Here is a 57671-nt window from a genome sequence, read left to right as displayed (position 1 = left end):
TGACGAACCTGCTGCGCGAATGGGTGCCGGATCCGACGACTGCCTCAACAACGGACTTCCATGCAGGGATGAATCTGTTCGACGGTACGACGCTGGCGACCGCGTGGACGAAGGCCGACGGGACCTCGACAAACGACACGCTGCCGACGCTCGACGAGCTCCGGGCCCATGTCGAAGCGACCGGGCGAGATGCCCTGACCTGGGAAGATGTGTCCAATCTACGTAATCGCGACGCAAGCGGACATGTGATTGCGGGCACGAGCGGCTCGGCTCTGCTGCTCGACATGAACCCCCGCTTCGACGCTGGCCATTTGCACGGCTTCTACGACACCAATGGTGATGGCGTCCAAGGCGTCGGCGAGGCTAGCTACGGCAACTCCGCGCAGTCGGCCAAGGTCGATGCCGCGATCGCGACGATCAATGCCAACGTCAAAAGCACGTTTGGTGCCAATTCATCCTTTGCCATCGATCCCGCGACACACAAGCTCACGCTCTACATGGAAAATCTGCCGTTGGGTTCCCCGCCGGGAACGCCCCATACGCTTTCGGGTGCCAATGCGCTGTATCCCTTCGTGAACTTTGCGGATTTCAGCATCACGGCGCCTGCAGGCGCGGTGCACGATGCTGTGGGTGAGATCCTGCTGGCGTCCGTTGGTGACCACTATGTCGCGGGCGACGGCCGCGTGAATGAGAATTTCGGTCTCACCTCGATCCATCACATCTTCCACGAGGAGCATAACTATCAGGTGCAGAACCTGATAGACGCATTGCATCGGCAAGATGTTGTCTCGGGCGATCCGACCCACGCCAGCCTGCATGATTTTCAGATCGACACGGGTCAAATGAATGCGGCTGGAGATTTCGTCTATGCCGACAACAGCATCGCCTGGGACCAGGATAAAGTTTTCAACGGGGCCAAACTGGTCGTCGAAATGGAATATCAGCACACGGCGGTCGACCAATATGCCCGCAACGTGACGCCCAATATCCAGGAATTTGTTGGATATTCGTCAAGTGTCAATTCCGCGGTCTCGCTGGAGTATTCTCAGGCAGCATTCCGCTTCGGTCACTCGACCCTGCGCGAGACGATCGACACCATCGATCCGACTCACGGACTGACCGGCAAGATCATGGGCTACGCGCTGAAGGAGGCGTTCCTCAGCCCGGAAAAATACGCGGACATCGGTCCAGCCGCCATCGCGCTCGGCATGACGCATCAGCAGATGAACGAGGTTGACGAATTCATCACCCCGGCCCTCAACCAGGGGCTGCTTGGGCAGCCGCTTGATCTCGCCGCCATCAACATTGCCCGTGGTCGCGATGTTGGCATCCCCACGTTGAATGATTTCCGCGAAGCCGTCGGGCTGGCTCGCTACGTCAGTTGGAACGATTTCGGACAGAACATGCAGCACCCGACTTCGCTGGCAAATTTCATTGCTGCTTATGCGTTCGACGGTGACCTCGCGAAGGCGCAGGCGATCCTGGGCATTGTTGACGGCACCGTAGCTGTCGGTACGCTGGGCTTCACCCTAGAGCAGGCATACGGCTTCCTGAACGGGGATGAAGCCGTCGGCGGCGCCGGTACTCTAGGCTTCAACCAGATCGACACCTGGCTTGGGGGGCTCGCCGAGATCCATCAGCCTGGCGGTCTGCTCGGCGAGACCTTCGACAAGGTGTTCGTCAACCAGATCGAATCGCTGATGGACGGAGACCGCTTCTATTATCTGTTCCGCCTGGCCGGTCAGCAGTTTGCCGAAGAAGTCGGCAATGGCCAGTTCAAGGATATCGTCGAGCGCAATACCGGGCTCGCGCACCTCAACGGCAACATCTTTGGATATGCCGATCAGTATGTCGATCTCGGCGCCAACAAGGAGGTCGTGGCAACGGGCGCCGAAGCTCTAACCACCGGCAATGAGCACAAATATGGAGACATTGCCGCAGTCGCTGACGGAACCATGGGCGTGTACTCCAATGGTGGCCGCGGGAATCTCAACGACGGCCATGTGGTGACCATCGGTGGCGTACAGTATGTCCAGGACACCCGGCTGGCGAACGGCACCCAATTCCAAGTGAATCCCATCAACGCCGCCTTCGAGGCTGACTCGCTTGCCACGGGTACGCCGGGCGTAATTCAGAACGTGCTCGGAAATTACACGGTAGCCAATCCGAGCAATTGGACGATCACCGGTGGCGTTGGCGGCCTGTTCGCACCGGTCAACTCTATCAGCAATCCCGCCGGCCATGGCGGCGGCAATGTTGTCTGGTTGCATAGCGGGGCAATCCTGTCCCAGGACACAGGCCAGATCCTGACAGCGGGTCAGACCTTCAGCCTTGGTCTCAATGTGGGCGACCGGACGGACCTGGCCTGGCCCGGCGGCGAAGTTCGCCTGATCGCGACAGACGGCGTGACCACTCACGTGCTGAATTCACTGGCCTTGCCGACACCGGCCAACGGTGCATGGTCGCATGTGACATTGGACACTGGCACGATTGACCCCGCCTATGCGGGTTTCCATCTGCGGATCGAGGTGCAGCAAAACTCGGCCGGCGGCAGCCAGCAGATTCTGGTCGATGACATCCAGTTGACCACCGGATCAGTGGTCTTCAACGATGGCGTCAACCTCGATGGCACGCCCAATTCGGGTGCGGAGTCGAACGAGATCATCGTCGGCACCATGGGCAACGACCTGATCTACGCACAAGGCGGCGATGACACAGTCTATGGCGATGGCGGCAACGACACCATGTACGGCGGCTACGGTATTGATCGGCTCTACGGTGGCGATGGCAGCGACCACATGTATGGCGGCGACAACCCCGACCTGATGGACGGCGGATCCGGCGACGACTTTCTCTACGGCGAGTCCAGCGGCTCCGACATCAACGGCAACGATCAGGTGATCGGTGGTTCGGGCAACGACTTCATCTCCGGCGGCATTGGCATCGACAAGCTGTCCGGCGGCACCGGTGACGATCGCATCTACGGTGATCAGGACACCGATCCGTTCACCCATGGCAGTGACGGCAACGACTATGTCGACGGCGGCAGTGGCGGCGATATTCTTTACGGCGACAATGGCGATGACGTTCTGGTTGGAGGTGGCGACCAGGATCAGATGTTCGGCGGCAATGGTGATGACATCATCCGTCCCGGTGACACCACCGGAGCCCTCACAATCGGCACCGACGAGGTGCTCGGCGGAGACGGCGTCGTCGACGAGGGTGACAAGCCGGGCACGCTGGGTTTCGACCTGATCGACTTCAGCGACAATGCTGTCCGCCCCGGTGGTGTGACATTCATCCTGGCTGACCAGCAGAACCCAGCCGTCAACGTCAACGGCATTCCAAAGCAGATCGCCGCGTTCCAGACTGAGGGCCTGATCGGCTCGGCCGGCGACGACACGCTGACCGGCGACTCGGCCGGTGACGCGGGCCTCGCCAATGCCGCCCTCGACAAGGGCGAGAACTGGCTCGTTGGTGGATCGGGCAACGACATCCTCACAGGCGCAGGCGGCAACGACCTCATCGTCGGCGGCTCGATCCGGCTCGATACGCTGATCGGTAAATACGTGGATGCCGCCGGCCATCTGTCGACCTATGACCATAACAACAACAACGGCGGTTCAACGGCGGCGCTGCAGCTTCAGGACGCTCAATACCAAGGTGCCTCGCATCGCGTTGCGTACACCGACACATTGTCCGGGGGCTTGCTCACAGGCGCAGGGTTCGAGAGGCACTTCACTGAATTGTTGCGCACAGAAATGTTCAAGGACACGGTGCTCGGCGATGGCGGCATCGATGGTCTCGGCGATACGGCGGTATTCACAGGCAATCTGTCTGATTATACACTTACAGCCGTGGACGCGCTCGGCGCAGTCGTCGTCAACCCTCACGCCAACTGGGCAAGCGTTGCGGCGATCAAGGTCGCCGACCACCGCGATCCGTTGGCTACGGATGCCAACGGTCAGCTCATTCCGACCGATGGCACCGATCTGGTGATCGGCGTGGAAAATTTCAAATTCGCGGACCAGACCATCAATCCAGCAACGTACTTCGACAAAGCGCCGACACTGGATTTGAATTACGTGCCAATCGCCCGCAACACGCTCGATGCGTTCGGTTCGAACAATAATGCCTACGGCCAGAACAACGGCAATGTGAACTGGAATGGCAGCTGGCAGGAATCGAACGATGGTAACAATCCCTCGTCGAACAGCGGCCAGATCACCAGGAGCACCAGCAATGGCGGAGTCCTGCAGTTCGGCAGCGGCGATGGTGCCGAGATCACACGTGGCGTTGGCCAGAGCGCGGCAACGGCGACAAGTATCGCTTTCGATCTCCAGGCCAAGAACGGCATAGGTGCCAACGAGACGCTGGCGTTGCAGTACAGTTCCGATGGGACGAATTTCGTCACGATCGCGACCTACGGCAGTGCAGACGCAACGGGCACGAAGACCATCAGTCTGGCCGGTCAGACCATGACTGCGGACTCCGAAATCCGCTTCGCGGTCACGAGCCTGAACAACGGCGACTACTTCCGGGTCGACAATGTTCGCGTCAATTTTGTTGGAGACTCGGCCCAGGGCAACAACAACACGGCTTCCTACACCGAGCGATCGGCCACGGGTGCGCCCCTCACCACCTTGCCTCACATCACCGATGCCGATGATACAAATCTCCAGTCGGCCAAGATCGTTCTCACGGACGCGATCGCGGGAGATCAGTTGAATATTGGTGCGGTCCCGGCAACGATCACCGCTGCGCTAAGTGCCGACAAGCACATGGTGACCCTGAATGGCGCCGCTTCGACCGCCGACTACGAACTGGCGCTGAAGGCGATCACCTATACCAATCCGACCAACCAAAACCCGACCGTCTACAATACTGACACGACGCGCCATATCGACGTTACGGTGAGCGACGGCCTCAAGGACAGCCCGGTCGCGACCACGACGGTGGCGATCACGGCCATCGCTGATCCGACTGTCGCCGGTAACGATACCATCATTACCAACGCTGGAACGACGACATTCGCCGTCCCGGACGCGGCACTGCTGGCCAACGATGTCGACTCCGATACGGTCCTGACGATCTCAGGCACGTCGAACAACAGCGGCGTTACGTCCTCTCACTCGAACGGCAGCCAGTCGGTCACTGTCAACGACGCAAATCCTTTAGGCGGCTCGTTCCACTACACCGTCAACGGACAGAGCCCGACCGTCACCGTCATCAACCAGAACGGCGGGAACATCGCCGGCACAAGCGCTTCCGAGATTATCGTCGATAGCGATGCCGCCCACACCATCACCGGCAACGGTGGCAACGACTTCGTCTTCGGCAACGGCGGTAACGACATCGTCGTCACCGGCAGCGGCAACGACAACATTTCCGGCGGCCAGGGTAACGACACCGTCGCTGCCGGTGCCGGCAACGACACCGTCGTCTGGAACGCCAATACCGGCAACAACAACACGCCGACTGACGGTCGCGATTTCGTCGATGGCGGAACAACCTCACTCGTCTCGGGTCGCGACACGGGCTCGGACTCCTTCGTCGTCAACGGACGCCCCGGGTCCACCGAAACTTTCGCGATCTATTCCAACGCCGACGACTGGGACAACAATGCAGCCAACGGCATCGTCAGCAGCGCTGCCCACGCCGGCTTCGCCGGCCTGAACGCCAACACGGAGATTGTGATCGCGCGCAATGGCACCATTATTGTTGAGCTCGACAACATCGAGGAAATCACCGTTAACGCGCTCAACACCACCGCGAACAACGGCAACAATCCCAATGCGCCCGATAGCGGGACGAGCGGAGGCGACACGATCCAGGTGGTTGGCAATTTCACCGCCACCAGCCTCAACTATTCGACCATCCACATCAACGGCGGCGATGGTGACGACACGGTCGACATCTCTGGCCTGACGTCCGACCATCGTATCGTCTTCCACGGCGCCGGCGGAACCAACCACGTCGTTGGCGACCTGCGTCCCCAGGACGTCGTCGACAATGCTGCGCCTGCCAACGGAAATGCGCCTGCCGGCGGGGGTGCGCCTGGTAACGGAGGCGACACCTCTCAAGGTGGCGATGACGAGGACGACGACGACAACGAGCACCAGAACCGTGCGCCGGTTCTAAACGGACCGATCGTGCTGCCCTCGCTAGGCGCAAACACGCCGATGCTGATCGCCGCGGCAATGCTTCTGGCTGGAGCCTCGGACGCCGACGGCGACTCGCTGACAGTGACCAACCTCACGGCGTCCTCGGGTTCTGTCACCGAGGGACCCGACGGCTGGACCTTCACACCCGCCACTGACGACACCAGCCAGGTGAGCTTCAGCTACGACATAAGCGATGGCCACGCTTCCGTTCACCAAACCGCTTCGCTGGACCTGACGGCAGCTGCCGCGGGAGAAAGTGACGGCGCGGATGCGCCGGTGTCGGGAGGCGACGCCCATCTCGGCACTGATGGTGCCGATGTCATGGTCGGTGGACCCGATGCGGACGTGCTGAGCGGTGGCCAGGGCGATGACGTCATTTTGGGCAACAGCGGCGCAGACACCCTGCTTGGCGGTGCCGGAGACGACCTGATCAAGGCTGGCGCAGGCGACGACGTCGTCTTCGGTGGCGCCGGCAACGACGATATTTTTGGTGGCGCTGGGCATGACATGATCTTCGGCGACGGCGGCAACGACCGGATATTTGCCGACGAGGGCAACGACGTCATCGAAGGCGGAGCTGGCAACGACACCGTCTATGCCGGCACTGGCGACGATCACATCATCGCCAACGTTGGCGACGGAGACGACGTCTACTGGGGCGAGGATGGGCAGGATACGCTCGACTACTCCGCCATCGGCGCCAGCTTGACGATCGATCTGGGTAATGGATTGCTGCATCACGGCAGTGTCTCGAGCGCGCAAAGCGGCCAGGATACGGTGTTCGGCTTTGAAAACGTGATCGCCGGTTCAGGCGATGACACGATCATGGCCAACGCCGCCGTCAATACCATGGATGGAGGGCTTGGCAGCGATACCTTCGTATTCGCGTCAGCAGCCGATGCCAACGGCGATACGATCGTTGGCTTGCAGCCGGGCGACAAGATTGATCTGTCAATGATCGATGCCGACACGAGTGCCGCGGGTCACCAGTCCTTCGTCCTATTTGCCGGAGCCGGGTTCACTTCGGCGGGCCAAGTCATGGTCAGCTATCAGACCGCGGCGGACGGCGAACACACGCTGGTTACGGGTGAGATCAACGGAGACGGTGCAGCCGACTTCAGCATCGACGTTGCCGGTCACCACGACCTGGATGGAACCTCGTTCAAGTTTGCCTGAACGTGAACGTGCCAGCCGCCGAGTAGAGGAACCCCTCGGCGGCCGCTGAAACCCGCAAACTTAGTTGGGATTGGCTTTCATGAGTACCCAAAAGAAACGCACCCGGTCCACGCCCGATGTCTCGCAATACATCGGCAATTATCGCGGCCTTGTGGTCTTTCTGCTTTGCCTTTCAGGCGTCATCAACCTGTTGGCGTTGACGGGCTCTTTCTACATGCTGCAGATCTACGACCGGGCTATCCCCAGCGGCAGCGTGCCTACGCTGGTAGCCTTCTCGGTGCTGGCCATTGGTCTCTACCTATTCCAAGGCCTGTTCGACGTAGTGCGGTCGCAGATTCTCGTCCGCTATGGCGCACGCCTCGACGCCAGACTTGCCCCGCTAGCCCATAAGGTGGTGATCGAAATGCCGCGCTACGGCTATTCCACATCAGAAGCGCTTGAGCGAGGCCGGGACGTGGACACCGTGCGAGGCTTCATATCCAGCCAGGCTCCGATCGCCTTGTTCGACCTGCCATGGATGCCCCTGTTCCTGGGCTTTGTCTATCTCCTCCACCCCATGCTTGGATTGCTGACAGTCGCGGGCGCAATAGTCCTCATCGCCTTGACCGTCGTTACCGAAGTGCTGACGAGAAATGCCGCCAAGGACACGCACCGCGCCGCCATTGTGCGTTCGAACATCGCCGACGCACATGCGCGCAATGCCGATATTCTGAAGGCAATGGGTTTCGGCTCCCGTGCCGTGTCGCGCTTTGAAGCCGCCAATGACAAGCATCTCCATCTGCAAACCAGGACCAGCGATGTGACGGGGTCCCTCAGCGGCCTGGCAAAGGTGCTGCGTATGATGCTGCAATCGGCGCTTTTGGGCCTTGGCGCATATCTGACCATGAAAGGAGAACTCTCAGCGGGTTCGATCATTGCGTGTTCGGTCGCTTCCGCGCGCGCGCTTGCTCCCATCGACATGGCCATCGGCAACTGGAAGGGTTTCGTCGCTGCGCGCCGAAGCTTTAGCCGCCTAAAGGAAACCCTTGCGGCCATGAATGACGAGTCCGACATCATCGACCTTCCAGCGCCGTGCCAAACGCTGAAAGTGGAAAAGGTAACTGTCGTTGCGCCCCATACCGGAGCGGTTCTTCTGAGCGACGTTTCTTTCGAACTCAAGGCTGGCGACGCTCTCGGACTGATCGGCCCGAGCGGCGGCGGCAAGACATCGCTGGCCAAGGGCATTGTCGGTGTCTGGCCGCTGCTGCGTGGCTCGATCAGGCTCGATGATGCCGACCTCGATCAATGGCACAGCGACAAACTTGGCGCCGCTATCGGATATCTGCCACAGGATGTATCGCTGCTGGAGGGGACGATCGCCGAGAACATCTCGCGCTTCGATCCGCAAGCCGATGCGCGCGGGATCGTTGCCGCTGCGCGAGCTGCGGGTGTCCATCAAATGATCGTCCGGCTCGGCCAGGGGTACCAGACCGAGCTTGGGTCGAACGGCACAGCCCTGTCGGCCGGCCAGCGCCAACGCATCGGCCTTGCGCGCGCTCTCTACGGAGACCCTTTCCTTGTCGTGCTTGACGAACCGAATTCCAACCTGGACTCCGAAGGGGAGACGGCATTGACGGAGGCGCTCAAAGGCGTTCGTCGCCGTGGCGGCATCGCCATTGTGATCGCCCATCGCCCGAGCGCTCTGGCAGCAGTCGATCTCGTCGGGCTGATACAAAACGGCAAGCTTGTAGCGATGGGGCCGAAGGACGAACTGATCCGTGAACCCGCGCGCGCGGCCCCAATCCCGGCCTCGGACGGCAAAGTGCGGGCCGCCCCGATGCCTGGCTCTGGCGGCAAGGTGCGCTCAGCGTCGGCCGTTGCGGCCGCGCAAAAGGATTGACGAGTGCAAAAATGGATGACCGGCTCGCACTTGGACTGCCCAACCACGAGGAGCTCGACGCTCCGAAGAACCGCTTTGCACTGCGAGAGTCGCGCTCGCGCGTCAATTCAATTTCCGCAGTTCCGTTTTTGATCGGCGCATTTGCGGGGCTTCTGAAAAAGATGTTCGAGACAGAACAGAAGGTTTCCGACAAGCACCCGGGCGAGCCCTCCGACCACAACAGTAAGGAAGACAAACACGCATCCGACATCAAAGATGACCCGGTCATGACGCAGATTCAGAAGATTGGCGAAGTCGCGGACTTTCTGCGAAGTCTCGCCGAACCTATAAGCGTCAATGTTCCCGACCTCAATTTCGATGTCTGGCAGCCACATCGGCCTTGGGGCGTGCAAGGACTGCACTCGGCCCATCGCAGTGGCGTCGGCAACAGCATCCATGGAGCTGGCGGTCGTGGTGGCGCGCCGCCACCTGTTGCCGGCAACGACAACGGCGGGCGATCGCTCCCTCCCGGCGGTTCGTTGCCAGGCCAGGGCGAGGGCGACAACAGCCACGGCGGGTCGGGCTCCGGCGGCCAGGGCGGCGGCAGTGGCGGACAGGGAAATCAGCCGGGCCAATCCGACCCAGGTCAAGGCTCGCCAGGGTCGACAAAAACAAACCGGCGGCCGGTCTTGACCGGTCCGGTTTTTCTTTCCGATGGCATGATGAACCTGTCGGTCATCATCACCATGGGGGAACTCCTGAACGGCGCCAGCGATCCAGACGGCGATAATTTGATCGTGCGCTCGCTGGAGGCGGATCATGGCGAACTTCAGCGTATCGGATTGGAACGCTGGCTCTATACGCCCGAACAAGACCAGACCGGACCCGTCACGTTTCACTATCAGATCAGCGACGGTGCCGATACCATCCAGCAGAGCGCTCATCTCGAAGTCACGGAACCTGCCGGTGAATCGATAGCCGGCACCGAAGGCGACGATATACTGATAGGAACACCCTACGGTGACCTGATCGACGCCCGGGGCGGCAATGATGTCGTCTACGGGCGCGAAAGCAACGATACGATTCACGGCGGCGATGGCGATGACCGGCTCATCGGCGGCGACGGCAACGACGTTATCTGGGGTGGCCGGGGACACGACATCCTGTTTGGCGGCCGTGGCGACGATACCCTGTTCGGCGGCGAGGGCAACGATACCCTGTATGGCGATGCCGGCAACGACCTGCTTCTTGGCGACGAAGGCAATGACCAGATCCATGGTGGCGATGGCAATGACGTGGCCGACGGCGGCTCTGGCAATGACACGCTCTATGGCGAAGACGGCAACGACACGCTGGACGCCGGAGACGGCAACGATGCCCTCGATGGTGGTGCCGGGACCGATCTGCTGATCGGGGGCAGCGGCGACGATGCCATGGCCGGTCGCGACGGCAATGACCATCTGCTGGGCGGCGACGGAGCCGACGATCTGCATGGCGATGCGGGCACGGATACGCTGGACGGCGGAGACGGTAACGATGCCCTCGATGGCGGTGCCGGGACCGATCAACTGATCGGAGGCAGCGGGGACGATGCAATGGCCGGTGGCGACGGCAATGACCAACTGCTGGCTGGCGACGGCGCCGACGAGCTGCATGGTGGTGCGGGCGCGGATACGCTGGACGGCGGCAACGGCAACGACATGCTGGATGGCGGTCAGGGTGATGACACGCTCCTCGGCGATGCCGGTGACGACACCATGAGCGGCGGCGGTGGCAATGATCATCTGAGCGATGGTCTAGGTCTCGACCACGTCGACGGCGGCTCAGACGATGACGTCATTCATCTCAACAACGACCTCCAGATCGATATCGTGGATGGCGGCGAGGGGCAGGACACGCTCGATCTTTCGGCCAATGCCGCTGACGCCATCGTGGACCTCCAGGATGGGCTCGTCTTCCTGGACGGCATCGAAGAGGCCCATGTCTTTGCAATTGAGAGCATCGTGGGCAGCCATGGGCGAAATACGCTGGTGGCGAACGACTCCGTCAATGTCATGGTTGGCGGCGGCGGCAACGACATTTTCGTGTTTCGCTCGCTCGAGTCTCTTGCCAACCATGGCGGGCCGTTCGACCTGATAATGGATTTCCAGACCGGAGACCGCATTGATCTGTCGCGCATATCCGATGACAACAATGACTTCGCCAGCCAGAAATTGTTCTTTGCCGGCGCAGCCTCGGCGGCACCGGCCGAACTTGGGGCGGTGACCTTCAACTATCAAATGCTCGACATCGATCACGAAGTCACGGTCGTCTCCGGGAATCTCGACAGCGACCCGGACGACGAGTTCTCTTTGGTCCTGGACGGCCATCACGAACTGACTGCACAGGACTTCATTCTCGAAGCAAAACACGACGCCGTATTGCCTAGTCCGGCATTGGCGACCGCGTAGACGACAGGGGTAAAACGTGGACAAGAATATCGAGAAGAAATCGCGCCGGCCACAATACGCGATCCACTCACGGGTGGTGGTTTCTGGCCTCCTTGCGTTGGGTTTGGTTCTTGGCTGTGGAGGCTGGGCGGCCAATGCAAAATTATCGGGTGCGATTGTTGCACAGGGCAAAGTCACCGCGAAAAAGCAGTTGAAGATGATTCAACATCGCGACGGTGGCATCATCGGCGCGATCGAAGTCGCTAATGGCGACGCGGTGAAAGTGGGTGACGTTCTGATCCGTCTCGACGAGACCCAGACCAGGGCGGAGTTGGGCGTGTTGAGCGGGCAGTTCCTGGAATTCCAGGGGCGCTCCGCCCGTTTGCGAGCCGAGCGCGACGACATGGACCAGATCACGTTCGATTTTGCAGCCGATGTCGATTCACACGCTATCGTGGATGGCGAAAAGCGGCTGTTTGCCAACAACCGGGCGTCGCGTATGGCCCAGAAGGCGCAACTGGCTTCGCAGATCGAACAGTTTGAGGAACAGATCAGAGGTCTGGAGGCCCAGAAGGCGTCAAGCAGGAGTGAGCGCACCCTCGTGGCCGAAGATATCGGCCGTCTGGCTCCCTTGTTGCGCAAGGGGCTTATCGAAGGCGACAAGACCCACACGCTGGAACGGGACCAGGTGAAGATCGACGGCCATATCGCCGAGGTCGAGTCCGACATAGCGCGGGCGAGGGGCCAGATCAGCGAGGTCAATCTGAAGATGATCGAGATCGACCAGCAGGTCAGGACCGATGCCCAGCGCGAATTGCGCGACGTCGAGGCGAAGGTTGCTGAGCTGGACGAGCGTATCGTCGCTGCAAAGGATCGTCTCACACGCATGGAATTGCGGGCGCCGATTTCGGGTACCGTCAACGACCTCAAGGTTCACACGGTTGGTGGGGTGATTGCGCCCGGTGAAACCGTCATGTCAATCGTGCCTCGCGGTGACGAGCTTGTCGTCGAGGCGAGGGTCGCACCTACTGATATCGACCAAGTATCGACAGGCCAGGATGTCAGGCTGCGCTTCTCGTCGTTCAACCAGCGCACCACACCAGAGATAGACGGGCGCGTGAACGTTATTGGAGCGGCTGCGAGTGTCGACGCGCAGACTGGTCAGGCCTACTATCTTTCAACAATCGCAATTGTTGATGACCGTGGCTTGGAAGGCAAGCAACTGGTGCCTGGCATGCCAGTCGAAGTCTTCTTGCACACGAAGGAAAGATCCGCGCTTTCCTACCTCGTCAAGCCATTCACCGATCAGATGAAACGAGCCATGAACGAAGATTGATCCAAACGCATCGAACCCGTTGCTATTGAGTTCGGAGCGACCGGCAATCAGGGTGAGTAGCCACACCCTGATAGCTGCCAACGCCTGTACCGCAGGCATCCCCCGCCCCAGGCGTTGGCAGCAACCTATTAGCTAGCTTTTACTGCCTCCGTTGATGCGGGGCTGGCAGAATCTAGGCCGACAGGCCGGCATCAATCTACTTCGTAAGCTCGAAGGCCAGCATTAGCGCACGCTGACGTTGGGTCTGCTAACAGCCTCGGCTGCTCATTCAGATGCTTTTCGCCACTTGATTTCATTGTCCAGAAGAAGCTTCGTTTCTTCAGTTTCTTTGCGGGCAGCTTCCAGCCTTTGGTACATGTTGTCGACTTTGCCGCGCTCACGGTAAAATGCCACCGCCAGCAATCCGAAGCCTAACACCGCCACCATTATCAGCCCGCCTTTCAACGGCTGCGTCGGGGCAAGGCCGTGCAATGCAATGACAATGGCGCTGAAGACGAGGCAAGAGATCATGATGGAGATGCTTCTGCCAAGCACCGCACACAGGATCGAAGCCAGCAGCAAAACCAGAACAATAGCCGGCGACGCTGCGACGCCAGCAATGATCGAGCCCAGCCACCATGATATCACAGGCGAAGCCACTTGGTAGAACCAGTCTTGTAAGGACCCAAGCGCCTCAGTCATGCTGTGCCTTTGCGCAATTGCCGAGCCGTGATTGGTAACCTGCAGTGCCCGGGTTGAAAAGGCTTGTGCCCTTCATTGCTTCGACCGCTCGTCGGCGATCAGGCTGGCACATGCAGCACTTGATATGCTGACGCCTGCCACACCTGTCCACCTAAGAACAATGGCGATTGCTGCAGTGTGAAGCAAGAATCCGCCGACAATGCTGGCCGCCGCCAATGAGATCGCAGCTCACAACCAACTTGGCGGGGACGCGGCGTCGGCGTTAGCCGCAGCCGCCTACGGCCTTGATGCGTCACGAAACGACATGGAGCTTTCATCGTGACACCCCGGTTCTATGACCTCCTCATCGGTGGCGTGATGCTCGCGCCCATCCTGTCCTATGGCGCGGTCAGTCTGATCGTCGCGCTCGTCCTGCACCCCATCCTGCGACGGATCGGATCCTCGACGTGGTTCTTGAGTCCGTCAATTGCGGAATTCAGCCTTTACATGGCGATTTTCAGCCTAATCACTTTGTTGGCCTAGGAGAAGACAATGACCACCCTGGCTCTTGGGACGACGGACACGCAAAACACCGCGGCCATCGGGAATCCGCTGCCAGGGCCCGAAGCCGTTGAACCTTCGAGCCGCTCTCGGCCATCCCTGGTCTTCAGGACGTTACGGCGCTTGGGGAAGTTGGTTGCCACGCTTGGGATTGCTATCGTCGCGATCGTGCTCTGCCTAATGACGTGGCAGTACTACGTTATGTCACCATGGACCCGCAATGACACAGTCCGTGTGCAGGTCGCCAATGTCGCGCCCCAGGTCGCGGGGCAAATTACGCAGATTCCTGTCGTCGACAACCAGTATGTCCACCAAGGTGACATCGTCTATGTCGTCGACCCGATCAACTATGAGGTTGCCGTCACACTGCTCAGGATCAAGCTGCCGCCGATCATCAGGTTAAACAAGCGCAGTCTGATCGTCGCCAGCACCTGAACAATGAAGCGACGACTCCTGAGGAGCAGCAGAGCTACGCCGGCATCGCCCTGAGGCGAAGGCCGCGTACGACTCCGCTGCACAGCAGCTTGCAATGGCGAAGATAAATTTAGCGCGAACCAAGGTGACAAGTCCGGTCAACGACTATGTCACCAACCTTGTCGCAGATATGCTTGGGTGATCGCGCCGAGGCGAAGCTGATGAGCTACGGCGAGCCTATCATAGGCAATGTCGATACCATTACGCGTGGATCGCCGTGTCGAACGCTGGGGCAGGTGTCCAAGGTCTACCGAATGTCGACCCAGTGTACACCTGGGACCAGCTTGCACAACGCATTCCTATCCGTGTAGCCATCGATAAAGTGCCCAACGGCATTCCCTTGATCTCCGGTATGACGGCGACCGTGACCCGTGACACCAACCGGAAATCAGACTGTGAGTTGGCTGGGCGCTTGGGGATCGCTTTACGCGCCTCCCAGAGTTCTTCCACCAACCGATGCCGCGACCGGATTGTGCCGGCACCGCGTTGCAGGACGTTCCGCTTTCTGAGACCTTACCCACAACGACTGAACCCGCAGCGCGCACGCCCGTGCAGATTGACCTTGGGCTGGTCCGTGGGATTGATCAGTCGCCGAGCATCAAATGGCCAAATCGGGAGACAGGGAGGGACATATGGGGAGCGTGATGCAGCATGGCCACGTCCACACCGATCGGAAACTCGGCGCGCTTGAGCACTTATTCTGGCTGATCGACAAGCACCGCCCGCTGCACTTCACCATGACCGGTCACGTTGTCGGCAAGACCGACGTGGCGGCATGGAGAACCGCTCTCGATGCCCTGCAACGCCGTAACGCCTTGATGTCTGCGGCGATCGAAGCTGCAGAAGAGGGTCCGTTTTTTCGGCAACGCAAGAATGCCAGGATCCCGTTGAGGATCGTTGAGGGCGATCCTGGCCGCAGCTGGCAGGCTGAGGTCGCCGCCGAACTCGGAGCCCCATTCTCCGAAAAGGATTCGCCTCTCATCAGAGCCGTCCTGATACATGCTGACGGCGCGGCGGCGATCACTCTCGCGGCCCACCATTCGATCGCAGACGGCTTTTCGCTGGCGTACGCAATACGAGATATCCTTTCCACGTTGGCGGGGAATCCTCCCCCAACCTTGCCACAGACCCCATCCGAGGACGAACTTTTCGATGCGGGTCCACCGGAGCCGATACCCACCCAGTATGCTCCAGCGGCTGACGCTCTTCCTCCCGTGCCCAAGGGCTATCATCTTCGGGATGGCTCCAATCCTTTCGTAAGCAGCCTTTCTCTACCGCAGCAACTGACCGCGCAGTTACGCGCCCGGGCCAGGGCCGAATCCACTACGGTCCATTGTGCTTTGGCGACTGCATTGACCTTCGCAGCACGCAAGTTGTCCACCGCCTGGAGCACCATCCCAATCCGGGTCTGGTCGCCGGTCAATATGCGGCCGGTCCTCAATGCCGGAGAACACTGCGGAAACTATCTCGGCTCAGCCTCAAGCAGCTTCGGATTGGAAACGGACGCGTTCTGGGACTTAGCCCGTCGCATGGGCGCTGAGATTGCCCCTGCCAAGACACGATCGGGTCTCCATGCGGCCTTGTCCGCTGTGCGGGATTTCATCAGCAGCGGGCCGGACGTGGCAGGGGCGGCAGGCTTCGCGTCCGTTGCGTTTGCCCATGAGGCCGTGCTGACCAATCTTGGAGTCCTTCCTTTCCCCATACAGTATGGCCCGCTGAGGCTGCAGCGTGTGTGGGGACCATGTATTCTGCCTGATTTCGAAGATATGCAGTCTGTAGGTGTGGCAACCATCGGCGGAGAAGCGTGCCTAACGCATTCAAGTTACAGTCCCATCCTGGGATTGCTTGAGGAGATGCACACTAAATTGCTCCTCGCGACCGCCTGATCGGGCTTCCGTAGCAAGGATTGGTAAGTCCAGATACGTACCTGTGTTCCAATCTGAAAGATAGGCAATCACCGATATCGAAAAAGAACATGGCTATAGGAAATACGAAATTGAAGAGGTGGTGTATCCTCTGAGTTACCAACAAATCGTTCGGAATCCTGCTTAATTCAGAATGAAAATACCCGCGAACGTTGAAGCAATATGTATTGGAGTGATACTTTTACTGTCGGCGATTCCTGGCCCGGTATGGGCTGGTGCACTGGATGAGCCGGACACAATGGAACCGTTTTTCACCGATTCCTCAATGACGACTCTGAAGCCTATGGAGTAATTCAAGGTGGTCTCCTTCGCCATCCCGGTCGAAAAACAGGAGGCGGTGAAGTCGTCCTGCAAACGGCAAGTCCAGCAGCCTCACACCGCATTCTGCGCCAATGTGAATACCTTGGGCGGTCAGAAATAGGCACATCCTGACTCGCACGGGTGGGAGAAACGAACCGCCCGTGCAGTACGTTTGACGGCGCCGTTCAATTCGAGCTGTGACTAGTGCCGGGCTTTCGCGAGAGCCCGCTTCTTGGGGTTGCGCCATTTCTTGATCTGGTTCGGCGACATGGCCAGCAGGTTCTGGCTTTCCAACTCCTCAAAAATTTCGACCAACTTGGCGAGCCGCATGGCCGGCCGAGCCTCACCGCCGAGCACGGCCGCAACCTCGGCCTCGTTGTCGACGGCGTTGCGATCGAGGAGCAGCTCGCAAATGGCGGAAAAGTGCGGTTCTGGCTCGGAAGAGTGGCGGAGGAAGTGGGATTCGAACCCACGGTGAGCTTGCACCCACGCCGGTTTTCAAGACCGGTGCCTTAAACCGCTCGGCCATTCCTCCAACTAATTGCAATCATCGCGCTTTTGTCTATTTGCAGTGAACTTGAAAAAGCCGCTTGCAACGCACTTTGCAACTATTTGCCTTTACGCTCGACGCTTATAGCGGCCTGAAGCGCAACGTCAACTTGCTCCGCTGCATCCGCCTGCATGCCGGGCATAACGTGGGAGTAGATGTCTAACGTTATCCCGATGTTCGAATGGCCCAGACGCTCGCTTGCAATCTTGGGGTGAACGCCGGCTGAAAGCATCTGTGTCGCGTGGGTGTGCCGAAGGTCGTGGAATCGGATGCGGGGCAGGGATGTCTTGCCGAGAACGCGCACCCACTCATGTGTGAGGGAAACCGTCTATGTCAACTGCGGGCATGCCATGTGCTGCAAGTCGACAAAGCTCGACATCCAGGCGCTGATTGACCGCCTCGGGCCGGGCCATGGTTCCATGCAACAAGAGCTGGTCGGGCTATTCGCTTGCTCGGATTGCAAGGCTTCGGGACGCGACCGCCGGCCAATGTTCTTCACATTCGTTCCTGACTACGAAGGCCAACAGCGGGCGCGCAATCGCGACTGGAAGCCAACGTTCGGTTGAGGGACTTAGGGACTTCAGTCTTAGTTGAGCTATTGCTAATATGCATTTAGCTTCGGCAATGCGGGGGAGATCCCAAAACACAGACCCGCAATGGCCGGTGCGGACCGCTTCACCCAAGCATCCCCTGCACCGGCCATTTTCCGACGGCAGCATCAGACTGCAGAGCGGAGGCTCGAATGGCAGGCGACAAGCGCAGGCAGCACGATATTCACGACCATCAGGTCGGGTATTTCGCCTCGAAGAACGGTTTGTCTCCGGACCTGACTTGGGAGTTGATCCTTAAACACGGCAACAGCCGCAAGGCAGTGATCGAAGCTGCGCAGGGTTTGAAGGGTACGGGCTGCAACTCTACGGAAACGCCTGCGGACAAGGCGGCTGCGGCCTTCGAGGCGTTCCTTGACGCACTCACGGGCCGGCACTGAAAATGCGCCAACTTGGGTTAGGTGACCCGCTGCCTTACCGTGGCGGGCTTTTTTTACTGGCACTATTCGCCGTCGTTGCGGACAAAATGTCGTTGACGTCACGTTAGCTAGGCGCAATCATTTCGGATTGTGCACGGTGAGGGCGATTCAATGAAACTCGTTGTCTTAGGCATAGCAATGGTATTGGCCGCCACCGGAGCAGCTGTTGCGAAAGAGAAGAAAAAGGTGGCCACCGCTCAGGCTGCAACCTCGTGTTCTGCAGCTCATATGAAGGCTGGCAGCAAGCCGGCCCCGAAACCGGGTTGTAAATCGACACGCACCTTTGTCGCGCGACCATCAAATGGGGGCGCAAACTTCCTGGATCATTATAATCCGCGCTTAGGGTATGACACCAGTCCGTGGTTTTCGAACTGGCTATAATTGATGGCGGCTTCGGCTTCCAGGCCTTTTTCGGCCAGACTAATGCCGACACCGAGCGGGAGCAGTCGGACACCTACCGAAGAAAAAGCTGCAAATTTGCAGAATTGGCCCGCCACCTCTCGGCAGCGGGCTTTTCCTTTTTGCAGGGGGTTACCGGTGAGAAACCATGATGACCATCTCGCCAGGATTTCCCCAGATTCGCCATCTCCGTCAACCGGCAGCCATGACCCGGAGCAGGCGAAGCCAGGCGCGCTCTGTGGCAGGTTCAGGAAATCACCGTCGCATGATGGAACGAAAAGCGGCGACTTTTCAGGGTGCTCGGCACGGTGAGGGCGTCACAATCTTGCCCGGTTAAGGCCACAATCGATTAATACCGTGATAAACAATTCCTGCGCACAAAGGATCGGGGTTCTAGACGTCGTTGGTATTTTGTCGGGTGAGTGTTTTTGGCTCCTCTGATGGTGAACGCGGCGTGTTGAGTTGAGACTGAAGGGGACATCAGGAAAATGCAGGCTGTGACGCACCCGCGTCTTCGTCGCGCTGCTACAGTCGCGTTGTTGGCCGCCTCGGCAGCCTTGCTGGCCGCCTGCGCGTCGCAGCCTGAGCCGAAAGCGATGGTCTACAAGAAGACCCGCTCCAAGGAATACTTCGCCGAATCCGAATATGGCGTGAAAGCAAGCCCGCGTGTGTTCTCCCAGAACGGGCGCATACAACGCGGCGGCGGAAGGGATCAGCTCGGCAAGCCCTACCAGGTCCGCGGCAAGTGGTATTACCCGAAGGAGGACAAGCGCTACGCCAAGGTCGGCCTGGCCTCCTGGTATGGTGACGCCTTCCACGGCCGGCTTACCGCCAACGGCGAAGTCTATGACATGACCCACCTGACGGCGGCGCACCCAACCATGCCGCTGCCAAGCTATGCCCGCGTCACCAATCTCAAAACCGGCAGTTCGGTCATCGTTCGCGTCAATGATCGCGGCCCGTATCACGAAGGCCGCATTATCGATGTGTCGGAGCGCGCCGCGCAAATGCTTGATTATGCCAACATTGGCACCGCTCAAGTGAAGGTCGAATATGTCGGCCGTGCACCGCTCGACGGCGATGACGACCAGTATCTGATGGCCTCCTACCACCCCGGCAACAGGGCGCCGGATCCGTCGGACGGACTGCCGACCGGCGTCATGGTCGCCATGAACGGGCCGTCGCCAAGCCTGCCTGCCGGCACTGCCGCCGTGCCGTTTCCGGGTCAGTTGACCGATTCCGGCGCCGTCCAGCCGGTCATGTCGGCGCAAACGCCGGCCTACGGCGATCTGGCGCTGCCCGATTTCGGCCCGATCGTGCCGGAACGCCCGGAAATCAGCCTGCCGCCGCAATCGCCGTTTGCCGTGGCCTCGCTGTCCTATGCGGACGAGCGGGTGGAACGCGCCTCCAATGCTTTCGCCGCGCTGGGTGGCGACGGCATGTCGCCGGCCGACGTGCTTCAATCGTGGAAGCGCCAGCCGCCGTCGGCCGGTCCGTCCACCGACTACGTCGCTGCCGGTTCGTTCGAGGATGCAGCGGAGGCCAAGCGCGTTGCCGCTCAACTCGCCGCGTACGGCAAGATCGAGATCCAGCGCTCGGAACTCGATGGCGATGATTGGTATTCGGTCAATCTTTATCCCGATGGCCACCGCAATCTGGATGATTTGTTGCAGGCGGCATGGTCGCATGGCGCGCCCGATGCGCTGGCTGTGCGCAACTGACCATAAGCCGGGTCGGATTTCCGCTGCGCGGTTGATCCGCCGCGCAAAAAGCCTGATACTTTTCGCGGGCTTGCCGGCCGTGCCGGCCAACGGGTCGAACATCATGCAATTGCGCTTGCTCCCGCCTCTCGCCGGGCTTCTGGTTTTTGGCCTGCTGCTGTTTTCCCAGGCTCCGGCCCGTGCGCAGCTGTTCGAGACCAAGGCCGCGCAGGTCTTCATGATCGACGCAGAGACCGGGACGGTTCTGTTTTCGAAGGATGCCGACAAGCCGATACAGCCGGCCTCGATGGCCAAGCTGATGACCATGGAAGTGGTTTTCAACGCCATCAAGTCCGGCCGCCTGAAGCTCGACGACACGTTCGTGGTCAGTGAAAACGCCTGGCGCAAGGGTGGCGCGCCTTCGGGAACATCGACGATGTTTGCCAAGCTCAAGTCCTCGATCCGGCTCGATGACCTGATCCAGGGTGTGACCGTGCAGGCGGCCAATGACGGCTGCATCGTCATCGCCGAAGGCATGTCCGGATCCGAAGACAATTTTGCCGCGCAGATGACCGAACGCGCCCGCCAGATCGGCCTCAAGACATCGACTTTCGTCAATTCCACCGGCCTGCCTGCGGATGGCCAGCAGACGACCGTGCGTGAACTGGCACTGCTCGCCGTGCACCTGTGGCGCGACTATCCGGACCTTTACCGCTACTATGGCCAGAAGGATTTTACCTGGAACAAGATCTCGCAGAGGAACCGCAATCCGCTGCTGGCGATGGACATCGGCGCCGATGGCCTGGCGGTCGGCGCGAGTGAGGTGTCGGGTTTCGGCATCGTCGGTTCGGTCAGCCACAACGGCACGCGGGTGATCGCGGCGATGAGCGGGCTGGCGAACGACAAGGAGCGCGCCGAGGAGGCGCGAAAGCTGCTCGACTGGGGCGTCCGCTCCTTCGAGAAGACCGAAATCTTCGCCAAGGACGAAGTGGTCGGCGAGGCCCAGGTTTTTGGCGGTGCGAAGTCCGGGGTGACGCTGAAGGCCAAGGGTCCGATCGACATCTTCCTGCCGATCACCAACCGCGACAAGCTGACGGCCAGGATTGTTTACAACGGCCCGGTCGCGGCACCGGTGGAGGAGGGGCAGCCGGTGGGCGCGCTGCGCGTCTGGATCGGCGACACGCTCAGTCAGGAGACGCCGCTTTTCGCCGCCGAATCGATCGGCGTCGGCACGCTGCCGCAGCGTGCGCTCGATGCCGTCAAGGAACTGGCGGTCGGCTGGCTGCGCTAATGCATGTCGCTCAAAAGTGGCCCCGGTTTTTGGGGGAACGACGTGCATAAAGGCAAAAAATCGACGACATGGACGTTTCGTCGAACGGGGACTATCTAGAGCGCGACAATCCCATTCAGGCAAGGACAAGAAGGCCTCTCGGTTGGCACGTGGATTTTTCATCACCTTCGAAGGCGGCGAAGGAGCAGGCAAGTCGACGCAGATCGAGCGGCTGGCCAGGAAGATGCGCGCCAAGAAATACGACGTCCTCCTCACCCGCGAACCGGGCGGCTCGCCGGGCGCCGAAGCGGTCAGGCACGTGCTGCTTTCGGGCGCCGCCGAACCGTTCGGGCCGAAGATGGAAGCGCTGCTTTTCGCCGCCGCGCGGTCCGACCATGTCGAACAGGTCATCCGGCCGGCGGTCGAGCGCGGCTCCATCGTGCTTTGTGACCGCTTCCTCGATTCCTCGCGCGTCTACCAGGGCGTCACCGGCGGGATCGATCCGGTGTTCATGGATACGCTGGAGCAGGTTGCCATCAACGGCATGATGCCGGACATGACGCTGATCTTCGACATTGATCCGGCGGAAGGCCTGAGGCGCGCAACGCTGCGGCGCGGTACCGAGGCAGTCGCCGACCGCTTCGAAAAGGAGACGCTGGCGATCCACCAGGCCCGGCGCGAGGCGTTCCTGGCGATCGCCGCGGCCGAGCCGGAACGCTGTATCGTGGTCGATGCGGCCGCCGATCCCGACGTGGTCGAGAATGTCGTTACCGCCGCCGTCTTTGCGGCGCTGGAAGCGAGAACGCCGGCTCGCGACAGGCAGGCGACACCGGCATGATTTTTGAGCGCATCGCACCCGAACAGCACGACACGCTGGACGGCGTGCCCGAGCCATCCGAAACGCCGCGTCTGGTCGGGCACAGCCAAGCCGCGACCATGCTCACCGCCGCCTACCGCGCGGGAAAGCTGCCGCATGCGCTGATCTTCTCCGGACCGGTCGGCATCGGCAAGGCGACGCTGGCCTTCCATCTTGCTCACCATCTCCTGAAGCATCCGGATTTCGCGCAGGCGCCGGAAAGCCTTGCCACTCCCGATCCGGCTTCGTCGCTGTTTCGCCAGATCGCCACCGGGGCGCATCCCGGCGTGCTGCATCTGACCCGGCCGCTGAACGACAAGACCAAGAGCTTCAAGACGGTCGTCACTGTCGATGAAATTCGCAAGGTCAACCGCTTCCTGTCGCTGACCTCGCATGATGGCAGCTACCGCGTCGTCATCGTCGACCCGGCCGACGACATGAACGCCAATGCCGCCAATGCCTTGCTGAAGAATCTTGAAGAGCCGCCGGCACGAACCTTGTTCATCCTGATCGTCCATGCACCGGGCAGTCTGCTGCCGACGATCCGGTCGCGCTGCCAGGTGGTGCGATTGACGCCGCTCGACGCCGAAGAGCTGATGGCGGTGCTGGAAACGGCGGGACCGCCGCCGCCGGACGACCCAGCGGCGCGCGCGGCACTGGCCGAGCGGGCAGGAGGCAGCGCCCGCAACGCGATCCTGTTGACGCAGTATGGCGGGCTGGAGATCGCCTCGACGCTCGACGCCCTGGTGGCGGGAAGAAAGAGCGATGTCGGCGGCGCGTTTCGTCTTGCCGAAGCCGTGGCCGGCCGCGACCAGGCGATCCAGTTCGATATCTTCAACCGCCGGGCACTGGACCTGTTGTCGGACGCGGCAAGCCAGGCAGCGCTGGCGGGCGATCTCGCTCGGGCCAAAACGCTGTCGGACACTTGGCATGAGGCACTGGACGCTATATCTGAGACCGATACCTACAATCTCGACAAGAAGCAGCACGCTTTGACCATGATCGAGCGCCTGAACTCTGCAATGCGAATGTGACGGCCTTTTCGATGCATGCCGTTGCCCTCAAAACCGGGGCCACTTTTGGGCGGCATGCATTGGCCACGGGATGGCAATCGCCGTTCCGATGCGATATCCACCGCCACGCCTTTCCATTCAGACATTCATGACGGTCCATTCATGTCACGCGACACATTCTACATCACCACCCCGATCTTCTATCCGAACGGCAAGCCGCATATCGGTCACGCCTATACGGTCATTGCAACCGACGCGTTGGCTCGCTTCCAGCGTCTGGACGGCAAGGACGTGTTCTTCCTGACCGGCACTGACGAACATGGCCTCAAGATGCAGCAGACGGCCGAGAAGGAAGGCATAACGCCTCTGGCGCTGGCCGACCGCAATTCGGCGATTTTCCGTGCCATGACCGAGGCGATGGGCGGCTCGAATGACGAGTACATTCGCACGACGGAGCCGCGCCACTATGAATCCTGCCAGGCGATCTGGAAGGCGATGGCCGCCAATGGCGACATCTATCTCGACCGCTATAGCGGCTGGTACTCGGTTCGCCAGGAAGCCTATTTCGACGAAGGTGAGACGACCGTCGGCGACGACGGCGTGCGTCGCGAACCGCTTGGCTCGCCCGTCGAATGGAACGAGGAAGAAAGCTACTTCTTCCGGCTTTCCGCCTATCAGGACAAATTGCTGGCAATTTATGAGAGCCAGCCCGACTTTGTCGGTCCGACTGAGCGCCGCAACGAGGTGCTGAGCTTCGTCAAGTCCGGGCTGAAGGATCTGTCGATCTCGCGTACGACCTTCAAATGGGGCGTGCCGGTGCCAGGCGACGACAAGCATGTGATGTATGTCTGGGTCGACGCCTTGACCAATTACATCACCGCCGCCGGCTATCCCGACACAAAGGCCGAGCAGTGGCGCTATTGGCCGGCCACGCACATCATCGGCAAGGACATTGTCCGTTTCCATGCGGTCTATTGGCCGGCCTTTCTGATGTCGGCCGGTATCGAGTTGCCAAAGCGCGTTTTCGCGCATGGCTTCCTGTTCAACCGCGGCGAGAAAATGTCGAAATCGGTTGGCAACGTCGTCGATCCATTCGCCATGGTCGAGCACTACGGTCTCGACCAGGTGCGCTATTTCTTCCTGCGCGAGGTGCCGTTCGGCAACGATGGCAGCTACAGCCATGAGGCGATCGTCAACCGTACCAATGCCGACCTTGCCAATGGTCTCGGCAATCTGGCGCAGCGATCGCTGTCGATGATCGCCAAGAACTGCGGCGGCGTGGTGCCGCAACGCGGCGAGCTGACGGATGCCGACAGCGCGATCCTGGACCAGGCCGTCGCCGCGCTCGACACCGCGCGCAAGGCGATGGCCGAGCAGGCTATCCATCTGGCGCTCGCGTCGATCTTCGGAGTGGTGGCGGAAGCCGACCGATACTTCGCCGGCGAGGCACCATGGGCGCTGAAGAAGACCAATCCGGCGCGCATGGAAACCGTGCTGTGGACGACCGCCGAGGTCGTGCGTCGCGTGGCGGTGCTGTGTCAGCCCTTCGTCCCGGGCTCGGCCAACAAACTGCTCGATCTGCTGGCGGTCCCGGCGGATAGGCGCGATTTCGCGCATGTCCACGCCGACCATGCGCTGGTGCCAGGCACTGCGTTGCCCGTGCCGGAAGGGGTGTTTCCGCGTTACGTCGAACAGCCGGACGCGAACGTCTGATGCTCGTCGACAGCCACTGCCATCTGGATTTTCCAGATTTCGCCGAGGAGAGGGCGGCTATCGTCGCCCGCGCCAAGGCGGCCGGAGTCGGTCGCATGGTGACGATCTCAACTCGAGTGAAGCGATTTCAGCAAATCCTTGAAATCGCAGATACTTTCGATGAGGTATACTGTTCGGTCGGCACCCATCCGCACAATGCCGCGGAAGAGCTGGACGTAACGTCAGCCGATCTGGTGCGGCTGGCTGCCCACCCGAAGGTGGTGGCGATCGGCGAGGCCGGTCTCGACTATTTCTACGACAAGGCGCCACGCGATGCACAGGCGCAAGCGTTTCGCAATCACATCGCCGCCGCACGCGAAACGGGGCTGCCCCTGGTCATCCATTCACGCGATGCCGATGCCGATATGGCTAATATTCTCGAGGACGAAACAGGGAAGGGCGCCTTCCCCTTCATCCTGCATTGCTTTTCCTCCGGGCGCCGACTTGCCGAGGTGGGCGTCGCTCTCGGCGGCTACGTGTCGTTCTCAGGCATTCTCACCTTCAAGAATTCGGCAGAGTTGCGCGCCATTGCCGCCGATGTGCCGCACGACCGCCTGCTGGTCGAAACCGACGCGCCCTACCTGGCGCCCGTGCCATTTCGCGGCAAGCGCAACGAACCGGCCTATGTCGCCCATACCGCCAGGGTGCTGGCCGAAACAATCGGTGTCGGCGAGGCTGAAATCGCTGATCTGACGACGAACAATTTCTTCCGCCTGTTCGGCAAGATGCCGCGACCTCCCGAGCAAAGTGCTTGGCCCGAGCAAAGTGCCTGAACGATGCCTGACCGCCTGCGCCTCACCATTCTCGGCTGCGGCTCGTCGCCAGGCACGCCGCGCATCACTGGCGACTGGGGCAATTGCGACCCGCACAACCCGAAGAACCGGCGCATGCGCACCGCTGTCCTGGTCGAGCGGATCGCGGCGAACGGCAGCCGCACGATTGTCGTCATCGACACAGGACCGGATTTTCGGCAGCAAATGCTGATGGCCTGCGTCAAACGCATCGATGCGGTCGTCTATACGCACCCACATGCCGACCATATCCACGGCATCGACGACCTGCGCGGTTTCGTTCAGGATCAGCGCCAGCTGATCGACATCCACGCCGACACCGCGACAATGCTTCGGCTGCGGGAGGCGTTCGGATATTGTTTCGAGACGCCGCAAGGCAGTTCCTATCCGCCGATCGTCCGACCGCATCTCATCGACCACGCCAGGCCGGTGGTCATCGAAGGAGAGGGGGGTGCCCTCACCCTCGAGCCGTTGCCGCAAATCCATGGCGATATCATATCGCTCGGCTTTCGCATCGGCGCGCTAGCCTATTGCCCTGACATCAGTGGCTTTCCGGAGGCCACCGTCGAACGGCTGCGCGGCCTCGACGTGTTGATCATCGACGCGCTGCAGTACCGGACGCATCCAAGTCACCTGTCACTTGGGCAAGCGTTGGACTGGATCGAGCGATTGGCGCCAACACACGCCGTGCTGACGCATATGCACGTGCCGCTCGACTACGCCACGGTGATGGCTGAGACACCAGCCAACGTCGAACCGGCCTATGATGGCATGGTGATTGAAATCCCTTATGATTCAGTGTGATGCGAATAGACCTTCATGAGGGCTTTCGACTCCTTGGTGCAAATATTAGCAGCGTTCCGATCCGCTCGTAGCCCATCCGGGGATAAAGCAGCGCCCCGGCGTGGGTTGCAGCCAGCACCGAGTACCTCGACCCACGCGCCAGATCGTCGTGCAACATTTTCGACATCAAAGCCTGGCCAATGCCGCGACGCCGGTGCGAAGGCTCGACATACATGCTCGAACACCACGTGGCTCCCACGGCATCCAAGCTGCGCACGCGCCCAACGATATCGGCGCCATCGACTGCCACATACTGGCGGAACGGCGCACTGTCGCCGAGCAAATCGTCCGCGATCGGCAGCCTGCGGATGATCTTTCCCAACTGCGCCGCCCGTTCGGCTGTCTGCACGCGTTCGACCGAAGCAACCGCCGGCGGACTCGGAATCTGGCGCAATCGGTGGACGAAAAAGCCTTCGGTCCGAAGCAGCCGGTAGCCGAGAGCTTTGTAGGCGGCTCGTGTCGGCTTGCCATCTTCATTTCGACAGCCTAGCGTTGGCTATCCGCTCAAGGCAATACGCGACAATTGGCTCAAGCCTATGAAAATCAGCGGCAATTTCCAGTTCTTGGCTAATGCGTAAGTTCCATAATCTATCTTATGCGACTTTCTGATGTGGGCCCAAAGTTAAAATGTCCCACTTTTGCAAAGTAGGAATGTCGCTTCCGCTTTGCTGAATGCCATTCTCCCCGGCACCGCTAGCGAGGGAGGCAGATCTGAACGTCGCGATATGGTCGCTCTGGAACTATGTGATGGGCGCCACCCTCACCCGGGCCAGCTTCGACCTCTCGGACGACAACAGGGTCACCTCGCGGCAGCGTCTTGAGCATTTCAGCGAACGCTGCCCGACAATCGAACGTTCCCGCCTGCTGTTGGATGACGATTGGGATCGATGGCCTCTCTCCCGGACAACGAACTCTTGCTTGCCATCGGTGGCCGTCACCGCATCGCACTCTGGTTCACCTGCTGGATTCATCATGCTACTTTCGGCAGGCGTTTGCCTTTACAGGCAGGTCTGGTAGCGCTACCGTTTCATCATCGCGCGTGACCAGGGAGGAGCTTGGGAGCTGTCGCGGGCCAGATAGAAAGCGGTTCCCTTCGACGACGTCGCAGGAATCTGTCGGGAGGAAATCGATGGCGTCTGTCGCGATTGGCGATGTCTACAAGTCGTTCGGGACCGTCGAGATTCTCCACGGCGTCAGCGTGGATATAAAAGACGGCGAGTTCGTCACTCTGGTCGGGCCGTCGGGCTGCGGAAAGTCGACCCTTCTCAGGATGATCGCCGGCCTGGAAAAGATTTCGCGCGGCCAGATTGCGATTGGCGAGCGTGTCGTCAACAACGTGGCGCCAAAAGAACGCGACGTCGCCATGGTCTTCCAGAACTACGCGCTCTACCCGCACATGACCGTCGCCGAGAACATGGCATTCTCGCTCATGCTCAAGGGTGTTTCGAAAGCCGAAAGCGATGCCGGCGTTCAGCGCGCGGCCGAAATCCTTGGACTAGTGTCGCTGCTGTCGCGCTATCCGCGGCAGCTTTCCGGCGGCCAGCGCCAGCGCGTCGCCATGGGTCGAGCGATCGTGCGCGATCCGGCTGTCTTCCTCTTCGACGAGCCGCTGTCCAATCTCGACGCCAAGCTCCGAGTGCAGATGCGTGCCGAGATCAAGGAATTGCACCAGCGCCTGAAGACCACAACAGTCTATGTCACTCACGACCAGATCGAAGCCATGACCATGGCCGACAAGATCGTCGTCATGCACGACGGCATCGTCGAGCAGATCGGCCCGCCACTGGAACTCTATGACCGGCCGAACAATCTTTTTGTCGCCAGCTTTATCGGCTCGCCGGCCATGAATTTGCTCAGGGGCGAAATCGCCACCGACGGCTCGCCGTCCTTTCGAGGCTCCGGGGGGATTTCAATCCCGCTGGCCTCGGCACTTTCCATCGGCAATGGCGAGCCGGTGGTGCTGGGAATACGGCCGGAGCATTTGCGGCTGTCCGACCACCAGGGCATTCCGGTCACCGTCGCAGTGGTCGAGCCAACAGGGTCCGAAGTGCAGCTCATCGGCCGGACAGCCAGCGGCGAAGAGATCGTCGCGAATTTCCGGGAACGCCATTCCTTCACGCCGGGCGAAACCATCCGGCTTACGGCCGATCCCGGCCTCATCCATCTCTTCCACGGCGAAACCGGACAGCGATTCGAAACACGCACCGAGCAGTAGGACTTCACGGCAAGGACAATAAACAGGAGGAAACGAGCATGAAATTCACCAGACGTGACGTGATCCGCACCACCGCTGGCGCCGCGGCGGGTGTCTTGGGAAGCCGGTTCGTCGGCTCTCCCGCCTTCGCCCAACAGGGATTGACATATAAGCCCGAGGAAGGCGCAAAGCTGCGGCTGCTGCGTTGGTCGCCGTTCGTGCAGGGCGATGAGGACCAATGGCTGGCCAATACCAAGCGGTTCACCGAGGCTACAGGCGTCCAGGTTCGCGTCGACAAGGAAAGCTGGGAGGACATTCGCCCCAAGGCGGCGGTCGCCGCCAATGTCGGCTCCGGTCCGGACCTCATGTTCGTCTGGTTCGACGACCCGCATCAATATCCCGACAAGCTTCACGATGTGTCGGAGCTGGGTGAGTATCTGGGCGCGAAATATGGCGGCTGGCACGACGGTCCAAAGCAGTATGCCACACGGGAGGGCAAATTCCTCGGCCTGCCCCTGGCCACCATCGGCAATGCCATCGTCTATCGGGAGAGCTGGGTGAAGGAGGCTGGCTTCTCGGAGTTTCCGAAGGACACCGCAGGCTTCCTCGAACTCTGCAAGGCCTTGCAGGCCAAGGGACATCCCGCCGGCTTCACGCACGGCCATGGCGTCGGCGACGGTAACAACTACGCTCACTGGCTGCTCTGGAGCCATGGCGGTCAGATGGTCGACGAAGGCGGAAAGGTGGCGATCAACAGCCCGGAGACCCTCAAGGCGATCGAATACGCGCAGGAGCTCTACAAGACCTTCATCCCCGGCACCGAAAGCTGGCTCGACGTCAACAACAACCGCGCCTTCCTGGCCGGCGAACTGGGGGTGATCGCCAATGGAATTTCCGCCTACAACACGGCCAAGATCAACAAGGACAAGGATCCAAAGCTGGCTGAAATCGCCAAGGACATACGCACGACCAACCTGCCGATCGGCCCTGTCGGCAAATCCGTCGAACTGTTCCAGGTGACCACGGCCGTCATTTTCGACTACACGCCCTACCCCAACGCGGCCAAAGCCTATCTGCAGTTCATGTTCGAGGATCCGCAAATGTCGGACTGGATCACTTCCTCGGCGGGCTACTGCTGCCAGACACTCAAAGCCTTCGACAACAATCCGGTGTGGACGGCCGACCCGAACAATGCCGCTTATGCGAAAGCCTCGGCGACGCTGCGTCCCAACGGCTATGCCGGGCCGCTCGGTTATGCTTCGGCAGCGACCATGGCCGATTATGTCCTGGTCGACATGTTCGCCAAGGCCGTGACAGGTCAGGCGACGCCGCAAGAGGCGATGGAAGAGGCCGAGAAGCGAGCAAACCGGTACTATCGCGTCTGATCACAGCGCAGCCGGGCAGCCCGCGAGCGCGCTGCCCGGCCAAGTTCCGGATTCGCGTGGCGGCCACTCGGGTCGCGATGCACCAGACTTCGTGAGGAGCCAACCCATGGCCGTGCCTTCTGCTGCCGTTCAGCCGCGTCCGTCGATCCTCTCGCGGAGCCTCTCGTCACTGGCCGAAAGCCGGAACGCGCTTGGCTTCGGCTTCATGCTGCCGGCGGCGGCACTGCTACTTGTCTTCCTGACCTATCCGCTCGGCCTAGGCGTCTGGCTTGGCTTCACCGATGCACGCATCGGCCGCCCCGGCATCTTCATAGGCCTCGAGAACTACGAATATCTTTGGAGCGACGCCGTCTTCTGGCTCTCCGTCTTCAACACCTTGCTCTACACGATCAGCGCCTCGATCCTGAAATTCGCGCTTGGCCTCTGGCTGGCTCTCATTCTCAATCAAAACCTGCCCTTCAAATCGTTCTTCCGCGCGATTGTCCTGCTGCCGTGGGTAGTGCCGACGGTGCTGTCGGCCATCGCCTTCTGGTGGATCTACGATGCGCAGTTCTCGATCCTGTCCTGGGCGCTGCAGCAGATGGGCCTTATTGACCATCGCATCAATTTCCTCGGCGATCCGACGAACGCCCGGGCGTCGGTCATCGCCGCCAATGTCTGGCGCGGCATTCCTTTCGTGGCGATAACATTGCTTGCAGGCTTGCAGACGATTCCGCAGTCGCTCTACGAGGCCGCGACGCTTGACGGTGCCAGCCGCTGGCAATTGTTCCGCTATGTGACGCTGCCGCTGCTGACGCCTATCATCGCCATCACCATGACCTTCTCCGTGCTGTTCACCTTCACCGATTTCCAGTTGATCTATGTGCTGACCCGCGGCGGACCGGTGAATGCTACCCATCTGATGGCGACATTGTCGTTTCAGCGCGGCATTTCCGGAGGCCAGCTTGGCGAGGGCGCTGCAATCGCGGTCGCCATGATCCCATTCCTGCTTGCAGCGATCCTGTTCAGCTATTTCGGCCTGCAACGCCGCAAATGGCAGCAGGGCGGCGGAGACTGACAATGACCGCGATTGCAAAAAAGAAACGTCCGGAACTCGACGAAGGCGGCATGGGTTACCTTCAGAGTCTGCCGCGCCGCGTGGTGACGGTCTATCTGCCGTTGCTGGTGTTCGTCATCGTGCTGCTGTTTCCGTTTTACTGGATGACGATCACGGCTGTTAAGCCCAATCTCGAAATGACCGACTATGCAAATTTCAATCCGTTCTGGGTCGTGCACCCGACCTTGGAGCACATCCGCTATCTCCTCTTCGACACGTCTTATCCGGGCTGGCTGCTCAACACGGTCATCATCTCGACAGCCGCCACGTTCCTGTCGCTGCTGGCTGCAGTTTTCGCGGCCTATGCGATCGAACGGCTACGGTTTTCCGGGGCACGTCAGGTCGGTCTCGCAGTCTTCCTGGCCTATCTTGTGCCGCCTTCGATCCTGTTCATCCCGCTGTCGGTGATGGTGTTCAACCTTGGGCTCTACGACACGCCCTTTGCGCTCATCCTCACCTACCCAACCTTCCTGATCCCGTTCTGCACCTGGCTTCTGATGGGGTACTTCCGTTCCATCCCGTTCGAACTGGAAGAATGCGCGCTGATTGACGGGGCGAGCCGGTGGCAGATCCTCACCAAGATCGTACTGCCACTGTCGGTGCCCGGCCTGATCTCGGCCGGCATATTCGCATTCACCCTCTCATGGAACGAGTTCATCTATGCCCTGACGTTCATCCAATCGTCCGAAAACAAGACAGTACCGGTCGGGGTGCTCACGGAGCTTGTCCGCTCCGACGTCTATGAATGGGGGGCACTGATGGCGGGAGCGCTGATCGGCTCATTGCCGGTCGTGGTGCTCTATTCGTTCTTTGTCGAGCACTACGTTTCCTCGATGACCGGCGCGGTGAAGGAATAGCACCCTCACCTTTGCGCAATCATGAGGCATTTTCCCGGCGGCCGGGAATGCCCGATGAAGGGCACCAGGCGGCCGGTCGATAGGTGTCGGCAACACCGAAATTTCAGCTAAACCATCATCAGGACCTATCAAGAAATGACCGCCTCGCCTCCCTTTCTCGGCTTACCCGACCGCCTCGCCGATGGCCGGGTGCCCCGTGCGGTGATCGTCGGGGTCGGTCACGGCAGCACCTATCCCGGCAAGGACAGCAGCGGCCATGCCTTGGCCGCCGACGCCATCCGCGCCGCGAGCCAGGACGATGCCGCGCTGGTCGAGCACTGGGATTTCGATCTCGGCGGCCCGCTGTTCGACGGCAAGCCGGTCTCTTGCATCGACGCAGGCAATATCTTGACCACCATGCATGACAATTCCGGCAACCGGGCCCGGATCGAGGCGAAAATGCGCGAAATCCTGGCATTGCCGGCTGTGCCGATCCTGATCGGCGGCGACTGTTCCATGACCATTCCCTTCCTCGCCGGCTTTGCGGACCACGGGCCGGTCTGGGTCCTGCAGATCGACGCCCATATCGACTGGCGCGACGAGGTGGATGGCGAACGCTACGGCTATTCGAGCCCGATGCGCCGGGCGAGTGAGATGCCGCATGTCGCCGGCATCGTGCAGGTCGGCCTGCGCAGCGTCGGCAGCGCGCGCCTCACCGAAATCGAAGCGGCGCGGCGCTATGGCAGCCGCTTCGTGACCGCCCGCGAGGTCCACGCCCAGGGCGTCGAAGCCGCACTTCGGCATATTCCGGAAGGCGCGCGGGTCGTCGTCACCCTCGACTGCGACAGCCTCGATCCAAGCATCATGCCGGGCGTGGCGGCGCGGACGCCCGGCGGCCTCACCTACACGCAGGTGATCGACCTGGTCGCCGGCCTTGGCAGGCGGGCCAGGATCGCAGGATTCGACCTGGTGGAGTTCTATCCCCCCGCCGACATTGACGGCCTGTCAGCCCTGACCGCCGCGCGCCTTCTCGTCAACGTGATCGGCACCGTCGTCCGGCAGGTTTGAAATCACAGCCCTGCTCTTCGCCGTAGACCGGCCCAAAGGCGGTTGAGCGAGCTTGCGGGTGAAATGTCCTTTGCCACACAGGGATATTCGATCCTGTCTTGTCTGACGGGCTCGTCGCTCCAGACCATGTTGAAAGCAATGCCCTTGAGCCCAAGCTCCCCGATCCGGCGCACGATCGTCTCCTGCAGATAGATTTCGGATATTCGTACTCTGTCGGCACGCTCGGGCAGCTTGAATATCTCGGTACCGCCGATTGCGTCCGGTCGAAGGACGAGGCTTTCGATCACCATTATCCCGCCATCGTCGAAGCGAACGATCTTTGAGCGTTCTTCGTCAAGCGCAGAGCGATATGGCCTGGTCAGAACGAAGCGGCAGGAATTCACCGTACGGTTCGAGGGTTGGCCGAAGCAACTTCAACGCCCTCGCCCGCAGGATGAGTACGTGCTCGCCAAGCCATGGAAAATCTGAATAGTGCCGGAGCGTGCCGTCGTCGTGTTGGCGCAGGATTTCCATCTGGGGCGGATGCCATCGTGTCTGCTTCTGGCCGCACAGGCTCGAGAACAGCTGGTAGTCGTCCGCCTGTCGAGGAAGGACCCATTCCTGTCCTTCCACCACGTTCAGCACATAAATTTTCATTCGATCTCCCGCACGTCATTGCCTTGGTAGGCCGCGACCTCCTGCGCGGCGCTTCGCGTTCCCCTCACCCCTGATCCGCAACTGCCGCTCGCGGCACCGGCGGCAATTCAGGTGCATCCAACCCTTTGAACGGATCGCGCCAGGCGTCGATCTCTTCAAGCCGACGATACCAGCGCCTGACAGCGGGATAATCATCGAGCGGCAATCTGGCGACATCGTTGAACGGCAGAAAGGTCGCCATTCGGAAGTCGGCAAAGGAAACCGAATTCCCGACCAGCCATTGCCGCTCGGCAAGCACGGCCTCCAGTATTGCAGCGGCCGTGCGGAAATGTCTTAGCCCCTCTTCCACCCGCTCCTGATCGATCGGGCCTATGCCGTACCGCTGTTTGGTCCCACGTTCGAAATGCACCGTGTCGCAAGCGAATGCGAAGTGCTCCTTGCCCCAGCTGAGCCATCGGATCATCTCTGGTTCGTCATCGCCCATGCGCCAGAAATCCGAATGCGCGTTACGCGAGAGCCTGCAGGCTATGGCGTCTGCCTCCCAGAGGCCTTTCCCCTCGCCTTCCACAAGGATGGGCAGCGAGAGATTGGGATTTAGCGGGCGATATTTCTCCGCTTGCCCTGGAGCGAATGGCGAGGCGAATTCAAAGTCGACTTTCGCATCGAGATAGCGTGCCACAGCGACCACGAGTCGAGGATTGGGATTGCGGCTGAAATACAGCTTCATCGGGCACCGTCGGTGTGGCCGGATCTGCCGATCAAGGGCGTCACAGCAGCCGTATCTGATAGCTCAGCACGCGCTTTGCTGCAGGTGCGATCAGCATCAGGCCCGGCTTGTCGACAAAATCGCCGTCGAAATCCACCGGGCTTGCGATGCCGTGCCAGGGTTCGATGCACAGGAACGGCGCGCCACCCGGCTTTGACCAGATGCCCAATTCCCGAAATCCCTGCCACGACATCTCCAGGGCCGGACGACGCTCAGCGCCATAACGCACACTGGTGCTGGCTGGCTGGTCCATGATCACGGCGTCCTCGTCAAACAACCGTTCGGAGAGCGCTAGAGTTTTGCCTTCGACAGGCGTCGGCTGTGGTGTTTTCAGCAGCAGGCCGTCCTTCAGCCGGCGGATCGGCGCCGGCTCGTCATCGGCAAAGGTCAGCCGGCAATCCGTCTTGGCCAGATCCTGCAGCAAGGGCCAATTGAACGCCGGGTGCGCCCCGATCGATGCCGGCAGCAACTCATCGCCGGTGTTGGTGATGTCGAATGTCACATCAAGCTGACGGCGGTCCAATGTGTAGGTCACCGCCAGGCGAAAGGCGAAGGGGTAGTGCGCACGGGTATCGGCGTCGTCGGTGAGGACCAGCGTGCAGGCCCCTGGCTCCCTCTGCGCCCAGGCAAACGGCTTGTCGCGCGCGAACCCATGCTGCGTCATCGGATAGGTCTGGCCTTGATGATGCAACTGGTCGCCCTTCAGCCGCCCGACGATCGGGAACAGCACCGGCGAGTGACGCCGCCATTCCGGGCCGGCCTGCCACAGAAACTCTGTGCCGTCGGCACCGCGCAGGGAGACCAGTTCGGCGCCCTGCCCGACGACAGTCGCCGAGATGCCGTCACCGTGAAGCGTCAGGCTGTCCTGTTCCATGCGTCCTCACGAGTGGCGTGGCCGGCAGGCTAGCAAAAGGCGACGTGTGAACTCAAGAGCGGCAGATCTACATCGCGTCTCGGTCAGCCGCGATGAATGATCCACGGCACAGCATGAAAGGTCCTGCCTCAAATGGAAAACCGTGGCCGGAGGTTGCCCTCCGGCCACGGCAAGATGCGTAGCGTTGCCTGCTACGGTCCGGATTACTCGCGTTCGCCGGTGAAATTCAGCAACAGCTGGAAGATGTTGATGAAGTTCAGATAGAGCGAGAAGGCGCCGAAGACGGCGAGCTTCTGGCGCGATTCAGCGTCGAAGTTCTCGGCATACTGTTCCTTGATCGTCTGCGTGTCCCAGGCGGTCAGGCCGATGAACACGGCAATGCCGATCACCGAGATGGCGAACTGCAGCGCGGTCGAGCCGAGGAAGATGTTGACGATGCTGGCGATCACCACGCCGATCAGGCCCATGATCATGAACGACGAGAACTGGGTCAGGTCGCGCTTGGTCGTGTAGCCGTAGAGGCTGGTGGCGCCGAACATGGTGGCGGCGATGAAGAAGGTGCGCGCGATGCTGGTTCCGGTGAAGACCAGGAACACGGAGGCGAGCGACAGGCCCATGACCGCGCAGAAAGCCCAGAACATCGCCTGGGCGCTGGCCGCCGACATGGTCTGCATCTTGAACGAGAACAGCATGACGAAGGCGAGCGGCGCCAGCATCACCACCCATTTCAGCGGGCTGGAGAAGATTGGCACGTAGAGCGCCGGCGTCGACGATATCATGAAGGCGACCAGGCCGGTGACCACCAGGCCAACGCCCATGTAGTTGTAGACGCGCAGCATGTGCTGGCGCAGGCCCTCGTCGAAGATGGCTCCCGTTTGGGCGCCGGCGCCGACGCGGTATCCCAGATTGGGGGTGTTCATTTGCGTTCTCCTTGTGGATCGGTCAGTACAACGTTCTGGCGAGCGTCTCGGCGGCGCGATCGAGGTCGTGGACCTCGCTCCGTCCGACCACCGCATAGGCGACCTCGCCGACCTGGAAATAAGCCGAGGAAATATCGCCCGATGGCGCGATGGTCGGCTTGACGACGTCGAAGGTTCCGGGCCGGATCGCAAACAGCGACACCAGTCCCATGTCCTTCGTCTCGACCGCCATCTCGACGCTCGGGCCAAAGCGCGACGGATAGATCTGCACGTCGCGGACCTTCCAGTCCGCCGGCAGTGACGGCATGACGATGGCCGTCGCGGCGCGGATCTCGCCGGCGTTGTAATTGGGCGCTTCCGGCTGCGAGGGCATGCTCTCGCGCACCAGCGTCGTCCTGTGGGCCCGCACCGCCTCGTCGACATAGGCAGGCGGCTGCGGCGAGGCGACGACCTTGGTCACCGATATCGGCCCGATTATGCCGTTCGCCAGCCAACCGGCGGCCACGAAGGCGGCGACCGCCGCAGCACGCTGCAACACACCGAAGATGTGGCCGCGCGCAAGCGCCCTCTCCAGCCGTCGCGCGGCATCGGCGGTCGCGGGCCGCGCCATGCCCTTGGAGCCGGCAAGCGCCACGCGCAGTTCATCGCGGGTTCTGAGATCCGACATCACGCGTGCCGCGGCCTCCGGCCGAGCGGACAGAAAAGCCTCGACCTCGATGCGGCGGGTGACGTCGACCTGGTCGTCGACATAGGCGTCGAGGTCGATATCCGTCACGGGATCGACAGTTGCTGTCATGACGGGCCTCCAACGATCTTGAGATGGTTTTTCGCCTTCGCGGGAGCCGCCTCCATCTCGCGCAGTGCGGCGCGCGCCCTGCCAATGCGTGACATCAGCGTGCCCAGCGGCACGCCGCTGGCATCGGCGGCTTGGCTGTAGGAAAGGCCTTCGATGGCGACGAGGTGCAGCGCTGAACGCTGTTCTTCCGGCAGGCTGAAAAAGGCTTCGCGTACCTGCGCCAGGCGCACCGAATGTTCCTGCGGCGCCGGTGTGCTGCCCTCGGCAAGGTATCCGGCCTGTTCGACGCGCGCCGCTTCGGACCTGCGGGACCGCATTTTGTCGATGAAGGCGTTGTGGACGATCGACAGCAGCCAAGCGCGCAGATTTCCACCGGAGCGGAAGGTGCCGCGCCGCTCATAGGCACGCACCAGCGCGTCCTGCACGAGATCCTCGGCGTCCGTGCTGTCGCGCGTCAGCGAGCGCGCGTAGCGGCGCAGCGAACCGAGCTGTCCTATGATGTCAAAGCGTGGCATCGACGGTTTCATGTCCTGTTTACGGAGCATGTGGGGATTTTAATCCCTGCCCTGCCAAATTTTTCGCTGGGTTCGCTGGAGCACATCGTTCGCTTCTGCTCATCCTTTGAACCGCTGCTGAGACCGGCATCAAGCTTTGCATCGGCTGAGGCGGCAGGAAAAGCGCTGGCGAAACGCGGCCGATTTGCGTATCAATCCGCCGCCATTGGAGCCGTATCGATGTTTGAAGCCCTGCAGCCCGCCCCAGCCGACAAGATCCTGGCCCTGATAGGCCTTTATCGCGCCGACCCGCGCCCCGACAAGGTCGACCTCGGCGTCGGCGTCTACAAGGATCGCGACGGCAAGACACCGGTCATGCGCGCGGTGCGCGAAGCCGAAAAGCGGCTGCTACAGGGTCAGGACACCAAGACCTATCTTGGCCTTGCCGGCGATACCGGATTCACCACTGTGATGGCCAAGCTCGCCTTCGGTCCGGGTGCCGACATGACGCGCATCCGCGCCGCACAGGCGCCTGGCGGCTCCGGCGCGCTGCGGCTGGTGGCGGAACTGCTGAAGCGGACACGCTCCGATGCAACCATCTGGCTGTCGGACCCGACCTGGCCGAACCACATGCCGGTGATGCGCGCCGCCGGCCTGCAGATCCGCGAATACCCCTATTTCGATGCGGCCTCGGGCGCCGTTCGTTCCGACGACATGCTGGCAGCGCTGCGGACGGCAAAGAGCGGCGACGTCGTGCTGCTGCATGGCTGCTGCCACAACCCGACCGGCGCCAATCTGGATGCGGCCCAGTGGGCTGCCGTTACCGATCTGGTCGTCGAGCGCGAGCTGCTGCCGTTTGTCGACATCGCCTATCAAGGCTTTGGCGATGGCCTTGAGGCCGACGCCCTCGGCTTGCGCCTGCTGGCCGCGAAAGTTCCGGAAATGGTCGTCGCGTCGAGCTGCTCGAAGAATTTCGCCGTCTACCGCGACCGTGTCGGCGCGGCGATGATCCTGGCCAAGGACGGCGCACAGGCGGATGTGGCGATGAGCCAGATGCTGTCGGCGGCGCGCGCCATGTATTCGATGCCGCCGGACCATGGCGCTGCCGCGGTGCGCATCGTGCTGGAAGATGCCGCCTTGCGTGCGGACTGGGAGGCTGAGCTTGAAGAGATGCGCCTGCGCATGCTCAGGCTTCGCGTCCAGTTCGCCGAGGCGTTGCGCCGGCAGTCCAATTCCGACCGCTTCGATTTCGTTGCCAGCCATCGCGGCATGTTTTCCCGCCTTGGCCTCACGGAAGCGCAGGTCGAGCGGCTGCGCGCCGAGCACGGCGTCTACATGGTCGGCGACAGCCGTATCAATGTCGCCGGTCTGCCCGAGGACGGCATGGACGAACTCGCCAAGGCGATCGTTTCTGTGTTCGACTGACAGGCTGGGTATCCAGCACCTGTGGACAAGCCCCCCTCGCCGGCTGACAGCGTTGGCCGCGCGGCCGGCGGCGCGATACCATCCACCACATGACGCCATCGAAAGACATTTCGCGCCTGATCGAAATCATGGCGGCGCTGCGGGCGCCCAAGACCGGCTGCCCTTGGGACATCGAACAGGATTTCTCGACCATCGCGCCCTATACGATCGAGGAAGCCTATGAGGTGGCCGACGCCATCGCGCGCGGCGACCTCGACGATCTGCGCGACGAACTCGGCGATCTTCTGCTGCAGGTCGTCTATCATGCCCAGATGGCCAAGGAAGCCGGCGAATTTGCCTTCCCTGACGTGGTGCAAGCCATCACAACGAAGATGATCCGTCGCCATCCGCATGTCTTCGGCGACGAAAAGGCCCGCAGCGCCGGCATGGCCAAGGGCATGTGGGAAAAGATCAAGGCCGAAGAGAAGGCTGAGAAGCGAAGCGCCCGCCTCGCCCGCGGTCTCGACCCGGAAGACAACGGCAAGGGGTTTCTGGACAGCGTGCCGGTCGCCCTGCCCGCCCTGACCCGGGCGCTGAAACTTCAGGAGAAGGCCGCCCGCGTCGGCTTCGACTGGAGCGAGGCGGCGCCCATACTCGACAAGATCCAGGAAGAGATCGGCGAGCTGCGCGAGGCATTGGCCAAGGGCGACACAGCCTCGATCAAGGACGAGTTCGGCGACATGCTGTTTGCCGTCGTCAATCTCGGCCGTCACCTCAAGCTCGATTCGGAAGCAGCGCTGAGCGGCACCAACGAGAAATTCCGCTCACGCTTCCATTATGTCGAACAGGCCCTGGAAAAGTCCGGCAGTACGCTGGAAAAGGCTGATCTGGCCGAGATGGAAGCGCTGTGGCAGGAAGCAAAAACCGCGAAGTAGCCTGCTTTTGGATTTGTCTATGCATGTCGTAGTCCCAAAACCGGGACCACTTTTGGGCGACATGCATTAGCCGTTGTTTTTGCGACGCAATCTGCTTTCGATCTCTTCGCGGGCGCTTTGTGTTGCCTTGAGCGAGATGGTGACGCTACCGTCATCATTGTCGCTTCGCGAAAGGACATCGCCATTGCGATAAAGCCAGTCGACAAGGCCGAACTGTGCCGGCTCGATCGTCACCGTCAGGTCTTCAAGCTCACCCGCCATCCGCGTTTCGATGATCGCCTTCAGCGCATCGATTCCCTCGCCGGTCACCGCCGACACCGCAATGGGCGGCGCCTTGCTGGCGTCGGCGCCATCGGCGAGCAGCCGGCTCCTGTTGCCCTCGTCGAGCCTGTCGATCTTGTTCCACACTTCTATGACCCGTTTGGCGTCGCCGGCATCGACACCGAGGTCGGCGAGGATACGCTCGACATCCTCGGCTTGCGCCGCGGTATCGGGATCTGAAATGTCGCGCAGGTGGATGACGAGATCGGCCTCGACCACCTCTTCCAGGGTGGCGCGGAAAGCCGCGACCAGATGCGTCGGCAGGTCCGAGATGAAGCCGACCGTGTCCGAAAGGATGATCGGCGTGCCATGCGGCAGGCGCACGCGGCGCAGCGTTGGATCGAGCGTGGCGAACAGCATGTCCTGCGCCAGCACATCCGCTCCGGTCAGTCGGTTGAACAGCGTCGACTTGCCGGCGTTGGTATAGCCGACAATCGCCACCACCGGGAACGGCACCTTCCTGCGCTTGGCTCGGTGCAGGTCGCGCGTGCGGCGCACCGTTTCCAACTCGTGCTTCAGCTTGATGATCTTTTCCTGCAGCTGTCGCCGATCCGATTCGATCTGCGTTTCGCCGGGGCCGCCGAGGAAGCCGGCGCCGCCGCGCTGGCGCTCAAGGTGGGTCCAGCTGCGTACTAGACGGCCCTTCTGGTAGTTGAGATGGGCGAGCTCGACCTGCAGCGTGCCTTCCTTGGTGCGCGCGCGCTCGCCAAAAATCTCAAGGATCAGCCCGGTGCGGTCCAGCACCTTGGCGTTCAGCTCTTTCTCGAGATTGCGCTGCTGCACCGGGGTCAGCGGATGGTCGACGACGACCACCTCCGCGTGACCCTCTTTGACGATTTCGGCGAACTCGGCCACCTTGCCGCTGCCCAGCAGCGTCGCCGGGCGCGGATCATTGACGGTGACCACCGCCGTGTGGATCAGGTCAAGATTGATGGCGCGGGCAAGACCGACGGCCTCGTCGTGGCGAGCGTCAGCCGAACGCATCAGCCGTGGGCGGTTGGTCTCGTCGTCGTTGCGCTGGTGGCGGGTCAGGACGGGCACAATGACAACGGCCCGGGTCGGGCCCTTGGCTTCCGTCCCGGGATGATGCGCTGGTTTTCCGCGAACAGTGGCGTCCGCGTCTTTCTCACGTGCCAATCAGGCGCCCTGACTTTCCTCGCCATCGAACATCTGAACCGGCTGGCTCGGCATGATCGTGGAAATGGCGTGCTTGTAGACGAGCTGGGAGTGACCGTCACGGCGCAGCAGCACACAGAAATTGTCGAACGAAGTGACCACGCCGGTCAGCTTGACGCCGTTGATGAGGAAGATGGTGAGTGGGTTCTTGCTCTTGCGAACTGAATTCAGGAACAGGTCCTGAAGGTTTTGCGATCGTTCCGCCATTGTTCTTGTCTTTCGCCGATCCCCTTCGATTTGCAAGCCAATGCGCCAAATTAACGGGCGCATGTCAAGCTCGCAAACACCGTCTCGTCGTCAGTAACGACAAGCAGAACGAGATATATTGATGTTCATTCCACCTGTGCGGTTATCAGGCTGGACTTTTTTCCGCAATGTCAAAAAAGGCCTGCCGCAACGAAAGTGTTATTGAGCCGGGGTGTCCATTGGCGACCGTATCGCCGTCGATGGCCACGACCGGCATGGCAATTGTCGTTGCGGAACTGATGAACGCCTCGCGTGCCGCCTTGGCCTCGGCGACGGAAAAGCCGCGCTCCTCGATCTTCAGGCCGAGCTTGGCAGCCACTTCAAACATGGTCGTGCGGGTGATGCCGCGCAGGATGCCATGCTCGGCCGGCCTGGTAACCAGGACGCCGTCCCTGGTGACGATCCAGGCGTTGGACGATCCGCCTTCCTTGACCATGCCGTCGCCGTCGACGAACCAGGCTTCCTGGGCGCCCGCTTCCTTGGCCTTCTGCTTGGCCAATACATTGGGCAGCAGTCCGACGCTCTTGATGTCGACGCGATCCCAGCGGTTCTCCGGCACGGTGATGACAGCGATACCGGTCTCGGCTCGCTTTGCTCCAGCCGCCGGATCGGCTTTCCTGGCGGTCACTACCAGGGACGGCTTGGTGTCGGCGGAAGGGAAGACAAAGTCGCGGCTGGCAACGCCGCGCGTCACCTGGACATAGACCAGGCCGTTGGCGACATGATTGCGGTTGACCACCTCGCGCAGGATGAGCGGCAGCACGTGAGAGGTGACTGGCCAGGCGATCGACAATTCGGTCAGCGAGCGGTTCAGCCGGGCCAGGTGGCGCGGCATGTCAACGATGAAGCCGCGCGCTACTTCGCACACCTCGTAGACGCCGTCGGCGAACTGATAGCCGCGATCCTCGATATGCACGGCGGCGTCGGCGTGCGTGACATAGCGCCCGTTGACATAGGCAATGCGCGGCATGGGCAACCTCTAGGAAATTCTTGGGGCTTTCTTATGCGATTCCGCCGCCGCCGTAACCGGCAAATGCTTGGTACAGGCCGGCTGGCTCGGCGCTGCGTGTCAGACGCCCAGCGACTTCAGCTTGCGGTGCAGAGCGGAGCGCTCCATGCCGATGAACTCGGCGGTTTTCGAGATGTTGCCGCCGAAGCGGTTGATCTGGGCGATGAGATAGTCCTTCTCGAACTGCTCACGCGCCTCGCGTAGCGGCAGCGCCATGATGTGCTGATCGGATTGATTCGGGGTGCGTGGCATGACATCGCCAATCTCGGCCGGCAACAGGTCCGCGGTGATCGGCGCATCGACGTCATCACCGCGCGCCAGGATCATCAGGCGCTCGACATTGTTGCGCAGCTGGCGAACGTTGCCCGGCCAATTGTGCGCCTGCAGCACGGCCAGCGCATCGTCGCCGATGCGGCGCGGCTTGATGCCGGCCTGGCGTGCGATCTGCTTCATGAAATTGTCGACGAGATAGGGAATGTCCTCGCGCCGCTCGGCCAGTCCCGGCACCATGACCGGAACCACCGCCAGGCGATGATAAAGATCCTCGCGGAAACGGCCGTCGGCGATCATCGCCTCGAGGTTCTGCGAGGTTGAGGAAATGATGCGGACATCGACCTTGACCCGCTTGGTGCCCCCTACCCGCTCGAACTGCTGCTCGACCAGCACGCGCAGGATCTTGTTCTGCGTCTCGCGCGGCATGTCGGCCACCTCATCGATGTAGAGGATGCCGCGATGAGCCTCCTCGAGTGCGCCGACCTTGCGCTCGACGCCGTTCGATTCGGTGCCGAACAGCTCGATCTCCATGCGCTCGGGCGTGATGTTGGCGGCGCTCAGCGTCACGAACGGTGCGGTCTTGCGTGCCGACAGCGTGTGGATGGCGCGCGCGGCCAGTTCCTTGCCCGAGCCCGACGGGCCGATGATCATCACGCGACTGTTGGTCGGGGCGACGCGCTCGATGGTCTGGCGCAACTGGCTCATCGCCGACGACATGCCGATTAGGTCGAAAGTTTCGCCGCTGCGCAGCTTGAGGTCGGAAACCTCGCGCCGCAATTTCGAGGTCTCGAGCGCACGCTCGGCAATGAGGATCAGCCTGTCGGCCTTGAACGGTTTTTCGATGAAGTCATAGGCGCCGCGCCGGATGGCGGAGACCGCCGTTTCGATGTTGCCGTGGCCGGAAATCATCACCACGGGCAAGGTCGGGTGCATCGTCTTGATCTCGTCGAGCAAAGCCAGCCCGTCCAGGCGCGAGCCCTGCAGCCAGATGTCGAGGAAAATCAGCCGCGGCGCCCGGTCGGCAATCGCCGCCAGCGCGCTGTCGGCATCGAATGCCGTGCGGGTTTCGTGACCTTCGTCGCTCAGGATGCCCGCGACGAGTTCACGGATGTCTTCCTCGTCATCGACGATGAGAATATCAGACGCCATTACCGACCTTTTCAGTTTCTCTTTCGTTTTCCGACCTGCTCTCGCTGCGTGGTGGAGACGCAGCGGCCGCAGGCGGTAGGATGATGCTGATCATCGCGCCGCGCCCATTGTGGAAATCGGCAGGGGCATCATGAAGTTCCAGCCTGCCACCATGGTCCTCCACGATCTTCTTGACGATAGCGAGACCGAGCCCGGTGCCCTTCTCGCGTGTGGTCATATAGGGCTCGAGCAGCCGTTGGCGATTCTCACGCGGCAGGCCTTTGCCATTGTCGATGACGTCGATGCGAATCGCTCCATTCTGGCGCCCGGCTTGAATCCGGATTATGCCGTGCGAACCGTCCTTCTGTTCCAGTCCGTCGATCGCTTCGGCGGCGTTCTTGATCACATTGCCGAAAGCCTGCGCCATCAGCCGGCTGTCGAAAGTGCCCTTGAGCGGCTCGTTGCCGAATACGCGCTCGAAAGCAATGTCGGCGCGGCTGACTTCAACCAGGAACGAGGCCTCGCGCAACGATTCGCGCAGATCGATGGCTTTCATCTCGGGCTTCGGCATGCGCGCGAAAGCGGAGAATTCGTCGACCATGCGGCCGATGTCCTCGACCTGCCGGATGATGGTGTCGGTGCATTGATCGAAAATCTCGCGGTCCTCGGTGATGACCTTGCCGAAGCGTCGCTTGATGCGCTCGGCGGACAGCTGAATCGGCGTCAGCGGATTCTTGATCTCATGGGCGATGCGCCGCGCCACGTCGGCCCAGGCGGAGGAGCGCTGTGCCTGAACCAGGTCGGTGATGTCGTCGACCGTCACGACATAGGATTTTTCCTCCGAGCCGTCATCGCCGGCCTCGATGGTGATCTGCACGTTGAAGGTCCGTTCGGCGCCGGCGCGGTAGAAGGTCACCTGCTCGCGATAGACAGGCTTGCCGGACTTGCGGCCGATCTCGAAGACGCGGCCGACATGCGGGAGCACGGCGGAAAGGTTCTGTCCAAGGGCGGCGCTGGCGGAGATGGCCAGCATCGCCTCGGCCGAGCGGTTGACGATGGTAACGATGCCGTAGGGATCGACGCCGATGACGCCTGCGGTGACGCCGGCAAGCACGGCTTCCGAGAAGCGGCGCCGTTCGTCGATCAGGTCCTTGGCCGACAGGATCTCGTTGCGCTGTGATTTCAGCTCCAGAAGCATCTTGTTGAACGTATCGCCGAGCGAAGCGACATCGCCGTCGGATGGCCTGACGGGAACCGCAACGTCGAGATTGCCGGTCGCCACCTCGTCGGCGGCACCGATAAGCTGGCGAATGGGCCGCACCAGACGGTCGGCAACCGCAATGCCGGTCCAGATGGCGGACAGGATGATGATCAGCGTCAGCGACAGATAGGGCAGCGCGAAGGCCACCTGCGAGGTGCGGCGGTTGTCTTCCAGGCCGCGATATTCGTCGGTGTTGGACCTGACGATCTGCCGCGCCTTGATCACTTCGGGATCAACGAGGCGAATGGTGTAGAGATAGAGCCCTTCGATCTCGCGCAGTTTCACGATGGCGCCCATGATGTTGCGCGTTTTCGGCTCGATCAGCACCGGCTTGCCGTCGGCAGCGCTGGACACGGCGCCTTCCGGCGGCTCGGGCATGGCGAAATCCGTATCGGTCTTGGCGCTCATGACAAAAGAGCCGTCCGGCTTGATCAGCGCCGCATGGGCCAGCGACCGGCCTACGGCCTCCTTGGTCATCAGGTCGAGAAATCCAGTGCGATCAAGGCCGTAGAGTGTGCGCGACGCATCGAGATCATAGGCCATCGACAGTGTCGTGCCCTGGAGATTACGGGCATTTTCCTGGACATAGGCGTCGGCGATCGACAGCGACGAATTGACGATCGTCTTGGTGCGGATCTCGAACCAGCGGTCGAGGCCGATGTCGAGCGTGATCGACGCGATGATCGCCACCATGATGGCGGGAATGGCGGCGACCAGAGCGAACATGGCGACGATGCGCACGTGCAGCCGCGAGGCGGCCTTGCCGTGCCGGCGTGCCATGAGGATGCGGTGCACTTCACGTCCGACCAGCGCGATAAGGAACAGGACGAAAGCCGCGTTGAGGGCGATCAGCGCCAGCGTCGTCGATTCGTTGGGCGTGATCGGCGTCGCGCCGACAAGGATGGTGAACGAGATCGCCGCCGTCACCAACGCCCCCACGACCGCGACCACGCCCGGCAGCGCAAGCAGCCGGCGCCCGTCACGCGTGCCGGGTTCGCTGAAAAGCGGTTGGTTTGTTGTCGGTGCCTGCGGAGCCATGTCGTCGTCTAGAGCCATGAATGCGTCGGATGTATGCAACGCATTGTGGCGATTATGCAACAAGTGTGACCGAGACGGAAATCTTTCGCGAGCCGTCCCCCGAAAAGAGCCCGACGCTCAGATCAGGGCTCAGCCCTGCCGCGATGATTTGTAGACGTTGACGCCGAGTTCGCGAATCTTCTTGCGCAGAGTGTTGCGGTTGAGCCCCAACAATTCCGCGGCCTTGATCTGATTGCCGCGGGTTGCCGTCATCGAGGCCAGGACGAGCGGAAACTCGACCTCGGACAGGATGCGCTGATAAAGCCCGGCAGGTGGTAAATCGCCGGCAAACGAGGCGAAATAGCGCTGCAGGAAGTGCTCGACCGCCTGGCCGATCGACAGGTCGTCGGGAATGAGGTTGCCGCCACCCGGCACCACCGGGCGTTCGCCGGTCTTGAGTTCCGCCTCGATGATCTCGGCGGAAATCTCGTCCTGCGAATAGAGCGCTGCCAGCCTGCGAACCAGATTTTCCAATTCGCGCACATTGCCCGGCCACGGATAGCGCTTCATCAGTTCGATGCCGCCGGACGAGATGCGCTTGGTCTGCAGGCCTTCCATCTCGCCGAGCTTGAAGAAATGGCGGACGAGATCGGGCACATCCTCGGAGCGCTCGCGCAGCGCGGGCAGCCTCAGCGGCACGACGTTGAGGCGATAGAAAAGATCCTCGCGGAAGAGCCCCTGGTTGATCAGCGTGCGCAGATCCTTGTTGGTGGCGGCGACGATGCGCACGTCGGTCTTGATCGGCGTGCGTCCGCCAACCGTCGTGTACTCGCCCTGCTGCAGGACGCGCAGCAAGCGCGTCTGTGCTTCCATCGGCATGTCGCCGATCTCGTCGAGGAACAGCGTACCGCCTTCGGCCTGTTCGAAGCGGCCGGTCGAGCGGTTCTGCGCGCCGGTGAAGGCGCCCTTCTCGTGGCCGAACAGTTCCGATTCGATCAGATCGCGCGGGATCGCCGCCATGTTGATGGCGACGAACGGCCCGCCACGACGGCGGCCATATTCATGCAGCGCGCGCGCCACCAGCTCCTTGCCGGTGCCGGATTCGCCCGAGATCATCACCGTCAGATCGGTCTGCATCATGCGCGCCAGCATGCGATAGATGTCCTGCATGGCTGCAGAGCGGCCGACCAGCGGCATCGCGTCGGGCTGCTCTTCCGGCCGCACATCGATCTTCGGCCGCCGCGGCTCGGAAAGCGCCCGGTTGACGATGTTGAGCAACTCGGTCAAGTCGAACGGCTTGGGCAGATATTCATAGGCTCCGGTTTCGGACGCGCGGATCGCCGTCATGAAGGTGTTCTGGGCGCTCATGACGATGACCGGCAGTTCCGGCCGCGCCTTCTTGATGCGCGGCAGCATGTCGAAGGCGTTTTCATCCGGCATCACCACATCGGTGATGACCAGATCGCCCTCGCCCGCCGCCACCCATCGCCACAGCGTCGAAGCGTTGGAGGTGACGCGCACCTCGTGGCCGACGCGCGAAAGCGCCTGGTTGAGTACGGTGCGGATCGCCGCATCGTCGTCGGCGACGAGAATATTGCCGCGAACGGTCATTTGCGGTCTCCTTCACCGTCTTCATTGGCGCCGTATGGCGCTTCTTTCCAGGCCGGCATCAGGATGCGGAATGTGGTCCCGCGCGGCGTCGATTCGCATTCGATGATGCCGCCATGCTCGCCGACGATCTTGGCGACCAGCGCAAGACCCAACCCAGAGCCATTCGGCTTGGTGGTGATGAACGGGTCAAACAGGATCGGCAAAATATCTTCCGAGACGCCGGAGCCATTGTCGCGCACGCAGAACTCCAGCGGCAGCGATACGCGATCCTGCGTACCCGGCACGGAAACACGGATGCCGGGCCGGAAGGCGGTCGACAGCACGATCTCGCCCTGCGGGTCGCTGCCGATCGCCTCGGCGGCGTTCTTGACCAGGTTGAGGAACACCTGGATGAGCTGGTCGCGGTTGGCAAACACCGGAGGCAATGAAGGATCATAATCCTCCATTATCTTGATTCTCTTGGCAAAACCGTTCTTAGCAATCGCCTTCACATGGTCGAGCACGACATGGATGTTGACGGGATAGCGATCGATCGGCCGCTCGTCGGAAAACACCTCCATGCGATCGACCAGCGACACGATGCGGTCCGTCTCGTCGGTGATCAGCCGCGTCAGCGCGCGGTCCTCGTCGGAAGCGGACAGTTCGAGCAACTGGGCAGCACCCCGGATGCCGGAGAGCGGGTTCTTGATCTCATGGGCAAGCATGGCCGCCAGGCCGGTGACCGAGCGCGCCGCGCCGCGATGCGTCATCTGCCGGTCGATCTTGTCGGCCATCGACCGTTCCTGGAACATCACCACGACGGAGCCCGGATATTCCGGCACCGGCGCGACATAGAGGTCGACGACCTTCTCGATGCCGAGGCGCGGCGACGACACGTCGACGCGGTACTCGTTGACTGGGGCCCGACGCTCGCGCACCTGGTCGACAAGCGTCAGCAGCGGGCTGCCAAAGGGAATGAGTTTTGACAGCGTGTTGCGCGCCAGCATCGTCGCACTCGAGCGGAAGAAATCCTCGGCATCGGCGTTGGCATAGGTGATGTACCCCTCATCGCTGATCATGATCACCGGACGACGGATGGTGTTGAGCACGATCTGGGCGGCATCCGCCATTTCAGCGCCCTGGCCGGCGGCGGCGTTCATGCGGCGCTCCGCAGGTTCAAGGGTTGCGGATCGCGCGAAAACACATCCTGCAGCAAGGCAATGACGCGCGCGGGCTCGAATGCGGTCAGTATGGCCTTTCGACTATCGTCAGCGACACCGCCGGCATGACGATCGAGATACCAGCCGAGATGCTTGCGCGCCTGGCGCAGGCCGCTCTCGACGCCGTAGAGCGCCAGCATGTCCTCATAGTGGGAGACTACATAGTCGGCCCGTGCCGTCGGGCTCTGCGGGACGTTGGTCGCAGCCTCGCCCGCCGCTGCAGCAGCGATGCCGCCGGCGATCCAGGGCGCGCCATAGTGCGCGCGCCCGACCATCACAGCGTCGGCGCCGGACTGCTCGAGAATGGCAGCGGCTTCCTCTGGCGAAGAAACATCGCCATTGGCGACGACCGGGATGGACACGGCTTCCTTGACGCGGGCGATGGCGCGCCAGTCGGCCTTGCCCTGATAGAACTGGCAGCGCGTGCGGCCGTGCACGGTCACCATCCTGACGCCGGCCTGCTCGGCGCGGCGCGCCAGCATCGGCGCGTTGAGTGCGCCTTCGTCCCAGCCCAGCCGCATCTTGACCGTCACCGGTACCTCGACCGCGCCGACAACAGCGTCGATCAGCGACAGTGCATGGTCGAGATCCAGCATCAATGCGGAACCGGCATAGCCACCAGTGACCTTCTTTGCCGGGCAGCCCATGTTGATGTCGATGATGTCGGCGCCCTCGCCGGCGGCAATTCGCGCGCCTTCCGCCATGTGCGCCGCATCGCGGCCAGCAAGCTGGACCATATGGACGGGCAGGCCGGAGTGGCGTATGCGCAGGTTGAAGCCGGCCCTGCCCTTGGCAAGCTCGCCGCTGGCCACCATTTCGGACACGACCAGGCCCGCGCCATGCGCGTGAGCACGCTGCCGGAACGGCTCGTCCGTAATGCCCGACATCGGCGCGAGGAACACGCGATTGCGGATTTTCACGCCGCCGACGTCAAGCGGCGCGGCCAATTTGGTCAAGTTAACCATGCACAAAAACCAAGCATGTTCATTCGTTGCACATTCTCTAGCCAGAACCGCGGCAATGTGCAACGCGGAATGACGCCACATTAAGGCGCAATTGGGAAAATGCTGGCCTTCGGGACTGGCTGCGGCCAAAGCGCCGCGCGTCCCTCAGGACGCGCAAAGGACGCTTTGGAATTTCATACTTGGCGCACGATCTTTCCGAAAACCGATTACACTTTTCGGGATCGTGCGCTAGGACCAATCCGCAATGACTGACGCAAGTGAAAATCACGTTTCGAGTGCTGATGGCAAGGTCGCGGTGGTGATCGTTGCAGCCGGCCGTGGCGCGCGCGCTGGACAGGCCAACGGGCCGAAGCAATATCAACACATTGGTGGCTTTGCCGTCATCGCACACACGTTGGAGATTTTTCTGGCGCACCCGCAGACCAGCGAGATTGTCGTCGCCATCCATGCCGACGACCACGAGCTGTTCCGGCAGGCGGCGGGCGCCAACGCTGAGCGAGTCACAGCCGTCATGGGTGGGGCGACCAGGCAGGAGTCCGTCAGGCTCGGATTGCTTGCGCTGAGAGGCTACGCGCCGGCGCAGGTTCTGATCCACGACGCCGTGCGTCCGTTCGTCGATGCGGAGTTGATTGACCGCACCATCGCCGCCATCGGCGAGCGGGAGGGAGCGTTGCCCGCTTTGCCCGTCGCCGACACGCTGAAGCGCGAGTCGGCCGCCGGCGTGGTTGAGGAAACCGTTTCGCGCAGCGGCCTTCACGCGGCGCAAACGCCACAGGGCTTTCCCTTCTGGCCCATCCTTGCCGCGCATGAGAAGGCCCATCATCTGGGGAAAATGGATTTTACCGACGACGCCGCAATCGCCGAATGGGCGCATATTCCGGTCAAGATCGTTCCGGGCTCGCCGGACAATGTCAAACTCACCTGGGCACGGGATATTACGATGGCGGACCAGCGGCTTTCCGGCGAACGCGTGCGCTTTCCCGACATCCGTACCGGCAATGGCTACGACGTCCACGCCTTCGAGCCCGGCGACCATGTCACCCTGTGTGGCGTCGCCATTCCTCATGACAAGAAACTGTCCGGCCATTCAGACGCCGATGTCGGCCTGCACGCCCTGACAGATGCGCTGCTGGCGACTTGCGGCGCCGGCGACATCGGCACCCATTTTCCGCCCTCCGATCCGCAGTGGAAGGGCGCTGCGTCCCGGATCTTCGTCGAACATGCGGCAAAACTGGTGCGCGAACGCGGCGGCCGCATCGCCAATGCCGATATCACGCTGATCTGCGAAGCGCCGCGCGTCGGCCCGCATCGCGAGGCGATGACCGCAACCCTTTCGCAGATGCTGGCAATTTCACCGGATCGTATCTCGATCAAGGCGACAACCAATGAGAAGCTCGGTTTTGTCGGGCGCGAGGAAGGCATTGCGGCGATTGCCACCGCCAGCGTGGTGTTTCCCGGCGAGGTGCCGGAATGAGCAACACCGATCTGGCAAATGCCCTGCTGCAAGCCTGCCAGAAGCGCGGCATCATGCTGGCGACGGCGGAAAGCTGCACCGGCGGCATGATCATCGCCGCGCTCACCGACATCGCCGGATCCTCCGCCGTGGTCGATCGCGGCTTCATCACCTATTCCAACGAAGCCAAGATGGACATGCTCGGTGTTTCCCCCGCCACGCTCGAGGCGCATGGGGCGGTTTCGCGCGAGACGGCGATCGAAATGGCAACAGGCGCGCTTGCCCGTTCGCGCGCCGGACTGACCCTGGCGGTCACCGGCATTGCCGGACCTGGCGGCGGTTCTGCGGAAAAACCTGTCGGCCTGGTCTGGTTCGGCGTCGGGCTGGGTGGCCAGAGCGTGACCGCCGAGCACAAACTGTTTCCCGACAAGGGGCGCGATTTCATCCGCCAGGAAACCGTACGGCACGCACTGGAATTGGGTTTGCGTGCGCTTGACCAGCCTCAGGCCGAGGGTGCTGCACCATAAATGACATCCGCGCGCTTCTCGAACGCCTCGGCGAACATGCGGAAGGCGCGGTCGAACATGGTGCCCATCACCGCGCCCAGAATGCGGCTCTTGAACTCGTAGTCGATGAAGAAGCGGACGGCGCAGCCGGCGCCGTCCGGTTCGAAACGCCAGACATTGCTCAGATATTTGAACGGGCCGTCTATGTACTTCACGTCGATGGTGTTCTCGTCGGGCTTCAGCAACACCTGCGTCGTGAAGGTTTCGCGGATCGCCTTGTAGCCAATGCTCATGTCGGCGAGGAGCACAGTGCGTCCGTCACGCTCCTTGCGCGAGCGAACCGTCAGCGCTTCGCAAAGCGGCAGGAATTGTGGATAGGATTCGACATCGGCGACCAGCGCGAACATCTGCTCCGGTGTGTGGGATACGCGACGGGTGGCTTCGAATTTTGGCATGAAACCAGCTAGTTAAGCTGATTTCTTGAGAAGCGCTTCCCGTGCCGCGCGCAACCGGGCGAAATCGTCGCCGGCATGATGCGACGAGCGCGTCAGCGGGCTCGACGCCACCAGCAGGAAACCCTTGGTCCGGCCGATCGTCTCGAAGGACTTGAATTCCTCCGGCGTGACGAAACGGATCACCGGATGGTGCTTCTTCGACGGCTGCAGGTACTGGCCGATGGTCATGAAGTCGACATTGGCCGAACGCAGATCGTCCATCAGCTGCAGGATCTCGTTCCGCTCTTCGCCCAGGCCGACCATGATGCCGGATTTGGTGAAGATCGACGGATCGAGTTCTTTGACCCGCTGCAACAGCCGGATCGAGTGGAAATAGCGGGCGCCCGGCCGAACCGTCAGATAGTTCGACGGCACGGTCTCCAGATTGTGGTTGAAGACGTCGGGCTTGGCCGCCACAACGATCTCCAGCGCGCCGTCCTTGCGCAGGAAGTCGGGCGTCAGGATTTCGATCGTCGTCGACGGCGTTGCCGCCCTGATGGCGCGGATGACCTCGGCGAAATGTTGCGCACCGCCATCGGCGAGATCGTCGCGGTCGACCGAGGTGATGACGACATGGGTCAGGCCCATCTGCTTGACGGCGTGTGCGACGCGGGCCGGCTCATCGGGATCGAGTGCTGTCGGAATGCCGGTGGCGACGTTGCAGAAGGCGCAGGCGCGCGTGCAGATCTCGCCCATGATCATGAAGGTGGCGTGCTTCTTTTCCCAGCACTCGCCGATGTTGGGGCAGCCGGCCTCTTCGCAGACCGTCACCAGCTTGTGCGATTTCACGATTTCGCGCGTTTCGGCATAGCCCTTCGACATTGGCGCCTTGACGCGGATCCAGTCGGGCTTGCGCAGCACGTCCTGGTCAGGCTTGTGTGCCTTTTCCGGATGCCGCAGGCGCGGGGCGTTGGCGATCGTATCGAGGACAGTGACCATCGGGGAACCTGGTTCATTGGCGACCGCCCGTCAGGCGTCCGCTGTCATAACGTCATCTAAGACTTTTCAACACAAAGAAAAAGGCCGCCGCGGCGCATGCCGCAACAGCCTTTTTCGCATAGCGGGAATGATATCGACTAACGGCGCACCAGGCGTCCGACCCAGATCAGCAGGCAGGCACCGATAAAGCCCGTGATCAGATACGCAATCCAGCCGACGCCGAACGGGCCAAAATTGATAGCCTGCAGAATGGCGTTCAGCACGACCGCGCCAACGATGCCCATAACAATGTTCATGAAGATGCCGGTATTGCTCTTCATGAACATTTCGGCGAACCAGCCTGCCAGGCCACCGATGATGATGGCTGCAATCCAGCCGACGCCATTCAGGTGCATATGCCTTCTCCTTGTGTGATTGGTGAAAATGCATCCGCAAACGAAGTACCTTGCCGCCGGGTTCCATCTGTACCAGCGCTTTCAATTTATCACGCGTTTAGCGCGCGGCCATAGGCGTCGAGCACGCTTTCCTTCATCATCTCCGACAGCGTCGGGTGCGGGAAAATGGTGTGCATCAGCTCTTCCTCGGTTGTCTCCAGGTTCATCGCCACGACAAAGCCCTGGATCAATTCGGTCACTTCGGCGCCGACCATGTGCGCGCCGAGCAACTGACCAGTCTTCTTGTCGAAGATGGTCTTGACCAGCCCCTGATCCTCGCCAAGCGCGATGGCCTTGCCATTGGCGACGAAGGGGAAGCGTCCAACACGGATGTCCTTGCCCTCGGCCTTGGCCTTGGCTTCCGTCAGGCCAACCGAGGCGACCTGCGGATTGCAGTATGTGCAGCCAGGAATCTTCAGTTTGTCCATGGGATGGACGTTAGGCAAGCCAGCGATCTTCTCGACGCAGATGACTGCTTCGTGCTCCGCCTTGTGGGCCAGCATCGGCGGGCCGGCGACATCACCGATGGCGTAGAGCCCCGCCACATTGGTCTTTCCATAGCCGTCGATGACGATGCAGCCTCGTTCCGTCTTCACGCCGAGGGCTTCGAGACCGAGATTTTCGATATTGCCCTGCACGCCGACAGCAGAGATCATCCGGTCGGCGGTGATCTTCTCGACCTTGCCGTCCTTGAGCTCAACATGCGCGGTAATCGAGTTCGCGCCCTTCTCGACTTTCGCCACTTTCGCCTCGAGCAGAATCTTCATGCCCTGCTTTTCGAACTGCTTTTTGGCGAAAGCGGAAATCTCGGCGTCCTCGACCGGCATGACGGCCGGCAAAACCTCAACCACGGTCACGTCCACACCCATGGTGCGGTAGAATGAGGCGAATTCGATGCCGATGGCACCCGATCCCATGACCAGAAGCGACTTCGGCATCTCCGGCGGCACCATCGCCTCGAAATACGTCCAAATGAGTTTGCCGTCAGGCTCGATGCCAGGCAGTGCGCGCGGCCTGGCCCCCGTGGCGATAATGATGTGCTTGGCAGTATAAGTGCCCTCGCCCTTGGTGTTCTTCGGCAGCGGCGCCTGCGGCTCCATCGGCTTCTTGGAAGATTTGGCGACGATGATCTCGTTGGCTTTCGTCAGCTTGGCTTCGCCCCAGATGACATCGACCTTGTTCTTCTTCATCAGGAAGCCGACACCGGCGTTCATGCGTTGCGCAATGCCGCGCGAACGGTCGACGACAGCTTTCAGGTCCGCCCTGACAGTGCCTTCAATCTTCAGCCCGTAGTTTTTCGCATGCTCGGCATAGTGCATCACTTCAGCGGAACGCAGCAGCGCCTTGGTCGGGATACAACCCCAGTTCGAACAGATGCCCGCGAGATGCTCGCGCTCGACGATCGCCGTCTTGAGGCCCAGCTGGGCTGCACGAATGGCAGCGATGTAACCGCCGGGGCCGGAGCCAATGATGATGACGTCGTAGTTCTCAGCCACGGTACTTCTCCTTCACAATTCCAGCATGACGCGCACGACCGGCGTCAGCGCCTTGCCGATTTCTCGCGTGTTTTCGGCATCGAGGTGGACGCCGTCGAGCGGGGTGGTTTGCGCCACGGAGCCGGCGTCGAAGAAGCCGCAGCCGGCCTCATCGGCGAGAGCGGCATAGAGCGGCGCCAACCGCGTCGAAGCCTCGTCACCGCCGGCGAACATTTCCTTGAATTCGGCGTTGTCGGTGCGGCTGACCGCAGGCGGCGAAACGATCAGGATCTGCGGCGCCGGCCAGTCGAACGGATAGTCGTGGCCGCGCACGATGTCGATCAGCCGCTGGATGCCTTGCTTGGCCGCGACCGGATTGCCGTGGATCCACGGCTTCATGTCGTTGGCACCGAGCATGATGACGATCAAGTCGATCGGCGCATGGGTCGTAAGGACGGTTGGTAACAGTTTTGCACCGTTGCGGTCCGCACCGGCCAGATGATCGTCGAAGGCCGTGGTGCGGCCGTTGAGGCCTTCGGCGACGACCTGAACGCCGCCGCCGAGCCCAACCTGCAGCACGCTCGGCCAGCGGTCTTGCAGCGCATGGCGGCCACCTTCGGCATTGTAGCCCCAGGTCAGCGAGTCGCCGTAGCAAAGAACCGCCTTCATGCGCCCACCTGTGCGTTGATCAAACCGCGTCTGCTGATGGCTGCGAGAACGTCCAGCCGATCAGGCCGAGCCTGATCAGCACGAACAGGACAATCGCGCAAAGGGCCAGCCAGTTGATGATCGTCGGTGCGTCGCAAAAAAAGCCGCGCAAGAATATATTCTTCCTGCGCATGGCTTGCGACCGCAAGCAGTTGAGCGACCAGACCACCGGCGAATCGGAAAAAGATGAAGGCGAAGAGGCTGGTGAAGACTATCCGCACCGCCCTCTCCCTTCCTAGACCAGCATGCCCATCGGGTTCTCGATCAGCCGCTTGAAGGCTACGAGCAGTTCGGCACCCAGCGCACCATCGACGGCGCGATGATCGGTCGACANCCTAGACCAGCATGCCCATCGGGTTCTCGATCAGCCGCTTGAAGGCTACGAGCAGTTCGGCACCCAGCGCACCATCGACGGCGCGATGATCGGTCGACAGCGTCACCGACATCACGGTGGCTATTCTGATCTCGCCATTCTTGACCACTGCCCGCTCCTCGCCGGCACCGACCGCCAGGATCGTCGCATGCGGCGGGTTGATGACAGCGGCAAAGTCCTTGATGCCGAACATGCCGAGATTGGACACCGCGGTTGTACCGCCCTGATACTCTTCCGGCTTCAGCTTGCGGCTGCGGGCGCGGCTGGCCAGATCCTTCATCTCGTTGGAGATGGTGGACAGCGTCTTTTCGTCGGCCTTGCGGATGATCGGCGTGATCAGGCCGCCGGGGATCGACACGGCRACGCCGACATCGGCATGCTTGTGCTTGACCATGGCGCTTTCGGTCCATGAGGCATTGGCATCCGGCACCGCCTTCAGCGCCAGCGCCATCGCCTTGATGACCATGTCGTTGACCGACAGCTTGTAGGCGGGTGCGTCGCCCTTATCGGTCTTCTTCACCGGGGCTGCCGCATTGATCTGCGTACGCAACGCCAGCAGCGCATCGAGTTCGCAGTCGAGCGTCAGGTAGAAATG

The 57671-nt window shown here is 61.4% G+C and carries 51 protein-coding genes, 1 tRNA gene and 2 pseudogenes (1 of these 54 running past the window's edge); 26 read left to right on the top strand and 28 right to left on the bottom strand.

What is annotated here, in order from left to right; translation table 11 throughout:
* The 4 genes from ASD99_RS18160 to ASD99_RS18145 all read left to right on the top strand — a co-directional run.
* On the top strand, positions 1 to 7340 hold the 3' portion of the coding sequence (locus tag ASD99_RS18160) for a peroxidase family protein (protein ID WP_057144470.1). 1099 nt of this gene lie to the left of the window's left edge; the window shows 7340 of its 8439 coding nt (coding positions 1100-8439); its start codon lies beyond the left edge, outside the window; the stop codon is at positions 7338 to 7340.
* Between the two features lie 79 nt (positions 7341 to 7419).
* The gene (locus tag ASD99_RS18155; RefSeq protein WP_057144469.1) at positions 7420 to 9219 is read left to right on the top strand and encodes a type I secretion system permease/ATPase; all 1800 of its coding nucleotides are present in this window, start codon (positions 7420 to 7422) and stop codon (positions 9217 to 9219) included.
* 11 nt (positions 9220 to 9230) lie between these two features.
* The gene (locus ASD99_RS18150; protein WP_057144468.1) at positions 9231 to 11648 is read left to right on the top strand and encodes a cadherin-like domain-containing protein; all 2418 of its coding nucleotides are present in this window, start codon (positions 9231 to 9233) and stop codon (positions 11646 to 11648) included.
* Positions 11649 to 11664: 16 nt separating this feature from the next.
* The gene (locus ASD99_RS18145) at positions 11665 to 12963 is read left to right on the top strand and encodes an HlyD family type I secretion periplasmic adaptor subunit (protein WP_057144467.1); all 1299 of its coding nucleotides are present in this window, start codon (positions 11665 to 11667) and stop codon (positions 12961 to 12963) included.
* A gap of 264 nt (positions 12964 to 13227) precedes the next feature.
* Here the strand turns inward: ASD99_RS18145 and ASD99_RS18140 are convergent, their stop codons facing one another.
* On the bottom strand, positions 13228 to 13644 hold the full coding sequence (locus tag ASD99_RS18140; protein ID WP_057144466.1) for a hypothetical protein: 417 nt from the start codon (positions 13642 to 13644) through the stop codon (positions 13228 to 13230).
* Between the two features lie 318 nt (positions 13645 to 13962).
* Between ASD99_RS18140 and ASD99_RS18135 the strand changes: the two genes are divergently transcribed.
* The 3 genes from ASD99_RS18135 (at position 13963) to ASD99_RS18125 (ending at position 16544) form a co-directional block, all read left to right on the top strand.
* Entirely contained in the window at positions 13963 to 14166 is a 204-nt protein-coding gene (locus ASD99_RS18135; RefSeq protein ID WP_057144465.1) for a DUF1656 domain-containing protein, read from the top strand.
* 9 nt (positions 14167 to 14175) lie between these two features.
* The gene (locus tag ASD99_RS34755) at positions 14176 to 14619 is read left to right on the top strand and encodes a biotin/lipoyl-binding protein (RefSeq protein ID WP_057144464.1); all 444 of its coding nucleotides are present in this window, start codon (positions 14176 to 14178) and stop codon (positions 14617 to 14619) included.
* Between the two features lie 671 nt (positions 14620 to 15290).
* A complete protein-coding gene (locus ASD99_RS18125) occupies positions 15291 to 16544 on the top strand; it encodes a phthiocerol/phthiodiolone dimycocerosyl transferase family protein (RefSeq protein WP_082583333.1) in 1254 nt (417 codons plus the stop codon).
* A gap of 540 nt (positions 16545 to 17084) precedes the next feature.
* Here the strand turns inward: ASD99_RS18125 and ASD99_RS32365 are convergent.
* The 3 genes from ASD99_RS32365 to ASD99_RS18115 all read right to left on the bottom strand — a co-directional run bounded on the left by ASD99_RS32365 (position 17085) and on the right by ASD99_RS18115 (position 17737).
* Positions 17085 to 17369 carry a hypothetical protein gene (locus tag ASD99_RS32365; RefSeq protein WP_082583332.1) on the bottom strand — a complete coding sequence of 95 codons (285 nt, stop codon included), beginning with the start codon at positions 17367 to 17369 and terminating at the stop codon, positions 17085 to 17087.
* Positions 17329 to 17418 (bottom strand) — tRNA-Ser (locus tag ASD99_RS18120). The genes ASD99_RS32365 and ASD99_RS18120 overlap by 41 nt, the downstream gene beginning before the upstream one ends.
* Positions 17419 to 17491: 73 nt before the next feature.
* Positions 17492 to 17737 (bottom strand): tyrosine-type recombinase/integrase, encoded by a 246-nt coding sequence (locus ASD99_RS18115; protein ID WP_082583331.1) that lies wholly within the window; start codon positions 17735 to 17737, stop codon positions 17492 to 17494.
* Between the two features lie 438 nt (positions 17738 to 18175).
* On the opposite strand from ASD99_RS18115, the gene ASD99_RS34310 reads away from it, so the two are divergent.
* The 9 genes from ASD99_RS34310 (at position 18176) to ASD99_RS18065 (ending at position 27045) form a co-directional block, all read left to right on the top strand.
* Positions 18176 to 18421: a hypothetical protein gene (locus ASD99_RS34310; protein WP_057144461.1), complete on the top strand. Its 246-nt coding sequence runs from the start codon at positions 18176 to 18178 to the stop codon at positions 18419 to 18421.
* Positions 18422 to 18819: 398 nt separating this feature from the next.
* Entirely contained in the window at positions 18820 to 19011 is a 192-nt protein-coding gene (locus ASD99_RS18100) for a hypothetical protein (protein ID WP_056588790.1), read from the top strand.
* Positions 19012 to 19347: 336 nt separating this feature from the next.
* The gene (locus tag ASD99_RS18095) at positions 19348 to 20580 is read left to right on the top strand and encodes a septal ring lytic transglycosylase RlpA family protein (RefSeq protein WP_057144460.1); all 1233 of its coding nucleotides are present in this window, start codon (positions 19348 to 19350) and stop codon (positions 20578 to 20580) included.
* Between the two features lie 103 nt (positions 20581 to 20683).
* Complete coding sequence (locus tag ASD99_RS18090; RefSeq protein ID WP_057144476.1) at positions 20684 to 21850, top strand: D-alanyl-D-alanine carboxypeptidase family protein; 1167 nt, start codon at positions 20684 to 20686, stop codon at positions 21848 to 21850.
* A 142-nt stretch (positions 21851 to 21992) separates the two neighbouring features.
* Positions 21993 to 22667 carry a dTMP kinase gene (gene tmk / locus ASD99_RS18085; RefSeq protein ID WP_057144459.1) on the top strand — a complete coding sequence of 225 codons (675 nt, stop codon included), beginning with the start codon at positions 21993 to 21995 and terminating at the stop codon, positions 22665 to 22667.
* Entirely contained in the window at positions 22664 to 23719 is a 1056-nt protein-coding gene (locus tag ASD99_RS18080; protein ID WP_057144458.1) for a DNA polymerase III subunit delta', read from the top strand. Before tmk ends, ASD99_RS18080 begins: the two co-directional genes overlap by 4 nt.
* A 141-nt stretch (positions 23720 to 23860) precedes the next feature.
* Positions 23861 to 25411 (top strand): methionine--tRNA ligase, encoded by a 1551-nt coding sequence (gene metG / locus ASD99_RS18075; RefSeq protein ID WP_057144475.1) that lies wholly within the window; start codon positions 23861 to 23863, stop codon positions 25409 to 25411.
* Positions 25411 to 26223: a TatD family hydrolase gene (locus ASD99_RS18070; RefSeq protein WP_057144457.1), complete on the top strand. Its 813-nt coding sequence runs from the start codon at positions 25411 to 25413 to the stop codon at positions 26221 to 26223. Before metG ends, ASD99_RS18070 begins: the two co-directional genes overlap by 1 nt.
* 3 nt (positions 26224 to 26226) lie before the next feature.
* Positions 26227 to 27045: an MBL fold metallo-hydrolase gene (locus ASD99_RS18065; RefSeq protein WP_057144456.1), complete on the top strand. Its 819-nt coding sequence runs from the start codon at positions 26227 to 26229 to the stop codon at positions 27043 to 27045.
* Positions 27046 to 27058: 13 nt separating this feature from the next.
* Here the strand turns inward: ASD99_RS18065 and ASD99_RS18060 are convergent, their stop codons facing one another.
* Positions 27059 to 27433 (bottom strand): GNAT family N-acetyltransferase, encoded by a 375-nt coding sequence (locus tag ASD99_RS18060; protein WP_244497791.1) that lies wholly within the window; start codon positions 27431 to 27433, stop codon positions 27059 to 27061.
* Positions 27434 to 27786: 353 nt separating this feature from the next.
* On the opposite strand from ASD99_RS18060, the pseudogene ASD99_RS34750 reads away from it, so the two are divergent.
* From ASD99_RS34750 to ASD99_RS18035, 6 genes and pseudogenes are all read left to right on the top strand, one after another.
* A pseudogene (locus tag ASD99_RS34750) lies at positions 27787 to 28101 on the top strand (hypothetical protein); the annotation flags it as partial.
* Positions 28102 to 28213: 112 nt separating this feature from the next.
* A complete protein-coding gene (locus ASD99_RS18055) occupies positions 28214 to 29299 on the top strand; it encodes an ABC transporter ATP-binding protein (RefSeq protein ID WP_057144455.1) in 1086 nt (361 codons plus the stop codon).
* Positions 29300 to 29337: 38 nt separating this feature from the next.
* The gene (locus ASD99_RS18050) at positions 29338 to 30663 is read left to right on the top strand and encodes an ABC transporter substrate-binding protein (RefSeq protein WP_056588767.1); all 1326 of its coding nucleotides are present in this window, start codon (positions 29338 to 29340) and stop codon (positions 30661 to 30663) included.
* Between the two features lie 205 nt (positions 30664 to 30868).
* The gene (locus ASD99_RS18045; protein ID WP_413813938.1) at positions 30869 to 31720 is read left to right on the top strand and encodes a carbohydrate ABC transporter permease; all 852 of its coding nucleotides are present in this window, start codon (positions 30869 to 30871) and stop codon (positions 31718 to 31720) included.
* A 2-nt stretch (positions 31721 to 31722) separates the two neighbouring features.
* Positions 31723 to 32616, top strand: coding sequence for a carbohydrate ABC transporter permease (locus ASD99_RS18040; protein ID WP_056588763.1), 894 nt, complete (start codon positions 31723 to 31725; stop codon positions 32614 to 32616).
* Between the two features lie 135 nt (positions 32617 to 32751).
* A complete protein-coding gene (locus tag ASD99_RS18035) occupies positions 32752 to 33663 on the top strand; it encodes an agmatinase (protein WP_057144454.1) in 912 nt (303 codons plus the stop codon).
* 2 nt (positions 33664 to 33665) lie between these two features.
* On the opposite strand, the gene ASD99_RS34745 is transcribed toward ASD99_RS18035, so the two are convergent.
* From ASD99_RS34745 to ASD99_RS18005, 7 genes are all read right to left on the bottom strand, one after another.
* Positions 33666 to 33953, bottom strand: a complete 288-nt coding sequence (locus ASD99_RS34745) for a hypothetical protein (RefSeq protein ID WP_244497790.1) — start codon at positions 33951 to 33953, stop codon at positions 33666 to 33668.
* A gap of 43 nt (positions 33954 to 33996) precedes the next feature.
* A complete protein-coding gene (locus tag ASD99_RS34740; RefSeq protein WP_244497789.1) occupies positions 33997 to 34299 on the bottom strand; it encodes a hypothetical protein in 303 nt (100 codons plus the stop codon).
* Between the two features lie 64 nt (positions 34300 to 34363).
* Positions 34364 to 35026, bottom strand: coding sequence for a glutathione S-transferase family protein (locus ASD99_RS18025; protein ID WP_057144453.1), 663 nt, complete (start codon positions 35024 to 35026; stop codon positions 34364 to 34366).
* Positions 35027 to 35066: 40 nt separating this feature from the next.
* A complete protein-coding gene (locus ASD99_RS18020; RefSeq protein WP_057144452.1) occupies positions 35067 to 35939 on the bottom strand; it encodes an aldose 1-epimerase family protein in 873 nt (290 codons plus the stop codon).
* A 203-nt stretch (positions 35940 to 36142) separates the two neighbouring features.
* On the bottom strand, positions 36143 to 36859 hold the full coding sequence (locus ASD99_RS18015; protein ID WP_057144451.1) for a Bax inhibitor-1/YccA family protein: 717 nt from the start codon (positions 36857 to 36859) through the stop codon (positions 36143 to 36145).
* A 22-nt stretch (positions 36860 to 36881) separates the two neighbouring features.
* Positions 36882 to 37655: an anti-sigma factor family protein gene (locus ASD99_RS18010; RefSeq protein ID WP_057144450.1), complete on the bottom strand. Its 774-nt coding sequence runs from the start codon at positions 37653 to 37655 to the stop codon at positions 36882 to 36884.
* Positions 37652 to 38170 carry a sigma-70 family RNA polymerase sigma factor gene (locus ASD99_RS18005; protein WP_244497788.1) on the bottom strand — a complete coding sequence of 173 codons (519 nt, stop codon included), beginning with the start codon at positions 38168 to 38170 and terminating at the stop codon, positions 37652 to 37654. Before ASD99_RS18005 ends, ASD99_RS18010 begins: the two co-directional genes overlap by 4 nt.
* 219 nt (positions 38171 to 38389) lie before the next feature.
* On the opposite strand from ASD99_RS18005, the gene ASD99_RS18000 reads away from it, so the two are divergent.
* Entirely contained in the window at positions 38390 to 39574 is a 1185-nt protein-coding gene (locus ASD99_RS18000) for an aromatic amino acid transaminase (RefSeq protein ID WP_057144449.1), read from the top strand.
* Between the two features lie 89 nt (positions 39575 to 39663).
* On the top strand, positions 39664 to 40488 hold the full coding sequence (gene mazG, locus ASD99_RS17995) for a nucleoside triphosphate pyrophosphohydrolase (RefSeq protein ID WP_056588742.1): 825 nt from the start codon (positions 39664 to 39666) through the stop codon (positions 40486 to 40488).
* Positions 40489 to 40554: 66 nt separating this feature from the next.
* Here the strand turns inward: mazG and hflX are convergent, their stop codons facing one another.
* The 8 genes from hflX to dusB form a co-directional block, all read right to left on the bottom strand.
* Positions 40555 to 41946, bottom strand: coding sequence for a GTPase HflX (hflX, locus tag ASD99_RS17990; RefSeq protein WP_056588739.1), 1392 nt, complete (start codon positions 41944 to 41946; stop codon positions 40555 to 40557).
* Entirely contained in the window at positions 41947 to 42192 is a 246-nt protein-coding gene (hfq, locus tag ASD99_RS17985; protein WP_006202172.1) for an RNA chaperone Hfq, read from the bottom strand.
* Between the two features lie 145 nt (positions 42193 to 42337).
* Positions 42338 to 43201 (bottom strand): D-amino-acid transaminase, encoded by an 864-nt coding sequence (locus ASD99_RS17980; protein ID WP_056588736.1) that lies wholly within the window; start codon positions 43199 to 43201, stop codon positions 42338 to 42340.
* 99 nt (positions 43202 to 43300) lie between these two features.
* Complete coding sequence (locus ASD99_RS17975; RefSeq protein ID WP_056588733.1) at positions 43301 to 44662, bottom strand: sigma-54-dependent transcriptional regulator; 1362 nt, start codon at positions 44660 to 44662, stop codon at positions 43301 to 43303.
* The gene (locus ASD99_RS17970) at positions 44652 to 46940 is read right to left on the bottom strand and encodes a sensor histidine kinase NtrY-like (protein WP_056588731.1); all 2289 of its coding nucleotides are present in this window, start codon (positions 46938 to 46940) and stop codon (positions 44652 to 44654) included. Before ASD99_RS17970 ends, ASD99_RS17975 begins: the two co-directional genes overlap by 11 nt.
* 129 nt (positions 46941 to 47069) lie before the next feature.
* Entirely contained in the window at positions 47070 to 48530 is a 1461-nt protein-coding gene (ntrC, locus tag ASD99_RS17965) for a nitrogen regulation protein NR(I) (RefSeq protein ID WP_056588728.1), read from the bottom strand.
* Positions 48527 to 49669, bottom strand: coding sequence for a two-component system sensor histidine kinase NtrB (locus tag ASD99_RS17960; protein WP_056588725.1), 1143 nt, complete (start codon positions 49667 to 49669; stop codon positions 48527 to 48529). The genes ntrC and ASD99_RS17960 overlap by 4 nt, the downstream gene beginning before the upstream one ends.
* Positions 49666 to 50694, bottom strand: coding sequence for a tRNA dihydrouridine synthase DusB (gene dusB / locus ASD99_RS17955; protein ID WP_057144448.1), 1029 nt, complete (start codon positions 50692 to 50694; stop codon positions 49666 to 49668). The genes ASD99_RS17960 and dusB overlap by 4 nt, the downstream gene beginning before the upstream one ends.
* A 244-nt stretch (positions 50695 to 50938) precedes the next feature.
* On the opposite strand from dusB, the gene ASD99_RS17950 reads away from it, so the two are divergent.
* Complete coding sequence (locus ASD99_RS17950; protein ID WP_056588719.1) at positions 50939 to 52168, top strand: bifunctional 2-C-methyl-D-erythritol 4-phosphate cytidylyltransferase/2-C-methyl-D-erythritol 2,4-cyclodiphosphate synthase; 1230 nt, start codon at positions 50939 to 50941, stop codon at positions 52166 to 52168.
* Complete coding sequence (locus tag ASD99_RS17945) at positions 52165 to 52674, top strand: CinA family protein (RefSeq protein ID WP_056588716.1); 510 nt, start codon at positions 52165 to 52167, stop codon at positions 52672 to 52674. Before ASD99_RS17950 ends, ASD99_RS17945 begins: the two co-directional genes overlap by 4 nt.
* Here the strand turns inward: ASD99_RS17945 and ASD99_RS17940 are convergent.
* From ASD99_RS17940 to ASD99_RS17910, 8 genes and pseudogenes are all read right to left on the bottom strand, one after another.
* Complete coding sequence (locus ASD99_RS17940) at positions 52650 to 53108, bottom strand: type II toxin-antitoxin system RatA family toxin (protein ID WP_056588712.1); 459 nt, start codon at positions 53106 to 53108, stop codon at positions 52650 to 52652. The two genes, ASD99_RS17945 and ASD99_RS17940, sit on opposite strands and share 25 nt — an antisense overlap.
* 12 nt (positions 53109 to 53120) lie before the next feature.
* On the bottom strand, positions 53121 to 54086 hold the full coding sequence (lipA, locus tag ASD99_RS17935) for a lipoyl synthase (protein ID WP_057144447.1): 966 nt from the start codon (positions 54084 to 54086) through the stop codon (positions 53121 to 53123).
* 137 nt (positions 54087 to 54223) lie between these two features.
* Positions 54224 to 54481, bottom strand: coding sequence for a GlsB/YeaQ/YmgE family stress response membrane protein (locus ASD99_RS17930; RefSeq protein ID WP_056588706.1), 258 nt, complete (start codon positions 54479 to 54481; stop codon positions 54224 to 54226).
* 89 nt (positions 54482 to 54570) lie between these two features.
* Positions 54571 to 56016, bottom strand: coding sequence for a dihydrolipoyl dehydrogenase (gene lpdA / locus ASD99_RS17925; protein ID WP_057144446.1), 1446 nt, complete (start codon positions 56014 to 56016; stop codon positions 54571 to 54573).
* Positions 56017 to 56028: 12 nt separating this feature from the next.
* Positions 56029 to 56664 carry an SGNH/GDSL hydrolase family protein gene (locus ASD99_RS17920; RefSeq protein WP_057144445.1) on the bottom strand — a complete coding sequence of 212 codons (636 nt, stop codon included), beginning with the start codon at positions 56662 to 56664 and terminating at the stop codon, positions 56029 to 56031.
* Positions 56661 to 56924 carry a hypothetical protein gene (locus ASD99_RS17915; RefSeq protein WP_244497786.1) on the bottom strand — a complete coding sequence of 88 codons (264 nt, stop codon included), beginning with the start codon at positions 56922 to 56924 and terminating at the stop codon, positions 56661 to 56663. The genes ASD99_RS17920 and ASD99_RS17915 overlap by 4 nt, the downstream gene beginning before the upstream one ends.
* A 14-nt stretch (positions 56925 to 56938) precedes the next feature.
* Positions 56939 to 57036, bottom strand: a pseudogene (locus tag ASD99_RS33430) (2-oxo acid dehydrogenase subunit E2); the annotation flags it as partial.
* 2 nt (positions 57037 to 57038) lie between these two features.
* A partial coding sequence (locus ASD99_RS17910; RefSeq protein ID WP_200951009.1) for a 2-oxo acid dehydrogenase subunit E2 occupies positions 57039 to 57671 on the bottom strand: 633 nt, incomplete at its 5' end.

The organism is Mesorhizobium sp. Root695, assembly GCF_001428185.1.
Lineage (GTDB): Bacteria > Pseudomonadota > Alphaproteobacteria > Rhizobiales > Rhizobiaceae > Mesorhizobium.
The sequence above is the reverse complement of the archived record's forward strand: the minus strand, read 5'-3'. Positions and strand labels throughout refer to the sequence as shown.

Coding starts and splice junctions, on each gene's coding strand:
- ASD99_RS18155 (WP_057144469.1), top strand. CDS start 7,420: ATGAGTACCCAAAAGAAACGCACCCGGTCCACGCCCGATGTCTCGCAA.
- ASD99_RS18150 (WP_057144468.1), top strand. CDS start 9,231: ATGGATGACCGGCTCGCACTTGGACTGCCCAACCACGAGGAGCTCGAC.
- ASD99_RS18140 (WP_057144466.1), bottom strand. CDS start 13,644: ATGACTGAGGCGCTTGGGTCCTTACAAGACTGGTTCTACCAAGTGGCT.
- ASD99_RS34755 (WP_057144464.1), top strand. CDS start 14,176: ATGACCACCCTGGCTCTTGGGACGACGGACACGCAAAACACCGCGGCC.
- ASD99_RS18125 (WP_082583333.1), top strand. CDS start 15,291: ATGGGGAGCGTGATGCAGCATGGCCACGTCCACACCGATCGGAAACTC.
- ASD99_RS34310 (WP_057144461.1), top strand. CDS start 18,176: ATGGCAGGCGACAAGCGCAGGCAGCACGATATTCACGACCATCAGGTC.
- ASD99_RS18095 (WP_057144460.1), top strand. CDS start 19,348: ATGCAGGCTGTGACGCACCCGCGTCTTCGTCGCGCTGCTACAGTCGCG.
- ASD99_RS18090 (WP_057144476.1), top strand. CDS start 20,684: ATGCAATTGCGCTTGCTCCCGCCTCTCGCCGGGCTTCTGGTTTTTGGC.
- ASD99_RS18080 (WP_057144458.1), top strand. CDS start 22,664: ATGATTTTTGAGCGCATCGCACCCGAACAGCACGACACGCTGGACGGC.
- metG (WP_057144475.1), top strand. CDS start 23,861: ATGTCACGCGACACATTCTACATCACCACCCCGATCTTCTATCCGAAC.
- ASD99_RS18070 (WP_057144457.1), top strand. CDS start 25,411: ATGCTCGTCGACAGCCACTGCCATCTGGATTTTCCAGATTTCGCCGAG.
- ASD99_RS18065 (WP_057144456.1), top strand. CDS start 26,227: ATGCCTGACCGCCTGCGCCTCACCATTCTCGGCTGCGGCTCGTCGCCA.
- ASD99_RS18055 (WP_057144455.1), top strand. CDS start 28,214: ATGGCGTCTGTCGCGATTGGCGATGTCTACAAGTCGTTCGGGACCGTC.
- ASD99_RS18050 (WP_056588767.1), top strand. CDS start 29,338: ATGAAATTCACCAGACGTGACGTGATCCGCACCACCGCTGGCGCCGCG.
- ASD99_RS18045 (WP_413813938.1), top strand. CDS start 30,869: ATGCTGCCGGCGGCGGCACTGCTACTTGTCTTCCTGACCTATCCGCTC.
- ASD99_RS18040 (WP_056588763.1), top strand. CDS start 31,723: ATGACCGCGATTGCAAAAAAGAAACGTCCGGAACTCGACGAAGGCGGC.
- ASD99_RS18035 (WP_057144454.1), top strand. CDS start 32,752: ATGACCGCCTCGCCTCCCTTTCTCGGCTTACCCGACCGCCTCGCCGAT.
- ASD99_RS34745 (WP_244497790.1), bottom strand. CDS start 33,953: ATGGTGATCGAAAGCCTCGTCCTTCGACCGGACGCAATCGGCGGTACC.
- ASD99_RS34740 (WP_244497789.1), bottom strand. CDS start 34,299: ATGAAAATTTATGTGCTGAACGTGGTGGAAGGACAGGAATGGGTCCTT.
- ASD99_RS18025 (WP_057144453.1), bottom strand. CDS start 35,026: ATGAAGCTGTATTTCAGCCGCAATCCCAATCCTCGACTCGTGGTCGCT.
- ASD99_RS18020 (WP_057144452.1), bottom strand. CDS start 35,939: ATGGAACAGGACAGCCTGACGCTTCACGGTGACGGCATCTCGGCGACT.
- ASD99_RS18015 (WP_057144451.1), bottom strand. CDS start 36,859: ATGAACACCCCCAATCTGGGATACCGCGTCGGCGCCGGCGCCCAAACG.
- ASD99_RS18010 (WP_057144450.1), bottom strand. CDS start 37,655: ATGACAGCAACTGTCGATCCCGTGACGGATATCGACCTCGACGCCTAT.
- ASD99_RS18005 (WP_244497788.1), bottom strand. CDS start 38,170: ATGCCACGCTTTGACATCATAGGACAGCTCGGTTCGCTGCGCCGCTAC.
- ASD99_RS18000 (WP_057144449.1), top strand. CDS start 38,390: ATGTTTGAAGCCCTGCAGCCCGCCCCAGCCGACAAGATCCTGGCCCTG.
- mazG (WP_056588742.1), top strand. CDS start 39,664: ATGACGCCATCGAAAGACATTTCGCGCCTGATCGAAATCATGGCGGCG.
- hfq (WP_006202172.1), bottom strand. CDS start 42,192: ATGGCGGAACGATCGCAAAACCTTCAGGACCTGTTCCTGAATTCAGTT.
- ASD99_RS17980 (WP_056588736.1), bottom strand. CDS start 43,201: ATGCCGCGCATTGCCTATGTCAACGGGCGCTATGTCACGCACGCCGAC.
- ASD99_RS17975 (WP_056588733.1), bottom strand. CDS start 44,662: ATGGCGTCTGATATTCTCATCGTCGATGACGAGGAAGACATCCGTGAA.
- ASD99_RS17970 (WP_056588731.1), bottom strand. CDS start 46,940: ATGGCTCCGCAGGCACCGACAACAAACCAACCGCTTTTCAGCGAACCC.
- ntrC (WP_056588728.1), bottom strand. CDS start 48,530: ATGACCGTTCGCGGCAATATTCTCGTCGCCGACGACGATGCGGCGATC.
- ASD99_RS17960 (WP_056588725.1), bottom strand. CDS start 49,669: ATGAACGCCGCCGCCGGCCAGGGCGCTGAAATGGCGGATGCCGCCCAG.
- dusB (WP_057144448.1), bottom strand. CDS start 50,694: ATGGTTAACTTGACCAAATTGGCCGCGCCGCTTGACGTCGGCGGCGTG.
- ASD99_RS17950 (WP_056588719.1), top strand. CDS start 50,939: ATGACTGACGCAAGTGAAAATCACGTTTCGAGTGCTGATGGCAAGGTC.
- ASD99_RS17945 (WP_056588716.1), top strand. CDS start 52,165: ATGAGCAACACCGATCTGGCAAATGCCCTGCTGCAAGCCTGCCAGAAG.
- ASD99_RS17940 (WP_056588712.1), bottom strand. CDS start 53,108: ATGCCAAAATTCGAAGCCACCCGTCGCGTATCCCACACACCGGAGCAG.
- lipA (WP_057144447.1), bottom strand. CDS start 54,086: ATGGTCACTGTCCTCGATACGATCGCCAACGCCCCGCGCCTGCGGCAT.
- ASD99_RS17930 (WP_056588706.1), bottom strand. CDS start 54,481: ATGCACCTGAATGGCGTCGGCTGGATTGCAGCCATCATCATCGGTGGC.
- ASD99_RS17920 (WP_057144445.1), bottom strand. CDS start 56,664: ATGAAGGCGGTTCTTTGCTACGGCGACTCGCTGACCTGGGGCTACAAT.